This is a genomic window from Stutzerimonas sp. Brlt_14 (genome assembly GCF_051948915.1).
Classification (GTDB): domain Bacteria; phylum Pseudomonadota; class Gammaproteobacteria; order Pseudomonadales; family Pseudomonadaceae; genus Stutzerimonas; species Stutzerimonas stutzeri.
In genome coordinates this window covers 1-57671 of sequence record NZ_JAYJLM010000002.1, presented here as the reverse complement: position 1 = coordinate 57671, position 57671 = coordinate 1, and the positions used below count along the sequence as shown (strand labels likewise).

The window sequence follows — 57671 nt, the reverse complement described above, 5'->3', positions numbered from 1 at the left end:
TGAACTCGTAGACTTTCTTGCCGGTCTTGGCGTCGAACGCCATCAGGTAGCCTTCCGGGTTGCCGGTGAACACCAGGTTGCCCTTGGTGGCCAGCACGCCGCCCCACAGTGGCGCGTAGTTGTTGTAGCGCCAGACTTCCTTGCCGGTCTTCGGATCGATGGCGCGCAGCACGCCGATGAAGTCCTCGTTGAGCGGCTTGATGGTGAAGCCGGCACCCAGGTAGGCCGCGCCCTTCTTGTAGGCGACGCCCTCGTTCCAGATGTCCATGCCCCACTCGTTGGACGGCACGTAGAACAGCCCGGTGTCCTGGCTGTAGGCCATGGGCATCCAGTTCTTGCCACCGAGGAACGACGGCGCGACGAACACGGATTTGCCCTTGTCGGCCTCGTTCGGATTGCCCGGGCGGTTTGCGTCGTCGTAGATCGGCCGACCGTTCTTGTCCAGGCCCTTGGCCCAGGTGATCTTGTCGACGAACGGGAAGCCGCGGATGAACTTGCCGTTGGTGCGGTCGAGCACGTAGAAGAAGCCGTTGCGGTCGGCAGTACCGGCAGCCTTGATGGTCTTGCCGCCTTCCTGGTAGTCGAAGGAGATCAGCTCATTCACACCGTCGAAGTCCCAGCCGTCATGCGGCGTGGACTGGAAGTGCCACTTGATCGAGCCGTCGTTCGGGTCCAGCGCCAGGCGCGAGGAGGAATACAGGTTGTCGCCGGGACGCAGGTGCGAGTTCCACGGCGCCGGGTTGCCGGTGCCGAACAGCAGCGAGTCGGTGTCCGGATCGTAGTAACCGCCGAGCCAGGGCGCCGCGCCGCCGGTCTTCCACAGGTCGCCGGGCCAGGTCTTGCCCGCTTCGCCGCCGGAGATGCCGGCCTCGACCTTCTTGCCATCCTTCCACACGTAGCCCATGTGACCTTCCACGGTCGGACGGGTCCACAGCAGTTCGCCATTCTTCGCGTTGTAGGCCTCGATCTTGCCCACCACGCCGAATTCACCACCGGAAACGCCGGTGATGAGCTTGCCGTTGACCACCAGCGGAGCGGCAGTCAGCGAGTAACCGGCCTTGTAGTCGGCGACGGTCTTCTTCCACACCACCTTGCCGGTGTCCTTGTTCAGTGCGACCAGCTTGGCGTCCAGGGTGCCGAAGATCACCAGATCGTCGTACAGCGCCACGCCGCGGTTGATCACGTCACAGCACGGCATGATGCCGTCCGGCAGACGCGCATCGTACTGCCACAGCTCCTTGCCGGTGCGGGCATCGAGCGCATACACCCGCGAATAGGAGCCGGTGATGTACATCACGCCGTCCTTGATCAGCGGCTGTGCTTCCTGGCCGCGCTGCTTTTCACCGCCCAGAGAGAAGCCCCAAACCGGTCGCAACTGATTGATGTTGTTGGTGTTCAACGCGTCCAGGGTGCTGTAGCGCTGGCCCTGCAAGCCCAGGCCGTTGGTGACGATCTGATCGGTGGACTTGGCGTCGTTGAGGATTTCCTGGTCGGTTACGGCCCAGGCGTGCAGGCTGGACATCGCCACCGCGGCGCATAGCGCCGTCACGGCGAAGGGCTTGCGAAGACCGGTGTGCTTCATTGCGGCTACCTCTGCGGGTTCATTGTTATGCCGGGAAATTTTCCCGGTCTGTTGCTGATTCTTGGTTTGCCCCGCCTCGCCAACAATTGCCCGCAGTACCGATTTTCCTCCTCCCTTGGTAGCAATACGCCGCTGCAGGCCAGGAAAACCGTGCCCTCCCGGGGCTGGTAGGGGCCATCGACGGCACCGAAGTCGCAACCAAACGGCCGGAAAAGACTATTCCGCACGGCCGGCCCAGCCCCTAAAACGGTCGTCCCCTCGCTCAGAAGGATACGAGCCATGTTTCACCCGATCCTGCTCTTCACCCTCCTCCTCCTGCCTCTCGCCAGTGCCAATGCCGCCCAGCCGGTCCGCCTGGGGCTCAATTACCCCAGCACCGGCAACTACAAGTCCGAAGGCCTTGAACTGAGTCGCGGCGCCCTGCTCGCCGTGGACGAGATCAATGGGCGCGGCGGTGTGCTCGGTCGTCCGCTACAGCTGGTCAGCCTCAATTCGGCTGCACGCGCGGAAAAGGCCGAGGCGAATATCGATCGTTTTGCCAGCCAGGGCACCGTCATGGTGTTCGGTGGCGCCAACAGCGAGGAAGCCCTCGCCGCCGGGCAGCGGGCACGCCAGCTGGGACTGCTGTACTTCCCGACCCTCGGCTACGCCAACGAGATCACCGGCCGCGACGGCCATCGCCATCTGTTCCGTGAGTCCAACAGCGCCTGGATGAGCGCGCGGGTGCTGGGTGAATACCTCAGCTGGCACATGCCCAACCGGCGTTACTACTACATCAGCCTCGACGACGCCTGGGGCCGCAGCATGGAACAGGCCCTGCGCGAGGCGACCAAGAGCCGCGACCGTGCCCGTCACGGCTATTCGAAAATCGCCGAGCGTGGCGCACGCCGTGGTGACTACCTGGCAGCACTGCAGAAGGCTGCCGCCAGCGATGCCGACGTACTGGTGATCGTGCTGCTCGGTCAGGATCTGGTACAGACCATGCGCCTGGCACAGACGCTGGAACTGGGCAAGCGCATGCAGATCATCGTGCCCAACCTGACCCAGAGCATCGTCGAGCAGGCCGGACCGCTGGTCATGGAGAACGTGATCGGCACCGAGGCCTGGACCTGGCGCGTGCCCAAGCTGGTGGACAGTGTCGAAGGGCAGACCTTCGTCGACCGTTTCATCGCCCAGCACCAGGCCTACCCTGGCAGCACCGCCGCCTCGGCCTATGGGATCGTCCGGCAGTGGGCGGACGCGGCACAGCGTGCCGGCAGCCTGGACAGCGAAGAGGTGATCGCGGCCCTGGAAGGCCATCGCTATCGCCTGCTCAAGGACGAGCAGTACTGGCGCGACTTCGACCATCAGAACGTGCAGAGCATCTACGCCGTGCGGGTCCGCAACCGCAGCGAAATCATGCAGGATCGTTTCAAGCAGGATTACTTCACCATCATCCACCGCATGGATGGCGAAGAAGCTGCGCCAAGCCTGGATGACTGGCAACAGGAACGCGGCGATCAGCTACAGCTGCAGTGAAACCCCTCACTGGTCGACGCGTTCCAGCGCGTCGGCCTCGTAGCGCGGATAGAGGTGGCTGACGCTGCGGATCAGTTCGTAGCGCGTCAGGCTGATGCCGGCGAAACGCTCCGGTATCGGACTCTGGATCACCTCGTTCATATCCGCCCCGCTGGCGGCGGAATCACGCAGCAGGCCATCGAGCCAGCCGAGATAGTCGCGCATCTGAACGAATGGCTCGGCATCGTCCGCCACCGGGCCGTGCCCGGCCACCAGGCGCTTCCAGGGCAAGGCCTGGAGGGTATCCAGATCAGCCAGCCAGACATCCAGCCCCGGGCTGTTCGGCGTCGTCAACGCACGCTGGTAGAACAGGATGTCGCCGGCGAACAGCACACCCGTGCGCTCGTCGAGGATGGCCAGGTCCGCACCGGTATGCCCGCGCAGCGCCAACAGGCGCAGCGTGCGCCCACCGACTTGCAGCGTACCGGTCGTGACGCTCTCGGTCGGCAGCACCACTTCGGTGCCGCGCATCCAGTCGCCGACCAGGCGGTACATGTTTTCCGCCATAGCGTTGCCCTGCTCGCGCAGCAGTTCGGTGGTACCGGCCAGCGCGGCGATCGGCACGTCGGCGAATGCCTGGTTGCCCAGCACATGGTCCGGATGATGGTGGGTCAGCAGTACCTTGATGATTGGCCGATCGGTCACCCGGGCAATGGCTTCGCGCATCGCCTCGCCGTAGCGTCTGGACGGCCCGCTGTCGATCACCACCACGCCAGAGTCGGTGACGATGAAACCGGTGTTGACGATGTTGCCGCCATTGGCCTTGTCGAAGTTGGCCGTCGAGCCTTCCAGCAGCCAGACGCCCTCGGCGAGCGGCTGCGGCTGCAGGTCGTAGCGAAGCTCGGCGTGCACGGATGACGTCAGACAGAACGCGAAAATCAGAATGAACAGGCGCATGACGCCTCCTTGGCTTGGGTTATCGCAGGCCGAAGCGGAGATGGGCTCAGAGCGCGGCTTGGAACTCGTTGCCGTTGTTGTCGCGCAGCCACAGGCGGGTGTCCTGCTCGCCTTTCACCTCCAGGCTGAGGCTCGGGTTCTCGGCGACGGCGGGATACAGCTCGAGCGCTGCCAGGACCTGCCCGTCGGCAGCGCGCAGCTCGGCCTGGTTGAGGAAGAACTCCGGAATGCCACCGACCAGCCCGTTATCCATGGGATGGGAGACCTGCAGGCGCAGACGGCTGAAGTCACCGCGCACGAAGCGCCCGCCGATCACCTCGCCGAGCCGGTCCTCCCAGCCGGGCTGCGCGCGCACCACGCTGGGCGCGGTGCACCCCCCACCGGCGGCATCGACCCTCGCCGAGCCGACATGCCAGACCCCATCTCGGGTCAGCACGGCGGCACGTACCGGGGTGGCCTGCTCGACACGGATGCGGATCGCCACCAGCGGCAACACCTGGTCGCCGGGGACGAAGGTGAAGATCCGCGGGATGGGATTGAGGTCGGCCCAGGCTTCTATGCGCACCACCTCATCGCCCAGGGCACGCGCATCGACGTGGATCGGCACCTGCCGCGAGTCCTCGGCGAACGGCGGCACCTGCACCTGCACGCGTTCGTCGAACACGTAGGGCTCGCCGTTGAGCAAGCCCTTGTGGTGGTACTCCCACATCACCGACTGCAGCGGGTCGGCATCAGCCGCCAGCACGGCCTGCCCCTGAAGGGCGATCAACAACAGCAAGATCCGGACGCTCATGTCGACTCCTCGAAACGGCGATCCGCAACGGGATCGGTATCGCGCAGCGCTCGGCCCGGAGCGGCATGACGCCGCCGTCAGCGCCCGGCCACGTCGTTTTCCACATCCTGGTACAAGCCGGGCAGCTCGTAATGCAGCCCGTGCTTGGCGTACAGCTTTTCCATACCGCCTTCGAGGATCAGCGGTTCCAGCACTTCCTCCAGTGCATAGGCCAGCTGGCGGTTGGACTCGTGTACGGCCATGCCCAGATCCCAGACCTGCTTGCCCATGTTCGGGTAGGCGTTCTCCGCAAGCTTCAGGTGGCTGTCGCCCGCCTGGGCCATCAGCCATTCGATCTCGCCACGCATCGCCATGGTGGCGTCGACCTCGCCCTCCTTGAGCGCGGCGAAGGCCTGCTGCACGCTGGGATAGTGATGGAGGTTTTTCGCCAGCCGACCCTCGAAGACTGAGGACAGGTAGAACGAGGGGACGCTGTCCACCTCCACACCGATCGGGTGGTACTGGAATACCGCCACGCTGGGCACGTCCTCGATGCGCCGGTCGTCATAGGCCGTCTGCCAGCGCTCGCGCTGGTAAGGCCCGAACATCACCACCAGCTCGTTGATCAGTTCACCCAGCTCGTTGCGCTTGTAGGAGAACTCGCGGTCATACGGCACGCGCAGCATCACGTCGGCCAGCACGTCGCGGCGCAGGTAGTGCCCCTTCCAGATGAAGTTGCGCAGGTCATCGTCCAGCGTTTCGTCCGGCGTCACCCACAGCACTTCGAGCTTGAGGCCCAGGCCTTCGGCAAGCTTCTGCGCGAGCTCGAAGTCGACGCCGCGCGGCTGGCCGTCCTGCTGGTAGCTGTACGGGGGGAAGTTCTCGTACATCGCCACCTTGAGCACGCCCGACTCGATGATGTCATCGAAGGCGCGCACCCTGACCACGTCCGCCTGCGCCAGCGCGCAGCACAGCGTCAGCCACAGCGCGAGGAACAGCCGCACGCCGGCCATCACTGCTTGGCCGCTTCGCTTTCGATATAGGTACGGATCGCCCACAGCGCTTCCTGACTGAGGGTGTCGGCCATGCGCGGCATGTACACCGCACCGTCACGCACGGCGCCGTTGATCACGCGCTCCTTGTACCACTCGTCGCCGTCGTAGCTGGCTTCCAGCTCGCGCAGGTCCGGAGCGATACCGCCGGAAATGGCTTCCAGGCCATGGCAACGGGCGCAGTTCTGGTTGTAAGCGGAGGAGCCGATCTGCACGGCGAGGTCGTGGTGCTCGCTCGGCGCGCGATAGGGGTTCTCGTCCAGCCACTCCTCACCCAGCGCCGGCAGGCCTTTGGTGTTGACAGCCTGTGGCGTCACGTCGCCATGGGCGAATACCAGTCCGGAAACCCCGAGGACACCCGCTGCCAGCAGTGCGCGCAAAATGATCTTGTTGTTCATGACTACCACCCTCTATTCGAGAACCTGTGCAAGGCAGCCCCAATCGGAGCGCATGGTGGTCATGTTGGCCGCGCGGACGGATCGGCAGAATCCTGCTTTGGATGCCTGCATCTCCTCCCTTGGTACTGGGTTTTGCTACCACCTTCGGCACCCCACCGGTAGCAAGGCCAAATCATCGGCGGCCGGGAAGGAATCCCGGTGTTGGCGGGAGCTTTTCCGTGTCGGCGCGCGCGCCGCGCTTCCAATAATCGAATCGCCTGGCCAGCCGGATGTGGCGGCCTCGTTCGAATCGACCAAGGGAATCGCAACCATGAAAACAAGATCGCACCCCGGCGCACCCCGCCCGCTCGCACTTGCCGTGCAATGCCTGGCTCTGGCCGGCAGCCTTGCCATGGCGGGCGCCGTGCACGCCAAACCGGTCAGCTGGGAAGACATCGCCAATGACCATGTCACCACCAGCAACGTGCTGCAGTACGGCATGGGCACCAATGCACAGCGCTGGAGCCCTCTGACGCAGGTCAACGAGAGCAATGTGTTCAAGCTGACCCCGGCCTGGTCGTTCTCCTTCGGCGACGAGAAGCAGCGCGGCCAGGAATCCCAGGCCATCGTTCACGACGGCGTGATCTACGTTACCGGCTCCTATTCGCGGGTGTTCGCCCTCGATGCGAAGACCGGAAAGCGCCTGTGGAGCTATGCCCATCGCCTGCCCGACGACATCCGCCCGTGCTGCGACGTGGTCAACCGCGGCGCCGCCATCTATGGCGACAAGATCTACTTCGGCACCCTCGATGCCCGGGTCGTGGCACTGAACAAGGACACCGGCAAGGTCGTCTGGAACAAGAAGTTCGGCGACCATGGCGCCGGTTACACGATGACCGGCGCACCGACCCTGGTAAAGGATGGCAAGACCGGCAAGGTCCTGCTGATCCACGGCAGCTCCGGTGACGAGTTCGGTATCGTCGGCAAGCTGTTCGCCCGCGACCCGGATACCGGTGAGGAAATCTGGATGCGCCCGTTCGTCGAAGGCCACATGGGCCGCCTCAATGGCAAGGACAGCACCCCCACCGGCGACATCAAGGCGCCGTCCTGGCCGGACGATCCCAATCACCCCACCGGCAAGAAGGAAGCCTGGAGCCAGGGCGGCGGCGCCCCATGGCAGAGCGCCAGCTTCGATCCGGAGACCAACACCATCATCGTCGGTGCGGGCAACCCGGCACCCTGGAACGGCTGGGAGCGCACCAGCGACGGTGGCAATCCGAACGACTACGACAGCCTCTACACCTCAGGGCAGGTCGGCGTCGATCCGAGCACCGGCGAAGTGAAGTGGTTCTACCAGCACACCCCGAACGATGCCTGGGACTTCTCCGGCAACAACGAGCTGGTGCTGTTCGACTACAAGGACAAGGCCGGCAAGACCATCAAGGCCACCGCCCACGCCGACCGCAACGGCTTCTTCTATGTGGTGGACCGCAAGGACGGCAAGCTGCAGAACGCCTTCCCCTTCGTGGATGGCATCACCTGGGCCAGCCATATCGATCTGAAAACCGGTCGACCGGTCGAGAACGAAGGCCAGCGCCCGCCCAAACCGGAGCCGGGCGAGAAGCACGGCAAGTCGGTGGAAGTCTCGCCGCCCTTCCTCGGTGGCAAGAACTGGAACCCCATGGCCTACAGCCAGGACACCGGCCTGTTCTACGTGCCGGCCAACCACTGGAAGGAGGACTACTGGACCGAGGAAGTCAGCTACAAGAAGGGCTCCGCCTACCTGGGCCAGGGTTTCCGCATCAAGCGCATGTACGACGACCACGTCGGCATCCTGCGCGCCATGAATCCCGTCACCAGCAAGGTGGAATGGGAACACAAGGAAAAGCTGCCGCTTTGGGCCGGCGTGCTGGCGACCAAGGGCAACCTGGTCTTCACCGGCACCAGCGACGGCTACATCAAGGCCTTCAACGCCAAAACCGGTGACGAGCTGTGGAAGTTCCAGACCGGCAGCGGCGTGATTTCCCCGCCCATCACCTGGGAACAGGACGGCGAGCAGTACATCGGCGTAACGGTCGGCTATGGCGGCGCCGTGCCCCTGTGGGGTGGCGACATGGCCGTGCTGACCAAGCCGGTCGCCCAGGGTGGCTCGTTCTGGGTATTCAAGCTGCCGGACTGGGAGAAGAAGACCGCCAAACGATGAGTGGAGCCGTGCCCGCCCACGCGGGCACGTCCTCTAGCCCTCAAGATACAGCGGTTCGCGCGGCATGCCTGGCCTCGCCGGCTCCGGGTTGGCGCTCTCGTCGACAGGCCAGAAACGCCACGCGACCGCTTTTCATTTCCTGCCTCAGGTGACGCCCATGAACGCCCCTTGCCGTTTGCTTCTGCCACTGGCCCTGTTCAGCAGCGCCGCGGTCTTCGCTGCGGATGACGGCCCCTTGACCGTCAACGGCTGCGTGCTACAGCCCGACAGCCAATGCGCCAACGCCGACCTGCGCGGCGCCGACCTCAGCAATCAGGACCTGCGCCGGATCAACCTCGCTGGCGCCAACCTCTCCGGCGCCAACCTGCGCCACGCCAACCTCGACCTGGCCAATCTGGAAAAGGCCGACCTCACCGGCGCCACGCTTAATCGCGCCAGCCTGCAACAGGCCAACCTGCGCCTGGCCAATTTCACTGATGCCAGGCTGATCGCCATCCAGGGCTGGGGCTTGTTCGCCCAGGCCACGCAGTTCAAGGGGGCCGACCTCACCGGTGCCTACCTGGAGTTCGCGCGCATGAGCGGCGCGAAGCTGCATGGCAGCACCCTGCGCGCTGCCGACCTGGAGATGACCTGGCTGAGCAAGGCCGACCTCATGGGGGCGGACCTCACCGACGCCAATCTGCAGGAAGCCAAGCTCAACGATGCCAACCTGGCAGATGCCGTACTGACCGGTGCTCGCCGCCATTACGCGACCTTTCAGGGCACCAATATGGAAGGATGCAAGGACTGCCCGCATGACTGGGAAAAGTGATGCACCGCCATGCCCGTTCGATTGAGGGGCTCAATCGGAGGGATAGAACGAAGGGTGGCCACTGCGCCTCAGGAAAACTCGAACGGCGCCGATGCAGTGACTGGGCGGTCTTGCCCTCCACTGGATGCCAAACAGATGTTCAACAAAAACCTAAAACGGGAACTGGCTGAGTTGCGCGAGGACGCGGCAATCAACCAGCAGATCAAGAACTCGTTGTACAGGGAAATGATGGTCCTCGAATTGGACCCGCAAGGACGCATCCAGCACGCCAACGAGCTGTTCATCAGCGAAATGGGCTATCGCCGCGAGGACCTTATCGGTCGTCCGCTCGATGGCTTCTTCAGCCAGCAGTTTCGTAGCGAACCGAACTATTCACGGCTCAAGACCGCCATGCAGCGTGCCGAGCATGTCAGCGGGGCGTACCGCCTGGTGCGTGCCGATGGCCAGGAAGCCTGGCTGCGCTCCATCTGGCAACCGATCAAGGGCTCCGATGGCACGCTGCACCACTTCACCCTGTGCGCCACCAACCTGACCCGCACCATCGAGACGTCACGCGAGCACGAGAGCGTGATCAATGCACTGCTGCGCTCCACCGCCGTCATCGAATTCGACCTGGGCGGGCATGTCATCACGGCCAACCAGCGCTTCCTCGACGGCATGGGCTATCGCCTCGAGCAGATCAAGGGCAAGCACCACCGCATGTTCTGCGAACGCGAAGAGGCCGAATCCGCTGCCTATCGGGATTTCTGGGCCAGCCTGAACCGCGGCGAGTACATTGCGGACCGCTTCAAGCGCATCGATGCCCATGGCCGGACGGTCTGGCTGGAGGCTTCCTACAACCCGGTGCACGATGCTTACGGCAAGCTCTACAAGGTCATCAAGTTCGCCACCGTGATCACCGATCAGGTCAACCGCGAGCTGGCCGTCGCCGAGGCCGCGACCATCGCCTATGACACCTCGCACCACACCGATCTCAGTGCCCAGCGCGGCGCCCAGGTGGTCCAGCAGACCGTCGATGTGATGCATCGCATTGCCCAGCAGATGCAAGAGGCTTCCGATGGCATCGAGGCGCTGGACAAGCAGTCGCAGCTGATCAGTGCCATTCTCAAGACCATCAGCGGGATCGCCGATCAGACCAACCTGCTGGCGCTCAACGCCGCCATCGAAGCTGCTCGCGCCGGCGATCAGGGCCGCGGCTTCGCCGTAGTAGCCGACGAGGTGCGTCAGCTGGCCGCGCGCACCAGCAAGGCAGCCGAGGAAATCGTCGGGGTGGTGCAGAAGAACCAGGACCTCGCCCAGGCTGCCGTGCACAGCATGTCCAGCAGCCGAGACCAGGCCGAACAGGGCCTGGAATTCGCCAACCAGGCCGGCGCGGTCATCGTCGAGATCCAGGACGGCGCTCAGCGAGTGGTCAGTGCGGTCGGCCAGTTCGCCAGTCAGCTGAAGAACTGATGGCGGGCTGCGCTCGGCCCAGCGCCTACACTTGCCGGCAGGCCCGAGCGCAATCGGGCAATGCATGTACCCGGCGGAGGATCAGCGCTTGAGCCAGAGGCCCATCATCCACATCGCGGTGCAGTCGGACGTCGAGCGGCTGCCGGCCTTCCAGGGATTGCCGAATCAGGCCATCGTCATGCCTGCGAGCGCCGAGGCCTTCTCCGCGGCTGCGCAGGAGCTTCTCGCCTGCCCCTGCATCGGTTTCGACACCGAATCCAAGCCGACCTTCAGGGTCGGCGAAGTTTCCAGCGGACCGCACCTCATCCAGTTCGCCACGCCGGCGAAAGCCTACCTGCTGCGAGTCGGACTGCCCGGCTGCATCGAGGCGGCCCGCACCGTGCTGCAGGCGACACAGGTGGTGAAGATCGGGTTCGGGCTGAAATCCGACCGCTCACGGCTGCACCAACGGCTGGGCATTCATGCTCACAGCCTGCTCGATCTCGGTTCGCTGCTGCGTTATCAGGGCAAGAAGGGCCAGGTCGGCCTGCGTGGCGCTGTCGCTGCGGTGCTGGGCAGGCAGATCGACAAGTCCCGCCGCCTGGCCACCTCGAACTGGGCCAATCCGCTACTGACCGAAGCGCAGCAAGCCTATGCGGCCAATGATGCCTACGCCGCGCTGCAGGTATTCCTCGCCTTGCCGGCAGAACACCAGCAGGAGCTGCTGATGGCCGCGCAGCGCGCACAGAACGCAACCGCCGACGCCACGCTGGACCCGCTGGTGATTCGCTGGCAACGCCTGGTCAATGACAGCGGCCAGACCTGCGATCGCTGTGGCGCCACCGAGCAGGCGGTACGCCAGGCGAGCCGTCGGTTGCAGCAGGCGTTGCGCCGGTTCGGCGTCAGGGTGCGGGTCCAGACCGGCGCCCTCACCCCGGCTGATTTCTCGCGGACGCCGCTGGAATCGAATCGCATCTGGATCGCCGGTGTACCGCTGGAGCGGTGGCTGGGCGCAGCTCACGGGCAGAGCAAATGCTGGTCGGCGTGCGGCGAGGCCAACTGCCGGACCCTTGAGTTGAACGAAACACGTTATGAGGCGGTCCCGGCCGCGCTGATCGTGCAGGCGGGACTGCTCGCGGCGCAACGCTTGCTCGGCCACCCCGTCGAAGCGCCCGTCGCACCTTCGCTACCCGATAACGGCTGCTGCGCCTGAAGCCCTCCGAAGCGCGCACGCCCGCCGTGGCAATCGCCCATGAGCGCTTCGTGGGCCTGCCCAGCGCGGCGCTCCGCAGGCGACTGCGCGTCCGGATCGCTCAGAGCGCATCCCAGCGGTAACGCACACCCAGCCAACCGGCACGCGGAGCGCCAGGGGCGATGAACTGTTCGTGCCGCCATTCGTCCGGGTCACTTTCGAAGGCATTGCCGGCCCCCACGAACGGGTTCTCTGCCAGCGCTCCGCCGGTGGCGTAGCGCTTGTCGAAGAGGTTGTCGACCCGGCCGAACAGCGTCCAGTCACGTGCGAGCCGGTAATCGGCAGTGAGATTGACCACGGCATAGCCGGGAAGCCTGCCACGTCCCTCGAACTCGTCGTTGGCCCGATGCCGGTTGTTCTCGTTGCCACGTACGTACTGCGACGAGTACGCCAGCACGCTGGTGCCGAGGCGCAGCCTTTCATCGATGTTCCAGTCCAGGCCCAGCTTGAGGTGGTGCTTCGGCAGACCCGGCAGATAATCGCCGCTGGATACGCGGATTTCGTCGTCCGGACAGCCACCCTCGCCCGCGGTGCTGTTGTTCTCGGCAAGCAGGCACGCCGCAGAGCGGAAGGTGGCGTGCAGATAGGTGTAATCCAGCCGCCAGTCGATCGGCCCCTGCTGGCCGGCCAGGCCCAGCTCGATGCCCTGTCGGCGGGTGCGCCCGAAGTTGGTGAAGTACCCCATGCTGCCACCGGTGCCAACGAACAGCAGGTCGTCATGGTTCATGCTGCGGAAGGCCGTGGCGTTCCAGCGCGTTCCGCCAGCCAGCTCGCCGCGCACACCGACTTCGAGGGTGCGTGTCACCACCTGCTTCAGGAAGGGATCGGCGGCCATGGCGTTGGGCAGGCTGCAGGGGTTCTCCGGATCGGCGCAGCCAAGTTCGATGGGGGTCGGCGCGCGGTTGCCCTGGGTGAAGCCGCCATACAGGGTCACAGCCGGCTGCAGTTGCCAGGCGAAGCCGAGCGCCGGGTTCAGCTTGCGATAGGTGAAGTCACCATCGAGCGCGTCCCCCATGCGATCGGCATTGACCACCCGGGTACGGTTGTAGCGCAGCGAGCCGGTGAGCTGCAGGTCATCCGTCAGTGACCAGGTGTCGGTGGCGTAGAGGCTGGAAGTGCGGGTGCGACCCAGCAAGCTGTTGGCCTGCTCCTCCTCTTCTGTGGCGCTGATGCCGCGCGAATCGGTCAGCTCACCGCCCTGCTCGCTTTGATGGAAGCTGGCGCGCGTGTTGTCGTGGGTAAGGCCCACGGCGAACTGGTGAGCGCCGACGTAATGCGTCCATTGCAAGGCCAGGCCGAACGCACGCTGAGCGGTGCGAGTGCGGTTCAGCACACCGCTCTCTGGCGCCTCGCCCACAAAGCCGTCGTCCTCCCATTGCTCATATTCATCCTCGTATTCGTCGTTGCCGTCGCCGTTGAGCGTTGCGGTGCGGGTACGACGCAAATAGACGGTGCCGGAGAATCGATCGCTGTCGCTCAGCCAGTGGCTGGCCGAGAGCGCCATCAGGTGGCTGCGATTTTCGGTCTGGTCCGGATGGGTGAAGATGGCTTGGCGGCTCCGGTGGTGCATGCTCTCAGGGATCAGGCCGTTGCCGATCATATCGTTGTCGGCATGAGCCAGGGTCAGCGCCACATCGGTGGTGTCGGTGGTCCAGGCGAACTTGCCGAACAGCTGACGCATGTCCGATGGCGAATGATCGCGCCAGCCGTCCTCTTCCATGCCCTCCGCGGCCAGGTACCAGGACAGCTCTTCATGCTTGCCGCCATGCTCCAATGCGCCGCCCTTGCGCCCGAACGAACCCCCATAGAGTTCCGCCGAGCCACCGGGATGCGTATCGCCACGCTTGGTCTGCAGCGCCAGCGCACCACCCAGGGTATTCAGGCCGTACAGCGGATTGGAGCCCGGGACCAACAGCATGTCGGCGATGGCGGTGCTGGGAATCAGGTCCCAGTGCACCACATCACCAAAGGCTTCGTTGACCCGCACACCATCGAGAAACACGGACAACCCCTGCGGCGTGCCGAGCAGCGGCGAGGCGGTGAAGCCGCGGTAGTTGAGATCGGCCTGGTAAGGATTGCCCTGGATTTCGTTGACGTTGACGCTGGGCAGGCCACGTTGCAGCTTCTCGGCGAGCGACTGGCCGCCCAGCTTGCGCAGCTGTTCGTCATCCAGTGTCCGGATATTGGCCGGCACCTGGTCCCTGGGCAGATCGATGCCCGGCAACGGAGTCGTGGCAACCACGTCATCGCGACCAAGATCGAACGCTTCGTCGGCATGCGCCAGGCCAGGCAGGACGCTGGCGATGGCGATGGCGATGGCAAGGGACAGCAACGTGCGCCGGGGGATTGCGCTGCGGCAGAGATACGACATGGTTGTTCCTTGTTCTTGTTGGCGGTGCGCGGCGGACAAGCCGCCCGGGCCGCTGCATGATGGCAAGCGGCCAGGCGCGATTATCGAAAGGTGCCCCGCTGCGCCGACAGGGAAGATTTCCCGGCCCTGGCGGGAAATCTTCCCGGTTGCCAGGCGCTTGGTATTACGTCCTGTGGACTAGAACGGCCGACGACTTCCAGCGCGCGCAGGCGCCGCCCGTCCGTACGGGCCGTGGAAAGACGGGGAAGCGGCAGCGAAGCGCTGCCAGAGGAAGGTCGCCGCGGCAAGAACCGCGGCAAAAATGAATGCGACCGTACCGGGCTGCCGTCAGGCCTCGCAGAGCATGTGGTCGCCGACGCGCAACAGGCCCTGGTCAATCGCCAGGTGCACCAGCTCAGCCTGGGAGCTGACTTCGAGCTTGCTCTTGAGCAGCGCCAGGTGATTCGAGACGGTCTTGCTGCTGATGCACAGCCGTTCGGCGATCTCGCGATTGCCGATGCCCCGGGCGAGCATGATGAAGATCTCCATTTCACGCGGCGTCATATCTGCCAGCCGTCCTTTGACGGGGGAGCGCGACGGCCGCTGACAAGCCAGATCGGTCGCCAGCGGCTGCTCGATGAAGGTCTGCCCGGCGAGCACCTTGCGTACCGCCTCGACCAGCACGTCCGGCGCGCAACGCTTGGTCAGGTAACCCGAAGCGCCGGCGTCCAGCGCCTGACGCACCAGCGCCAGCTCGTCGTGCATGCTGAACACCAGCACCGGCAACAGCGGCAATCGCTGGCGCAGGCGCCGGCAGGTCTCCAGGCCACTGATGCCCGGCAGGCCGAGATCGAGCACGACCAGATTCGGAATGCTTTCCTGCACCTGCTGCAGCGCCTGCTCGCCGCTTTCGGCTTCGCTGACACTCACCTCGGGCAACAGGGCCTTGAGCAGGCTGGCATAGCCCTGACGCACCACCGCATGGTCATCCACCAGCAGTATTTTCATCACGTCGCTCCTTCCACAGGCAGATTCAGATAAAGCGCCCAGCCGTGCCCCGGGCGATGGCGCATGCGCAACCGCGCGCCGAGACAGCGGGCGTGTTCCACCATCGAACGCAGACCGACCCCGAGCCGCTCAGGCGGCAAGCCATGGCCATCGTCGCGCAGCAACAGCCGCACCCCGTTGCGATCGGCCCGTAGCTGCAGTCGCACGCGGGTCGCTCGCGCATGGCGCGCCACGTTGGTCAGTGCCTCCTGCACCATGCGGTACAGGTGCAACTTGGCCTCCATCGACAGCGGTGGCAGCGCACCCTGCAACTGCAGTTCGCATTCGATCCCCTGGGTGCTCTGCCACTGCTCGGCAAGCTGGCCGATGGCATCGGCCAGTTCGAGGTGATCGAGCATCACCGGGTAGAGGTCGCGCACCAGGGTGCGGAAACCGTTCTGCAGATCCAGGCTGTGCTGTTCGAGATGGGCCGCGGTTTCACGCACGGCATCCGGCTGCTCCGCCTGGACCCGCAACAGGCAGGCCCGGGCGCGGATGCCTGCCAGGTACTGTCCCAGGTCGTCATGCAGGGCCTGCGCCAGACGGGTGCGCTCGCGTTCTTGCAGCGCGAGCAGCGCCTGTGTCAGCCGGTCGTTATCCGCTCGCGTGTCTTCCAGCGCGGCAGCCATGTGATTGAAGCGCTCGGCGAGTTCGCGCGCCTCGGCGAAGCGATGGGGCGGCAGTCGGGTATCGAGCCGCCCGGCGGCGATGCGCACCAACGCGCCGAACAGCTCTGCCAACACGCGCATGCCGGGGCGCACCGCCCAACGGATCGCCAACAGGCAAAGCAGCAGGGCCACTCCGAAAAGAGCCAGCAGCTGCAACAGCGAATCCCTGACTTCCTCGACCTCGTCGCTCGGATCGACGCTGATCTGCAGGCGCTCGCCCCCGGGAAGCTGCAGCTCACTGGGAGCGGCCAGCTCTGCCGGGTACAGCCACGTGCCGAGCCAGTCGGTGAGCAGCGTATCGCCGCTGTCGGTCGCTGGCTGCCCGGGCGACAGCCAGCGCACCCGCACGTGCCGCAGGCTATCGGTAAGTTCGGGGCGCAAGGTGGCGGGATCGCGCTCGGCCATCTCGCCGAGGTAGGCAACCACGGCCGCCGCGGCATCCAGTTCGCGCTGCACGTCGTGGCTCGCCTGGCGCAGCAGCACAGCCAGGCAGACCATCGCCACGAGGGCGAAGAACAGTGCCACCAGCAGGTTCAGTCGCCAGAGCGCGGACATATCGGCTACCTCCGGAATTCAGCCACCTTCGCGTGTCGCCTCACTTGACCACGAAGCGGCCTTCCATGCCCTTGCCCTCGAGCCCCTTGCAGTAGAACGGGTAGCTGCCCGGCTTGACCGGCAGGAAGAAAATCTCGGCCTCGCCGGCATCCTCGAACTCCAGCTCGACCAGGGTGATGGCCTTGATCTCCACACCGCCGGCCTCGACCTTGCGCAAGAAGATCGACTTGGCGAACTCCGGAGCCTGGAACGCGCATTCCTTCTGGCCGTCGGAGCTGACCTTGAGCTGGTAAGCGACACCGGTCTCCAGCTGGTATTCCTTCTGCGAGACGGCGTAGTCGCTTTCCTCTGAACCGAAACGCAGGTCCGGCAGAGCCTGGGTGCGGCGTGTGAGATCGCCGGCGGCGTGGCTGCAATCGAAGCCGATCAGGCTGCCGATGAACAGAACGTTGAGCAGCAGAGCTTTGTAGGTGGGCATGGCACTGGCCTCTTTATTGTTGTCGGTGCCCATCCTAAGGCGCCGCGCTCGCCACCACCTCCTACCTTGGTAGCGCCTCGCGGCCAGCAGAGGTCGCCACGTCGAGCCCGGCCAGCATTGAAATCTGGGCCAGCCGGCCACTCGATTCAGCGCAAAGGCAGCCACAGGTCTCGCGGGCCGGAAGACCGCCGCATGCCCCTCCACAGCCATACCGCTACCAAAGTATCGGTACCAAGGTACGGATCAACTTCCCTGAGGTCCGGCCGCAATATCTCGATATCAATGATGCCAATTGGACATCACCCATTTCGCGCAACCGCCGAGACGCGATCACGCGCTCGAGGGCTTGCCGCAGCTGTCTTCTCATGCGTTATCAGGAGTCGTACCGTGATGCCTCTCAAATCCATCCAGCAGCGAATAGCGGTTATCGGCGGCTTATGCCTGCTGATATCCGCGGGAATCTTGATCGGCTACAGCGTTTATCTGGCCAGTTCCACCCAGCATCTGGTGTCGACCCGTGTCAGCCAGCAGGCACAGGAAGACGCGTTGCAGAACCTGCAACACCTCGCCGGCCAATACGCCGAAGAGATCCGCACCGAGTTCACCGAGGCGCTGGAAACGGCGCGCAGCATGGCAACCACCTTCGCGGTCGCCAAGTCGAAGGAGAACGGCGGATTGCAGGTCGGCCGCGACGAGGTCAACGCGGTCTTGCTGAACGTGCTGAAGAGTCAGCCGGACTTCAACGGAACCTATTCGTGCTGGGAACCGGACGCGATCGACGGCCAGGACTACCTATTCACCGACGGGCAGAACGGCAACAACGCCCAGACCGGACGCTTCACGCCTTACTGGACGCGAAGCGCAGACGGCAAAATCGCCGTCCAGCCATTGGTGGAATACGACACCCAGGACAAGCACCCCAACGGCGTGCTCAAAGGCGGCTGGTACATCGGCCCGCGGGAAACCCTCAAGGAGAGCGTGCTCGGCCCTCTGCCATATGTCGTACAGGGCAGGCAGGTCTGGTTGGCGACGCTCTCGGTACCAATCATCGCGGACGGTCGCTTCCTCGGTGTGGCCGGTACCGACTATGACCTCGACTTCGTCCAGCGTATCAGCCAGGAAGTCTCCGCAAAGCTGTTCGAGGGCCAGGGTGAAGTGGCGATCGTCAGCGATCAGGGCTTGATCGTGGCGGAGAGCCGGTATCCCAACCTGATCGGCCAGCATTTCCAGCAGGTACTGCCGGACGCGTGGCGGCCCGCTCTGGATTCGATCCAGAAAGGCGAACGGCTTGCGCGGCTGGATGACAACGGAATGATGATCGTCCTGGCGCCGATTCACCTGGGCCGCACCGGCAAACCCTGGTCGATGATGCTCAAGATCGACAAGCAGATCGTCCTGGCTAAGGCGACCGAACTCAAGGCCGAGATGGACGCGCAGAGCCAACGAAGCATGCTGCAGCAGGTCGGCGCCGGGGTCGTCATATCGCTACTCGCAGTGATTGCGCTATGGCTCTCGGCACGCGCGATTGCCCTGCCCATCCGCAGGGCCGCACAACTGGCTGGTGCGATTCAGAAGGGCGACTTCTCGCAGCGCCTGGGGCATCGCTCGGCTGATGAAGTAGGCCAGCTCTCGGCCAGCCTCGATCGCATGGCAGACAGTCTGCAGGAGCAGGTGCATGTCGCCGAACGCATCTCTCAGGGCGACCTGGCGGTGGAGGTCCGTCTGGCATCCGAACGCGACCAGCTGGGCCTTGCCCTTCGACGAATGGTGGACAACCTGAACGAGCTGGTCTCCCAGGTGCAGCTCAGTTCCGGGCTCATCAACGACAAGGCCGGCCAGGTCACCCGTCTGAGCCACGAGCTATCCACCGGCGCGACCGAGTCGGCCTCGGCCGTCACCGAAATCAGCGCCACCATCAACCAGATGGCGGTACAGATCCGTCAGACCTCCGAGTACGCGAACGAAGCCAACAGTCTCTCGCGCAAATCCGAACACTCGGCGCGAGGCGGCAACGAGCTGATGGCGACGTTGAAGGCCGCCATGCAGGAGATCAATCAATCCGGCCTGGATATCACCAACATCATCAGAGCGATCGAAGAGATCGCGACACAGACCAACCTGCTTGCCCTGAACGCGGCCATCGAGGCGGCTCGCGCCGGCGAGCATGGTCGCGGATTCGCCGTGGTCGCGGACGAGGTGCGACAGCTCGCGGCACGCAGTGCCGAGGCCGCGCAACGCTCGACCCGCCTGATTCAGGAATCCAACGCGCGGACGGTCAAGGGTATGGAGTTGACCGACGACACCGCGCAAGCGCTGGAGGCCATCGTTCGCGGGGCAGCGCAGGTATCGCAACTCGTGGAAGAGATTGCGCAGGCTTCGAGCCAGCAGGCGTCCGGCATCGAACAGGTCAGCCAGGCCATCGGCCAGATCGATGAAGTGGTGCACCACAACAGTTCGAACTCGGATCAATCGACCCAGGCGGCTCAGGAACTGACGCAGCAGGCGCGGCAGATGATCGAGCAGGTCGGACGCTTCAAGGTTCGCTCGGTACGCTAGTCGACCAAGGAGAGGCGGCGCCCTTGCGCCGCTTCTCTACTACCTTGGTACCGCCCCGCCGGTACTTTCTGCATATTCCCCCGCTCCGCCATGGTTCCTATGCTGCCTGCAACGTCACAGGAGCTGCCCATGCGCCACGTATTACGACGAGCCGGTTTGCTGGCCGCCCTCGCCTGCTGTGCGCCCTTCGCTCTGGCGGCTGCCGGGGCCGAGCTTGAGGTGCGTATCGGCTATCTCGGCTACCGCCCCGATCCCGGTCCGCTGCTCTCCAACGTGATCCCCGAACCGGAGGACGCCGGCCTGCGTGGGGCCGAACTCGCCATCACCGACAGCAACAGCACCGGGCGCTTCCTCAAGCACAGCTACGTGCTGGACGCCGTGACCAGCGAAACCTCCGACGACCTGCTGCAGCAGGCAGCCCGGCAGCATGGCGACGGGCTGCGCCTGTTCGTGGTCAACGTGCCGGCCGCGACGCTGCGCCAGCTCGCCGAAGCGATGCCGGACAGCCTGCTGATCAATGCCGGTAGCGCGGACGATGCGCTGCGCAGCCAGAACTGTCAGGTCAACGTGCTGCATACGCTGCCCAGTCGAAGCATGCTCGCCGACGCCCTTGGCCAGTTTCTCGCCGCGCGGCGCTGGAACCGCTGGATGCTGATCGTCGGCCCTACCGAAGACGACCAGGCCTACGCCGAGGCGCTGAGGCGCGCGGCCAAGCGTTTCGGCCACCGCATCCTGGTGGAAAAGCCCTGGAGCTTCGACAACGACCAGCGCCGCAGCGCCCAGGCGGAGATGCCGCTGTTCACCCAGGCCGCCGAGTATGACGTGGTGCTGGTGGCCGACGAGCGCGGCGACTTCGGCGAGTACGTGCCCTACCAGACCTGGTTGCCGCGCCCGGTTGCCGGCACTCAGGGTCTGACCGCCACAGGCTGGCACAAGACCGTGGAGACCTATGGCGCCGCGCAGCTGCAGAAGCGTTTCGAGGCTCATGCCAACCGCTGGATGAACGATCGCGACTTCGCCGCCTGGATGGGTGTGCGCAGCCTCGCCGCGGCCGTCACGCGCCTGCGCAGCACCGACGCCGCGGCGATCCGCCAGCTGTCGCTCAGTGGCGAACTACCGCTCGACGGCTTCAAGGGCCGCAAGCTGAGCTATCGCGCCTGGGACGGCCAGCTGCGCCAGCCGATCCCGCTGGTGCACCCACGCGCACTGGTTTCCAACTCGCCGCAGGACGGCTTTCTGCATCCCACCAGCGAGCTGGACACCCTGGGCCTCGATGCACCGGAAAGCCGTTGCCGCCTTGACCAGCAGGAGCTTTAAACATGCGCCGTGCACTTCTCATGCTGGCTTTAGGCACCCGCCTGGCAAGCGCCGAGACCAGCGATCTGAGCTACGAGTCCTACATCGACAGTGATAAGCGCATCAAATGCCTCTACGGCTACGCTGCCGAAAAGACCGGTGACCACGCTTCGGCCAGGAAGATCTTCGAGGACTGCATTGAGCGTTGGAGCGATGTGTACTCGATGATCTGGCTTGCCCAGATGTACGAATCGGGCTCCGGCGTGCCCGCTGACCAGGCCAAGGCCGCAGCTTTCCTGAAGCAGGGCGCGGAACAGCCGGACGACGCCGCCTACGTCAGCCTGGCGCGCTATCACTGGGGCGTGGCCCTGGCCGAAGGCCGCGGCGTCGAAGCCGATCCCGATGCCGCACGCACCTGGCTGGAACGTGCCGCGGCCGGTGGTCAGCAGGAAGCCGCCGAGTACCTCATGCGGCTGGATGCCACCCGCACAACAGAATAACGACAAGAGAGCCCAAACATGCCCAGAACTGCCCTTGCCTCTGCGATCACTCTGGCCCTGGTCTTCGCCAGCGGCTCCGCGGCCGCGGCTACCGCCTATGTCTCCAACGAGAAGGACGACAGCATCAGCGTCATCGATCTCGACAAGATGGAGACCGTCGAGACGCTGCAGGTCGGAATGCGCCCGCGCGGCCTCACCCTCTCCCATGACAACAAGCTGCTCTACATCTGTGCCAGCGATTCGGACACCGTGCAGGTGATGGATCTGGCCACCCGCCAGATCATCAAGCAGCTGCCGTCCGGCGCGGACCCCGAGCAGTTCGCCCTGCACCCCAACAACAAGTGGCTGTACATCTCCAACGAGGACGATGCGCTGGTCACCGTGGTCGATGTCGACAAGGAAGAGGTGCTCGCGCAGATCGATGTCGGCGTCGAGCCGGAGGGCATGGCGGTCAGCCCGGACGGCAAATGGGCAGTCAACACCAGCGAAACCACCAACATGCTGCACTGGATCGACACCAGTACCAACCAGCTGGTGGACAACACGCTAGTAGACCAGCGCCCTCGCCACGTCGAGTTCACCAAGGACAGCAAGCTGCTCTGGGCCTCGGCCGAGATCGGCGGAACGGTCAGCGTGGTGGACGTGGACAAGCGCGAAATCCTCAAGACCCTGACCTTCAAGATCAAGGGCGTGCACCCGGACAAGGTTCAACCGGTGGGTATCAAGCTCACTTCCGACGGCAAATACGCCTTCATCGCACTGGGCCCGGCCAACCACATCGCAGTCGTCGATGCGAAGACCTACGAGGTGCTGGACTATCTGCTGGTCGGTCGACGCGTCTGGCACATGGCGTTCAACCCCGACGAGAGCCTCCTGCTGACCACCAACGGCGTCAGCGGTGACGTCTCGGTGATCGATGTGGCCAAGCTGAAGGTCACCAAGTCGATCAAGGTCGGTCGCTACCCCTGGGGTGTGGTGGTCACGCCATGAGCGCGCTGGAGGTCAGCGACGTGGCCTTCGCCTATGGCGCGCGACGTGCGCTGGACGGTGTCAGTTTCGCCGCCGCCAAAGGGAGATTCACCGCACTGCTGGGGCCGAACGGCGCGGGCAAGTCGACATTGATCGCCCTGCTCACGCGCCTGTACGACCTGCAACGGGGGCAGATCCGCATCGCCGGTTTCGGCCTGCGCGAGGCGCCGCGCCAGGCGCTCGCCCGCCTCGGCGTGGTGTTCCAGCAGAGCACGCTGGACCTGGACCTGACTGTCGAGCAGAACCTGCGCTACCACGCCGCCCTGCACGGCATGCCGCGGGCCTTGGCGAATGAACGCATCGAACTCGAGCTGCAGCGCCAACAGCTCGGCGAATGGCGCCGCAGCAAGGTGCGTGAACTCAACGGCGGTCACCGCCGACGCGTCGAGATCGCCCGCGCGTTGCTGCATCGCCCCGAGTTGCTGTTGCTCGACGAGGCCAGTGCAGGCCTCGACCCTGCGAGCCGCCAGGCACTCAACCAGCATGTGCGAGCGCTCTGCCGTGACGAGGGCATGAGCGTGCTCTGGACCACTCACCTGCTCGATGAGGTCCAGGCCGATGACGATCTGCTGGTGCTCAATCGCGGCCGTCTGGTCGCTCAGGGCAGCGTGGCGAGCCTCGCCCTCGATGGCGAGGATCTGGCAGCGAGCTTTGCACGGCTGACCGGGAGCGACGCGCAAGGCGCAGGGCTCGATGGAGCAGCACATCGGTCCGCAGCCATGCCGCCGAAAACACCCGAGCCCCCTGGCGAAAGCACGGGGCTCGCCTCTGGAGCGAAACACTCATGACGGCCTATTGGGAATGCCTGCGTGGCATCGTCCTGCGCGAGTGGCTGCGTTTCGTCCAGCAGCGCTCGCGCTTTCTCAGCGCGCTGGTGCGCCCGCTACTCTGGCTGGTGGTGTTCGCCGCCGGCTTTCGCGCGGCACTGGGCATCGCCATCATCGAACCGTACGACACCTACATCACCTACGAGACCTACATCGTGCCGGGGCTGGCCTGCATGATCCTGCTGTTCAACGGCATGCAGGGCTCGCTGTCGATGGTCTACGACCGCGAGATGGGCAGCATGCGTGTCTTGCTGACGAGCCCGCTACCGCGCAGCTTCCTGCTCACCAGCAAGCTGCTGGCCACGGCGCTGATCTCACTGCTGCAGGTCTATGCCTTCCTCGCCATTGCCTGGTTCTACGGCGTGCAACCGCCGCCGCTGGGTCTGCTGGTCGCCCTGCCCGCCCTGCTGCTGGTGGCGCTGATGCTGAGTGCCCTGGGGTTGCTGCTGTCAAACGGCATCCGCCAGCTGGAGAACTTCGCCGGGGTCATGAATTTCGTGATCTTCCCCATGTTCTTCCTGTCCTCGGCGCTGTATCCGCTGTGGAAGATGCGCGAAGCCAGCGAATGGCTGTACTGGATCTGCGCCATCAACCCGTTCACCCATGCCGTGGAACTGGTGCGCAACGCCCTGTACCTGCGCCTGGCGCCTACTGCGTTGCTGGTGTGCCTCGGGCTGACCGTCATCTTCAGCCTGCTCGCAGTGCTCAGCTTCAACCCGCAGCACGCCGCGTTGCGCCGGTCGGCATGAGACGACTACTACTTTGGTACCGGTTCTCCCCTCCATCGTAGGATTTCAAAGACGTGGCCATTGTTCTGTAATCGACCCACCCAAACCCTAAGGAATACGGACTATGTTCAGGTCGCTGCTGCCCTTGCTGATCGCCGCGCTGCCTGGTTTCGGCATGTCCGTGACTGCCGTGGCCGAAGAGCAGCTCGCCCTGTTCTCTGCCGAGGGTTACCGCCAGACGCAATACCGCAGCCCGACGCCGGCAACCGCCGAGGGCGCGCAGACGCTGGATACCGCGGCACTCCAGGCATTGCTGGCAAAGGAGCCTGACGTGGTGCTGGTGGACGTCTATCGCAGTCAGTGGTTGGCTGGTCGCTTCGTCGACAGCGAGCCCCACGCCAACCTGCCGGGCAGCATCTGGCTGGCCAACACCGGCGATGGAAATCTGCAGCCCGAATGGGCAAGCTACTTCAGTGACAACCTGAAACGACTCAGCCAGGGCGATGCCGAGCGACCGCTGGTGTTCTACTGCCGCTCCGATTGCTGGCTGGGCTGGAACGCAACCAGGCGCGCCCATGCCTTGGGCTATAAACGCCTGTACTGGTATCGCGACGGGGTGGACGGCTGGGAGCAGGCGGGACTGCCGCTGCACCCGGCGACACCGGAGCCGCTGCCTGGCGACGACTGACCTACCGCGCGCGAGCACGCCCCACCATAATCACAACAAAGAGGTGACCGGCCTTGTACAAGATCCTGATTGCGGACGACCACCCGCTGTTCCGTGAAGCCATCCATAACGTCATCCGCGATGGCTTTCCCGACAGCGAAATCCTCGAGACTGCCGATCTCGACAGCGCGCTTGCCTTGACGCTGGAGCACGATGATCTCGATCTGGTGCTGCTGGACCTGAACATGCCCGGCATGCACGGGCTGAACGGCCTGATCAACCTGCGCAACGAGGCGCCGACCATTCCGGTGGTGATCGTCTCGGCCGAGCAGGACAAGCAGATCGTGCTGCAGGCGATCACCTATGGCGCGGTCGGCTTCATCACCAAGTCTTCACCACGTGCACAGATGACCGAAGCCATCGAGCAGATCCTCAATGGCAATGTCTACCTGCCGTCGGACATCATTCGCAGCCAGAAGAGCCCGAGCCGCCACTCGCACCACAGCGAGCCCTCCATCCCGCCGGAGCTGCTGCAGGCGCTGACGCGCAAGCAATTGCTGGTACTCGAGCGCATGACCAAGGGCGAGTTGAACAAGCAGATCGCCTACAACCTGGACATCGCCGAGACCACGGTAAAAGCCCACGTATCGGCGATCCTGCGCAAGCTCAACGTGCACAACCGGGTCCAGGCGATCCTTTCCGCCGGCGACATCGACTTCACCGCCTACCTGCGCCGCTGAACACGGCGCAGGCAGCAGCCAGCCCTATCGACCCGCCGCCTGCGCCCCTTCGAACCAGGCGAGCTTCTCGCGCAGCTGCACCACTTCGCCGACGATCAGCAGCGTCGGTGCCTGCACGTCTTCCTGTGCGATGCGCTCGGCCAGTGTCCCCAGCGTAGCTGTGAAGACACGCTGGTTGCTGGTGGTGCCCTGCTGCACCAGCGCGGCGGGTGTTTCCGCCGACCGTCCATGAGCGATCAGCTGCTGGCAGATCACCGGCAGCCCCACCAGCCCCATGTAGAACACCAGCGTCTGCGCCGGCGCGGCCAGCTCGGACCAGGGCAGATCGCAGCTGCCATCCTTGAGATGCCCGGTGACGAAACGTACCGACTGGGCATGGTCACGATGGGTCAGCGGAATACCGGCATAGGCCGCGCAGCCACTGGCAGCGGTGATACCCGGCACTACCTGGAACGGCACGCCATGTGCGGCCAGCTCTTCGATTTCCTCGCCACCGCGGCCGAAGATGAACGGGTCGCCGCCCTTCAGCCTGAGCACGCGCTTGCCCTGCTTGGCCAGTGTCACCAGCTGCTGGTTGATCTGCTTCTGCGGCACGGCATGATCCGCACGCTGCTTGCCGACGTAGATGCGATCGGCATCGCGCCGGCACAGGTCGATGATCGCCGGGGCGACCAGTCGGTCGTAAAGCACTACATCGGCCTGCTGCATCAGACGCAGGGCACGGAACGTCAACAGGTCCGGATCACCGGGACCGGCACCGACCAGATAAACCTCGCCCAGCGCCTTAGGCGCCGCGCCGGCAAGCTTCTCGGCCAACAGCCGTTCGGCCTCCGCGGTCCGCCCGGCCAGCGCCTGCTCGGCGATAGGCCCCTGAAACACCTCCTCCCAGAACACCCGCCGTTGCTGCACGTTGGCGAACCTGGCCTTGACCTGGGCACGAAACTGTTTTGCCAGCCCGGCCAGCTGACCGTAGGCTGCCGGGATCCAGGTCTCGATGCGCGCACGGATCAGCCGCGCCAGCACCGGTGCGTCGCCACCACTGGAAACGGCGACCACCAGCGGCGAGCGATCGACGATGGCCGGGAAGATCACGCTGCACAGCTGCGGCGAGTCGACCACGTTCACCGGAACGCCAAGCGCATTGGCATGCTGCGACACCGTAGCGTTCAGCGGTTCATCATCGGTCGCCGCGATGGCCAGCACACAACCCTGCAGATCCTGCCGGTCGTAACCGCGATCCAGGCATTCCCCAGCGCCCGCGTGCACCAGCTCGACCAACTGCGCCTCGATGCTCGGCGCCACCACCCGCAAGCGTGCCCCCGCGTCGCTCAGCAGTCGCGCCTTGCGCAGTGCGATCTCGCCGCCGCCGACGATCAGCACCGTGCGGCCCTTGAGGTTGTGGAACAGCGGGAGGTATTCCATGGGCGAATCCTGGGAGGTCGTTTGAGGTATGGGCATCACAGCCATTACGGCCGCGATGCCCCTTGTCGAAGATCAAGGATCCGGCCTGATGCCAGGACCGCGTTGACGCAGCGCGCCGAAGCCTCAGCCGATAACTTCGATGCCGCCCATGTACGGCTTCAGCACCTCGGGCACCAGAATGCGCCCGTCGGCCTGCTGGTAGTTCTCCAGCACGGCGACCAGCGTACGGCCGACCGCCAGGCCCGAGCCGTTGAGCGTATGGACCAGCTCCGGCTTTCCGGTTTCCGGATTGCGATAGCGCGCCTGCATGCGCCGCGCCTGGAAGTCACCGCAGTTGGAGCAGGAAGAAATCTCGCGGTACTTGTCCTGGCTCGGCACCCAGACTTCCAGGTCGTAGGTCTTGGTCGCGCCGAAGCCCATATCACCGGTGCACAGTGACAACACACGGTAAGGCAGCTCCAGCAACTGCAGCACCTTCTCGGCGTTGCCGGTCAGCTCTTCCAGCGCCTCGAAAGACTTCGACGGCTCGACGATCTGCACCATCTCGACCTTGTCGAACTGGTGCTGACGGATCATGCCGCGGGTATCGCGCCCGGAGGCGCCGGCCTCGCTGCGGAAACACGGCGTGTGGGCGACGAACTTCAGCGGCAGTTGCTTGGCATCGAGAATCTCGCCGGCCACGATGTTGGTCAGCGACACTTCTGCGGTCGGGATCAGGTAGAAGTCTGCCTCACCTTCGCGGCTGATCTTGAACAGATCGTCCTCGAACTTCGGCAGCTGACCAGTGCCCTGCAGCGCAGGCGCCTGCACCAGGTAGGGGGTATAGGCCTCTTCGTAGCCATGCTCACGGGTGTGCAGATCGATCATGAACTGCGCCAGGGCCCGATGCAGGCGGGCGATCGGCCCACGCATCAGGGCGAAGCGGGCGCCGGACAGCTTGGCGGCGGTTTCGAAATCCAGCCAACCGTGCTGCTCGCCCAGGGCGACATGATCCTGCACCGGGAAGTCGAAGGCCTTCGGCGTGCCCCAGCGGCGAACCTCGACGTTCTCTTCCTCGTCCGCACCGACCGGCACGGACTCGTGCGGCAGGTTGGGGATGCTCAGCATCAGCTGGTCCAGCTCACTCTGGATGCGGTCCAGCTCCTGCTTGCCGGATTCGAGTTCGCTGCCCATGCGATCCACATCGGCGAGCAACGGGGCGATGTCCTCACCGCGCTGCTTGGCCTGGCCGATGGACTTGGAACGCGCATTGCGCTCGGCCTGGAGTTGTTCGGTGCGGGTCTGCACGGTCTTGCGCTGGGCCTCCAGCGCTTCGATGCGCGCCACGTCCAGCTGGTAGCCACGGGTGGCCAGGCGGGCCGCCACGTCCTGTAGCTGAGTGCGTACCAGTTTCGAATCAAGCATGGTGGGTCTCGTCTGTGAAAGCTTGGATGAAGGGCGAAGAGGGAGCGAAGTTTACTGTGAACGGCCGTCGGTTCATAACCTGGCGAGCGCCAGACCCGCCCAGGCCGCGAGCAGACCACCGAGCACGCTGCCGCCGACGTAGGCGAAGGCAGTCGCCAGCTGGCCGCTTTCCAGCAGGCGCAGTGCATCCAGCGAAAAACTGGAGAACGTCGTGAGTGCGCCAAGAAAGCCGATGATCAGTGCACCACGCAGCTCCGGCGAAATATCCGGCCGGGCGAGAAAGGTGGCGTAGAGATAGCCGATCAGCAGGCAGCCCAGCAGGTTCACCGCCAGGGTGGCCAGATAGAAATGCCGCGGCCATTGGGCGCTGACCCAGGTCGCGAGCGCAAAGCGCAGCAGGGTTCCGATCACGCCGCCGCAGGCGACGGCGAAAGCCATGCGGATCATTCCTTTCTCCTTTGGATCGGGCTTTCGCGATCGAGTCGGGCGAGGTGCTCCAGCTTGTCGCGGATCTTGCTTTCCAGGCCGCGAGGCACAGGGTGGTAGTAGCGACGCGGCTCCATGGTCTCGGGAAAGTAATCCTCACCGGCGGCATAGGCGTCCGGCTCGTCATGGGCATAGCGGTACTCGTTGCCGTAGCCCAGCTCCTTCATCAGCCTGGTCGGCGCATTGCGCAGATGCAGCGGCACTTCCTGCGAGCCGTTTTCCGCCGCGTCGCGCATGGCCGCCTTGAACGCGGTATAGACCGCATTGCTCTTCGGCGCGCAAGCGAGATAGACGATCGCCTGCGCCACGGCCAGCTCCCCTTCCGGGCTGCCCAGGCGCTCCTGCACGTCCCACGCGTTCAGGCACAGCGGCAGCGCGCGGGGGTCGGCATTGCCGATTTCTTCGCTGGCCATGCGCACCACTCGGCGGGCGATGTACAGCGGGTCGCAGCCGCCATCGAGCATGCGCGCAAACCAGTACAGCGCAGCATCCGGATTCGAGCCGCGCACCGATTTGTGCAGCGCCGATATCTGGTCGTAGAAGGCCTCGCCACCCTTGTCGAAACGACGGCGACTGTCGCCCAGCAGATCCTGCAGCAGGTCGGTGCTGATGACGCCACTCTGCTCGGCCAGGTCGGAGGCGTTCTCCAGAAGATTCAGCAGCCGCCGCCCATCGCCATCCGCCGCCGCCAGCAGCATCTGGAAGCTCTCTTCCGGCAGCGTGAGATGGAGCTCGCCAAGGCCCTTGGGCTCGGTCAGCGCGCGCGTCACCAGCTTGCGCAAGGCCGCTTCGTCCAGGCTTTTCAGCACATAGACGCGGGCCCGCGAGAGCAAGGCGTTGTTGAGTTCGAAAGAGGGGTTTTCGGTCGTGGCGCCGATAAAAATCAGCGTGCCGTCTTCCACATAGGGCAGGAAGGCATCCTGCTGGGACTTGTTGAAGCGGTGCACTTCGTCGACGAACAGGATGGTCCGCCGGCCGTACTGCGCCGCCTGCTGCTTGGCGATCTCCACCGCCTGGCGAATCTCCTTGACCCCGGCGAGCACGGCGGAAACCGTCTCGAAATGGGCATCGGAAACCTTGGCCAAGAGCCGCGCCAGAGTGGTCTTGCCTACACCGGGTGGCCCCCAGAACACCATGGAATGCAGCGCGCCCTGCTCCAGCGCCTCGCGCAACGGCTTGCCGCGGGCAAGCAGATGTTCCTGCCCGACGTATTCGTCGAGGCTGGCTGCGCGCAGACGCGCGGCAAGTGGCTGGGCGACGGGTTCGCGGCTGAACAGGTCCATTGCCGGCAGGATTACCTCGATTGCAGCGGCCCGCCAGGCGGGCCCGCCGTGAAAAACGGATGCCGAACGCCGATCACTCGGCGATGACGTCGGCCCCTTCGGGAATCTCGAAGGTGAACAGGTCGGCCTTGAGCGGCTGATTCATCTTCACCCCCATGAAGAGGATATTGGTGCGCTGACCGACACTGTCGATCAGCTGCATGTCATTGATCACGCCACCGCGGAAGGACAGCCGCAGGTTGTCGAACAGGGTGTCCTTTGCCTTGGGCTTGAGGGTGAAGTCCACCACGTCCCCCGCCTCCTTGTGCGAGACCTCGAAGTTCTCGCTGATGGTGGAGACGTCGCCGGACAGCAGCAAAGCCGGTGTGTGTGTCAGGCGCTGATCGAGCTCCTGGATGGTGACCTGCTCGAGATCCGGGTCATACAGCCACACCTTCTTGCCATTGGACACCAACAGCTGCTCCATCGGCGCATCGGTGTGCCAGCGGAACTGGCCGGGACGCTTGAGCGCCAGCTCTCCGGAGGTCTCCTGCAGCTGGGTGCCACTGCCGTCGAGCGAGAGCTGCGAGAAGCGGCCAGTCAGGGTTTCGGCCTGGTTGAGCAGGCCGGTCAGGCGTTTGGTAGAAGCCGCCTGGTCGGCATGGGCCGGTGCCAGAGCGACCATCAGGACAGATGCACACAGCAAACGGATCAATTGCATGTAGCCCTCGAAGCGATTCAATCACGCATGGGTGGCGGCGCGATGACCTCGCGCGAGCCGTTGGTATTCATGGATGTCACCACGCCGGCCATTTCCATGGCCTCGATCATGCGTGCGGCGCGGTTGTAGCCGATCTTCAGCTTGCGCTGCACGGCGGAGATCGACGCGCGGCGGCTTTCGGTGACAAAGCGAACGGCCTCGTCGTACAGCGGGTCTTCCTCGCTGCCCTCGCCTCCACCTTCGCCACTACCGCCTTCGAAGCCGCTACCAGCCTCTTCCACGCCGGCCAGGATGTCCTCGATGTAGTCGGGCGCTCCGCGGGCCTTCCAGGCTTCGACCACACGATGCACCTCGTCATCGGAGACGAACGCACCATGCACGCGGATCGGCAGGCCGGTGCCCGGCGGCAGGTAGAGCATGTCACCGTGACCGAGCAGCTGCTCGGCGCCGCCCTGGTCGAGGATGGTGCGCGAGTCGATCTTGCTCGACACCTGGAAGGCCATGCGCGTCGGGATGTTGGCCTTGATCAGACCGGTGATCACGTCCACCGACGGACGCTGGGTGGCGAGAATCAGATGGATCCCCGCGGCCCGCGCTTTCTGCGCGATGCGGGCGATCAGCTCTTCGACCTTCTTGCCGACGATCATCATCATGTCGGCGAACTCGTCGACCACCACCACGATGGTCGGCAGGCTCTTCAGATAAGGCGGCTCGTCATCCATCGACTCGCGCTTGTACAGCGGGTCGTGCAGCGGCGTTCCGGCCTCTTCCGCTTCCTTGATCTTGCGGTTGAAGCCCGCCAGGTTGCGCACGCCCATGGCGGCCATCAGCTTGTAGCGCCGCTCCATCTCGGCCACGCTCCAGCGCAGCGCGTTGGCAGCCTCCTTCATGTCGGTGACCACTGGGCAAAGCAGGTGCGGAATGCCCTCGTAGATCGACAGCTCGAGCATCTTCGGGTCGATCATGATCAGTCGCGCCTCTTCCGGCGTCGACTTGAACAGAATCGACAGGATCATCGCATTGACCCCCACCGACTTACCGGAACCGGTGGTACCGGCCACCAGCAGGTGCGGCATCTTCGCCAGGTCGGCGATGACCGGTTTGCCGCCGATATCGTGACCGAGCGCCAGGGTGACCGGCGACTTGGCGTCGTCATAAGGCGCTGACGACAGCACCTCGGAGAAACGGACGATCTGCCGATCCTCGTTGGGAATCTCGATGCCCACGGTGGTCTTGCCAGGAATGACCTCGACCACGCGCACGCTGACCATGGCCATCGAACGCGCCAGGTCCTTGGCCAGATTGGAGATGCGGCTGACCTTGACGCCGGCCGCAGGCTGGATCTCGAAACGGGTAATCACCGGGCCTGGATGAACCGACTCGACCACCACCTCGACGCCGAACTCCTTGAGCTTGATCTCCAGCAGCCGCGACATGGCCTCGAGAGACTCCGGCGAATACTGCTTCTGCTGCTTCTCGGCTACATCGAGGATGGAAATCGGCGGCAGAGTGCCTTCGACCGCGGTGTCAACGAACAGCGGCGCCTGCTTCTCCTTGAGTACGCGCTTGCTCGGCTCGGCCGGTTTGGGCGGTGCGGGCGGTGTGATCACCGGGGCCGGGCGCTTCTCCAGCTCGCTCATGTGCTTGGCCAGTGCCTCGTCGCGCTCGATGATGCGCTCCTTGACCTTCGCCTGCTCGCGCCGGTCGCGCACCATCGGCGCGGCCACCTCGCTCACCACGTCGTCCGCCTCGCGCAGCTGTGCGACCAGCTGCTTGCGTTCGGCGCGGGCACTCCACCAGCGGCTGAAGAAGCTCTGGATCAGCTCCAGCAGGTCGAGCGTGATTTTGCCGGTGATGTCCATCACCTTGAACCAGGAAAGGTCGGTAAAGACCGTCAGCCCGAACAGGAAGAACGCCAGCAAGGCGAGCGTGCTGCCCTGCACGTTGAGCGTCTGCACCGCCAATTGGCCAAGGCTTTCGCCCAGCGCACCGCCTGAGGATGCCGGCAAGGCTTCGCCGCCCTGAAAATGGATATAGGCGAGTGCCGAACCGGACAGCACGAGAAACACCAAGCCGATCAGCCGCCAGGAAAACAGCCAGCCATTCCACACCCAGGGCTGGTGACGGGTGCGGAACACCTGCCAGGTCTTGACGCCCAGCAGCAGCGGGAAAAGGTATGCGAAGTAGCCCAGCGCCATGAACAGCACGTCGGCGAACCAGGCGCCCGCGCGCCCCGCGGCGTTGCGCACCTGATCGACGTTGCTCGTGTGGGTCCACCCCGGATCGCCCGGATCGTAGGTCAGCAGTGCCATCCACAGGTAGACGCAGAGCGCACCGAGCGCTATCAACGCGCCTTCCTTGAGGCGATAGTGCAATTGTTGTCGCCAGACAGTTGCCGGCGCGGTAGATGAGGAATTCTTCAAAACGCTTTCTTTCCTGCGCCTGCGGCGCGATGAACCGTAGTCAGCCAGAACCCCGGCATTGTACGGGTTTGTCGATTCGATGGCATGCGGGTTCCGCGGCGGCTTGGGCTTTTGCCGATGCTTCGGTGTAGCATAAACGCCCGATTTCCCGGCGCGGCTCGACTGGAGCACGCTTCTCTATTTGCAACAAAGGCTTATGAGGGCTTTTTATGAGTGAAGTCAAGCATTCGCGTCTGATCATCCTCGGCTCGGGCCCGGCCGGTTATACCGCTGCGGTATACGCTGCCCGCGCCAACCTGAAGCCACTGATGATCACCGGCATCCAGCCCGGCGGCCAGCTGACCACCACCACCGAGGTCGACAACTGGCCTGGCGACGTTGAAGGCCTGACCGGCCCGGATCTGATGGTGCGCATGCAGAAACACGCCGAGCGCTTCGACACCGAGATCGTCTTCGATCACATTCATACAGCCGAGTTGCAGCAGCGCCCGTTCACCTTGCGCGGTGACAGCGGCGTCTACACCTGCGATGCGCTGATCATCGCAACAGGCGCTTCGGCGCAGTATCTCGGCCTGCCCTCCGAAGAAGCGTTCGCCGGTCGCGGCGTATCCGCCTGCGCCACCTGTGACGGCTTCTTCTACCGCAACCAGGTGGTCGCGGTGATCGGTGGCGGCAATACCGCGGTCGAGGAGGCGCTGTACCTGTCCAACATCGCCAAGGAAGTCCACCTGATCCACCGCCGCGACAAGCTCCGCTCGGAGAAAATCCTGCAGGACAAGATCATGGACAAGGCGACCAACGGCAACATTCGCCTGCACTGGAACCACACCCTCGAGGAAGTGCTCGGCGACGCCAGCGGCGTGACCGGCGTTCGCCTCAAGAGCACCCTCACTGGTGAAGAGAACACGCTGGACCTCGCGGGCGTATTCATCGCCATCGGCCACAAGCCGAACACCGAGCTGTTCCAGGGCCAGCTGGAAATGAAGGATGGCTACCTGAAGATCCGCGGCGGCGGTGAAGGCGATGCCACCTGCACCAGCATTCCCGGAGTGTTCGCCGCAGGCGATGTGGCCGACCACGTCTATCGCCAGGCCATCACCTCGGCAGGCGCCGGCTGCATGGCGGCACTGGATGCCGAGAAGTACCTGGACAATTGATCCCAGGCGGGCTTCGGCCCGCCCTCCCCTACCCTGCGTGCCGACATGCTGACCTGGCTAAAGCGCGACGACCTCAGCTTTCCTCCCCTCGAAACGGCTCTGAGCGAACCCAACGGCCTGCTTGCCGCTGGCGGCGACTTGCGGCCCGAGCGACTCCTGGCTGCCTACCGCCACGGCTGTTTCCCCTGGTACCAGGAAGGCCAACCCCTGTTGTGGTGGTCGCCCGATCCGCGCACGGTGCTCTTTCCTGACGAGCTGCATGTATCGCGCAGTCTGCGCAAGCGCATGCGCCACGGCGACTATCGGGTGACCTTCGACAAGGCCTTTGCCGAGGTCATCCAGGGATGCGCCAGCCCGCGGAGCTACGCCGACGGCACCTGGATCACGACACCGATGCAAGACGCTTATGTCAGGCTGCACGAGATGGGCGTCGCTCACTCGGTGGAAGTCTGGCAGCAAGGGCAACTCGTCGGCGGACTCTACGGCCTCGCAATGGGTGAGCTATTTTTCGGCGAGTCGATGTTCAGCCGCGCCACCGATGCGTCCAAGGTCGGATTCGTCACTCTGGTGGAACGGCTGCGCGAATGGGGCTTCGCATTGATCGACTGCCAGATGCCGACCCGCCACCTGGAGAGCTTCGGCGCTCGCAGCATCCCACGCGCGGCGTTCGCCGAGGCACTCGCAGTGCATCTGGATCGCCCCAGCGCAGCCGACTGGCGCGCCTAGTCGACCGCGGTAAGCTGGCCTACACTGGGTTCATGATTTCTGAGAGTTGACCATGACTTCACTGGCTCGCCTCAAGTTCTACGCCACCCAGCCCCACGCTTGCAGCTACCTGCCCGACGAACAGGCCACCACCTTGTTCCTCGATCCAAGCCAACCAATGGACGTGCAGGTGTATGCGGAGCTTTCGGAGATGGGCTTTCGTCGCAGCGGGGACCATCTGTATCGCCCCCACTGCCAGCGCTGCTCGGCCTGCATTCCGGCCCGCATCCCGGTGAATGCACCGGAACTCAGTCGCCAACAGAAGCGTATCCTCAAGCGCAACGCCGACCTGCAAGTCCGCGGCGTCCGCCCGGCGTTCAGCGAAGAGCTGTATGCGCTCTATGCCAACTACATCGAGAAACGCCACGCCGATGGCGACATGTATCCACCCAGCCGCGAGCAGTTCAACACCTTCCTGGTACGCGACCTACCATTCTCCCGCTTCTACGAGTTCCGCCTGGATGGCAGGCTGCTGGCTGTCGCCGTCACGGACGTGCTACCCAACGGACTGTCCGCCGTGTACACCTTCTATGATCCGGACGAGGAACGGCGCAGCCTGGGGCGCTATGCGATTCTCTGGCAGATGGGAGAAGCAGCACGCCTTGGCCTGAAGGCCGTCTATCTCGGCTATTGGATCAAGAACTGCCGAAAGATGAACTACAAGACCGAATATCGGCCCATCGAACTTCTGGTCAACCAGCGCTGGGTGACGCTCAGCTGAAGTCCTTGGCTCATCGACCCATTTCGGGCACAATGCTTGCCGCTTTTGCCCGTGCATCTACGCGGGCCAATTATCTGGATACCGAGGACTTTACTGAATGTCGAAAGAAGACAGCTTCGAAATGGAAGGTACTGTCGTCGACACCCTGCCCAACACCATGTTTCGCGTGGAGTTGGAAAACGGGCACGTCGTTACTGCGCACATCTCCGGAAAGATGCGCAAGAACTACATCCGGATTCTTACCGGTGACAAGGTTCGCGTGGAGCTGACCCCCTACGATCTGAGCAAGGGTCGCATCACCTACCGCGCCCGCTAAGCGAGCCGCGAGAAAAAACGCCCGGTCTTACCGGGCTTTTTTGTTTGCGCCTATCATCGCGTACCGTCAGCACACCGCACAAACGAAAACGCCCGGCAAAAGCCGGGCGTTCGTTGAACGGCCGTCAGGCCAGTTCGGCAGCGGTTTCGAATTCGAAGAACGGCTCGCCGTCACGAATATCGATATGCACCACACCGCCGTGCTCGGCCAGCTCTCCGAACAGGATCTCCTCAGCCAGAGGCCGCTTGATCTTGTCCTGAATCAGCCTGGCCATCGGCCGTGCACCCATCTGGGCGTCATAGCCGTGCTCTGCCAGCCAACCACGGGCAGCATCCGACACTTCCAGCGTCACGTGCTTGTCCTCCAGCTGCGCCTGCAGCTCGATCAGGAACTTGTCGACGATGCTCTTGATGACGTCATGGCTCAGGCGGCCGAACTGGATGATGGTATCCAGGCGGTTGCGGAACTCCGGCGTGAAGCTCTTCTTGATGACTTCCATGGCATCGGACGCATGATCCTGCAGGGTGAAGCCGATAGAAGCCCGCGCTGCGGTTTCTGCCCCCGCATTGGTGGTCATGATGATGATCACATTGCGGAAGTCGGCCTTGCGCCCGTTGTTGTCGGTGAGCGTGCCGTGATCCATCACCTGCAGCAGGAGGTTGAAGACCTCAGGGTGAGCCTTCTCGATTTCATCCAGCAGCAGCACGCAATGCGGCTGCTTGGTGATGGCCTCGGTCAACAGACCGCCCTGGTCGAATCCGACATATCCGGGAGGTGCACCGATCAGACGCGACACCGTGTGCCGCTCCATGTACTCGGACATGTCGAAGCGGATCAGCTCGACCCCCAGCGCCCGGGCCAACTGGCGTGCGGCTTCGGTCTTGCCTACCCCTGTCGGGCCGGCGAAGAGGAAGGAGCCCACCGGTTTGTCCGGTGCCTTTAGCCCTGCACGGGACAGCTTGATGGCGGTGGCCAGCGAATCGATCGCATCGTCCTGGCCGAACACCGTGAGCTTCAGATCGCGCTCGAGGTTACGCAGCAATTCCTTGTCGGAGCTGCTGACGTGCTTCGGGGGAATCCGCGCAATCTTCGCCACGATGTCCTCGACCTGCTCGACATCGATGCACTTGACCCGCTGCCCTTCGGGCTGCAGACGCTGATAGGCGCCGGCCTCGTCGATCACGTCGATGGCCTTGTCCGGCATATGGCGATCATTGATGTAGCGCGAGGCCAACTCCGCCGCGGCGCGCAATGCCTCGTCGCTGTACTCGATGTTGTGATGCTGCTCGAAACGCCCCTTGAGCCCGCGCAGGATGCCGATGGTGTCCTCCACCGAAGGCTCGGTGACGTCGACCTTCTGGAAACGCCGCGCCAATGCGCGGTCTTTCTCGAAGATGCCGCGGAACTCCTGAAACGTGGTGGAGCCGATGCAGCGGATCTCGCCGGACGACAACAGCGGCTTCAGCAGGTTGGACGCGTCCATGACGCCGCCGGATGCCGCGCCAGCCCCGATGATGGTATGGATCTCGTCGATGAACAGGATGGCGTGGGGCCGCTTGCGCAGCTCGCCGAGCAGCGCCTTGAAACGTTTCTCGAAGTCGCCGCGGTACTTGGTACCGGCCAGCAGCGCACCAAGATCCAGCGAATACACGACGCTATCGCTCAGCAGATCGGGTACCTGATTATCGACGATCCGCTTCGCCAGCCCTTCGGCGATAGCCGTCTTGCCGACGCCCGCCTCACCGACCAGCAGAGGGTTGTTCTTGCGACGCCGCGCCAGGATCTGTGCGACCCGCTCGACCTCGTGCTCGCGGCCGACCAGCGGATCGATCCGCCCCTGCCGGGCCAGCTCGTTCAGGTTGCTGGCATAGGCGTCCAGAGGATTGCTGGAAGCACCCGCCTCGCTGCCGTCCTCGTCCTGCATGTCGGCATCGTTCTCTGGACTGCCGGAATTTCCGGGGACCTTGGAAATGCCATGAGCGATGTAATTGACGACATCGATACGCGCAACGTTCTGTTGCTTGAGCAGGAAAACCGCCTGGCTTTCCTGCTCGCTGAAGATGGCGACCAAGACATTGGCACCGGTGACTTCACGCTTGCCAGAGCTCTGCACATGGAATACGGCACGTTGCAGAACTCGCTGGAACCCCAGGGTTGGCTGGGTTTCGCGCTCTTCATCGTGCTGTGGGATAAGTGGTGTGGTGGAATCAATGAATTCCTGCAGGTCGTGCCGGAGCTTGTCCAGGCTCGCCCCGCAGGCCCGCAGTACGGTAGCAGCCGCTTCATTGTCCAGTAGGGCCAACAGGAGGTGTTCAACCGTCATGAACTCATGACGTTTGGTACGTGCCTCTTTGAAAGCCAGATTCAGAGTGACTTCGAGCTCACGGTTCAACATAGCTTTCACCTCTTCCCCAGCAGTCGGAGTTAACCGTCCTTCTCGATCTCACAAAGCAGCGGGTGCTGGCATTCCCTTGCATATTGATTCACTTGCATTGCTTTGGTTTCGGCGACGTCGCGGGTATACACACCACAGACGGCCTGCCCCTCGGTATGGACGGCCAGCATGATCTTGGTGGCCTGCTCCCTGCTGTGATTGAAAATGCCTTCCAGTACCTCGACGACGAAATCCATCGGCGTGTAGTCGTCATTGAACATGACAACTTTATACATCGGTGGTGCCTTCAGCTGCGGCTTGGCCTCTTCAACAGCCAGGCCAGACGCATCGTCTCCGTCCTCCAGAGGCCGATCCTGATTGAATGTTAGTCGAATCTGAGCAAATGCATGCATGCGCATAACGGTTCTAGGTCGTGGCGCGGGGGCCAGATAAATATGGACAGCTTCGCAGCCAGCTGACGAGTCGCCTTGACTATCGGCAAAACGGTGATACAAACAGTAAGTGCCTACAAGGGCAAACGGGTTGCGCAACATGAGGCCTCGGGCTGCATAAGCGCGGAATGAAATGGATGTTACTCCAGTAATGGACTCCTTTGCAGAGGGATAACAGCATGCTAAGCGGTAAGGTCAAGTGGTTCAACAACGCCAAAGGCTACGGCTTCATCGTAGCAGACGGCGGCGATGAGGACCTGTTCGCCCACTACTCGGCCATCCAGATGGAAGGCTACAGAACTCTGAAAGCTGGGCAAGCGGTCATGTTCAATATCCTGCAGGGTCCGAAAGGCCTCCACGCAACCGACATCCGGCCTCAGCAAGCCGTGTCCGAAGCGACGACTCCTGCCGCTGCCCAGGGTGCTTCCACGGTCGACGCCTGACGTCCTGCGGGAGCGAACAAAAAAGGCCGATCAATCGATCGGCCTTTTTACCCACTTGCTTACATGTGGCTGATCATGGCGTCGCCGAACTGCGAGCATGACATCAGCTGCGCGCCTTCCATCAGTCGCTCGAAGTCGTAGGTGACCGTCTTGGCAGCAATGGCGCCTTCGGTGCCCTTGATGATCAGATCGGCCGCTTCGACCCATCCCATGTGGCGCAGCATCATTTCGGCCGAAAGGATCAGCGAACCCGGGTTGACCTTGTCCTGACCGGCATACTTGGGCGCCGTGCCATGGGTCGCCTCGAACATCGCCACCGTGTCGGACAGGTTGGCACCCGGAGCGATACCGATACCTCCAACCTCAGCCGCCAAGGCGTCGGATAGGTAGTCGCCATTCAGGTTGAGCGTGGCGATGACATCGTATTCGGCCGGACGCAGCAGAATCTGCTGCAGCATGGCGTCGGCGATGGCGTCCTTGACCACGATGTTCTTGCCGGTATTGGGGTTCTTGAACTGCATCCAGGGTCCACCATCGAGCAACTCTGCGCCGAACTCGTCGCGAGCGACTTCGTAGCCCCACTCCTTGAAAGCACCCTCGGTGAATTTCATGATGTTGCCCTTGTGGACGAAGGTGACCGAGTCACGATCATTGTCCACGGCATACTGTAGCGCCTTGCGAACCAGACGCTTGGTACCTTCCAGCGAGACGGGCTTAATGCCGATGCCACAGTTCTCGGTGAAGCGGATCTTTTTGACGCCCATTTCCTCGGTGAGGAACTTGATGACCTTCTCCGCCTCAGGGGAGCCGGCTTTCCACTCGACACCGGCGTAAATATCTTCGGAGTTCTCGCGGAAGATCACCATGTCCACATCGCCTGGGTTCTTCACGGGGCTCGGAACGCCAGTGAACCAGCGAACCGGGCGCTGGCAGACATAGAGGTCCAGTTCCTGACGCAGCGCAACGTTCAGCGAACGGATACCGCCTCCAACCGGCGTGGTCAGCGGTCCTTTGATGGACACCACATAATCGCGAACCGCTTCCAGTGTTTCCTTCGGCAGCCAGGTGTCCTGGTCATAGACCTGAGTGGCTTTCTCGCCAGCATAGATTTCCATCCAGGCGATCTTGCGCTTGCCGCCGTAGGCCTTCTGCACGGCTGCGTCCACGACCTTGATCATCACCGGGCTGATGTCAACGCCGATGCCGTCCCCCTCTATATAAGGAATGATCGGATTGTCGGGAACGTTCAGGGTGTTATCGGCATTGACGGTGATTTTGTCACCGCTGGCTGGCACCTGGATCTTTTGGTATCCCATGCTGGACTCCGTCTTCGTGGTTAGACATCGATCGTCGTTTGAGGGTAACCCACTCGAATCGCCTGAAACTACATGTTCGTTCGTCGTATGCGCAATGCCGTTCTGCCAGAGGGGGGCTCGATGGTATACTGCCGCGATGACTCACAAGTCATAAGGGACGAGCCTGTACCAGACCCGCCTCTTGAACCCTGACGCTGCCACCGCGGCTCGGCGGTTCAAACGCTCGACACTCTATTGGTGCATCCATCATCACCGCGGCGAATCCCCTTCTGGCTCGACTACTAGATGGAGAGTCAGGGCGCCTACCCGGCGCATTCGGGATTCTGTGCACGCCCAGCAAGAAGAGAGTTAACGCTAAATGTCCACCCCTTCGAAGATCATCTATACCTTCACCGACGAAGCTCCAGCCCTGGCAACCTATTCGCTTCTTCCCATTGTAGAAGCCTTCGCAGCCTCCGCTGACATCTCCGTCGAAACACGCGACATCTCTCTTGCAGGGCGCATCCTTGCGAGCTTCGCCGATCAGCTGGATGCCGACAAGAAAGTCGAAGATGATCTGGCCAAGCTTGCCGAGCTGACCAACCAGCCCGACGCCAACATCATCAAGCTCCCCAACATCAGCGCCTCCGTTCCACAGCTCAAGGCAGCGATCGCCGAGCTGCAGGCCCTGGGCTACAACATCCCCAACTACCCCGAAGACCCGCAGACCGATGCCGAGAAAGACGCGCGCGCGCGTTACAGCAAGGTGCTCGGTAGCGCCGTGAACCCGGTCCTGCGCGAAGGCAACTCCGACCGCCGCGCGCCGGCCGCCGTGAAAGCCTATGCCCGCAAGCATCCGCACTCCATGGGTAAGTGGAGCAAGGCATCCCAGTCCCACGCCGATTACATGCGCGGCGGCGACTTCTTCTCCAGCGAACAGTCGATCACCATGGAAAAAGCCGGTGACGTGCGTATCGAGTTCGTTGGCAAGGATGGCAAGGTCGAGGTCAAGAAGCAGCTCGCCCTGCAGGAAGGCGAAGTGCTCGATGGCATGTTCATGAGCTGCAAGAAGCTGCGCGCGTTCTTCGAAGACACGCTGCAGGACTGCAAGGAAACCGGCGTCATGTGGTCCCTGCACGTCAAGGCGACCATGATGAAGATCTCCCACCCGATCGTCTTCGGCCATGCCGTGAGCGTTTACTACAAGGACGTCTTCGACAAGTACGGCGATCTGTTCAAGGAGCTGGGCGTCAACCCGAACAACGGCATCAGCAGCGTCTACGACAAGATCAAGTCCCTGCCCGCCTCGCAGCAGGAAGAAATCCTGCATGACATCCACGAGGTCTATAGCCACCGCCCGGAAATGGCGATGGTCGACTCGGTCAAGGGCATCACCAACCTGCACATCCCGAGCGACGTGATCGTCGACGCCTCGATGCCGGCGATGATTCGCAACTCCGGCCAGATGTGGGGCAAGGATGGCAAGCAGAAGGACACCAAGGCGGTGATGCCGGAGAGCACCTACGCCCGCATCTACCAGGAAATGATCAACTTCTGCAAAACCAACGGCGCCTTCGACCCGGTCACCATGGGCAGCGTGCCAAACGTCGGTCTGATGGCGCAGAAGGCTGAGGAATACGGCTCACACGACAAGACCTTCGAAATGCACGCCGACGGCACCATGCGCGTCGTACTGGCCGATGGCACCGTACTGATGCAGCACGAAGTCGAGAAAGGCGATATCTGGCGTGCCTGCCAGACCAAGGACGCGCCGATCCGCGACTGGGTCAAGCTGGCCGTTACCCGCGCCCGCCAGTCCAACACCCCAGCCGTGTTCTGGCTGGACCCGGAGCGTGCCCACGACATGCAGCTGCAGAAGAAGGTCGAAACCTATCTGCAGGAGCACGACCTGAGCGGCCTGGACATTCGCATCATGGGCTACAACGAAGCCATTCGCCTGAGCATGGAGCGCATGATCCGCGGCAAGGACACCATTTCCGTCACCGGCAACGTGCTGCGCGATTACCTGACCGACCTGTTCCCGATCATGGAGCTGGGCACCTCGGCCAAGATGCTGTCCATCGTTCCGCTGATGGCCGGCGGCGGCATGTACGAGACTGGCGCCGGTGGTTCCGCGCCGAAGCACGTGCAGCAGCTGGTCGAAGAAAACTATCTGCGCTGGGATTCGCTGGGTGAGTTCCTCGCCCTGGCGGTTTCGCTGGAGGAGACTGGCATCAAGACTGGCAACGGCAAGGCGAAGATCCTAGGCAAGACCTTGGACCAGGCCACTGGCAAGTTGCTGGACAACAACAAGTCCCCGGCGCGCAAGGTTGGCCAGATCGACAACCGCGGCAGCCACTTCTACCTGGCACTGTACTGGGCGCAGGCTCTGGCCGCGCAGGACGAAGATGCCGAGCTGAAGGCTCACTTCACTCCGCTGGCCAAGACCCTGACCGAGCAGGAAGCGGCCATCGTCGCTGAACTGGCAGCCGTGCAGGGCAAGCCGGTCGACATCGGCGGCTACTACCGCTCCAACCCGGAGCTGACCAGCAAGGTGATGCGCCCCAGCGCCACCTTCAACGCTGCCCTGGCCGCGCTGAACGCCTGAGTCTGCACCTGAGCGTCAATACGAACCCCGGCCTTGCGCCGGGGTTCGTGCTTTCAGCAGCCCAGCTGCTGTTATGATCGCCTCATTTGCGCAAGGCAGCCCCTATGGATTGGCACCCCCACATCACCGTCGCTACCGTAATCGAAGACCAGGGCCGCTTCCTCCTGGTGGAGGAACTCAAGGCAGGCCGACTGGTGCTCAACCAACCCGCCGGCCACCTGGAGGCCAACGAGAACCTGCGCGAGGCCGCCATCCGGGAGACGCTGGAGGAAACGGGCTGGGAGGTCGAGCTCACCGGCCTGGTCGGCATCTACCTGTATACCGCCCCGAGCAACGGCATCACCTATCAGCGCGTGTGCTTTGCCGCCAGGGCCGTGCGTCACGATGCGCAACGATCACTCGACGATGGCATCGTCGCAGCCCGCTGGTTGAGCCGCGAGGAGCTGGCCCAGCAGCCCGAGCGCTGGCGCAGCGAGCTGGTTCCGCGCTGCATCGATGACTACCTGGCCGGGCCGCTGCATCCGCTTGACGTCATTCGCAACTGATCACAACTTCGTCACGCCGGCGCCAGCTGATAGAATTCGCCCCTTTGCAAAGCCCTGGCGTACTTCTATGTCTGTTGCGACCCTCTCCGCTCCGGAAAAAACACGCGTGATCGTCGGCATGTCCGGCGGCGTGGACTCGTCTGTTTCCGCCCTCCTGCTGCTCGAACAGGGCTATCAGGTCGAAGGCCTGTTCATGAAGAACTGGGAAGAGGACGACGGCACGGAGTACTGCACCGCCAAGGAAGACCTGGCCGACGCCCAAGCCGTGTGCGACCGCATCGGCATCAAGCTGCACACCGCCAACTTTGCTGCCGAGTACTGGGACAACGTGTTCGAGCACTTCCTCGCCGAATACAAGGCCGGGCGCACGCCGAACCCGGACATCCTCTGCAACCGGGAAATCAAGTTCAAGGCGTTCCTCGATTACGCCCTGATGCTCGGTGCTGACCTCATCGCCACTGGCCATTACGTGCAGCGACGTGACCGCGATGGCCGCAGCGAACTGCTCAAGGGCCTCGACCCCAACAAGGACCAAAGCTACTTCCTGCATGCCGTCGGAGGCGAGCAACTGGCCAAGACGCTGTTTCCCGTCGGCGAGCTGGAGAAGCCCGAGGTCCGCGCGATTGCAGAGAAGCACGGCCTGGCTACGGCGAAGAAGAAGGACTCCACCGGCATCTGTTTCATTGGCGAACGGCGTTTCAGTGATTTCCTCAAGCAGTACCTGCCCGCCCAACCGGGAAACATCGAAACGGTCGACGGCGAGGTAATTGGCCAGCACCACGGCCTGATGTATCACACCATCGGCCAACGCCAGGGGCTGGGTATCGGCGGTCTCAAGGATGCCTCCGACGAGCCCTGGTATGTGCTGAGCAAGGACCTGCAGCGCAACGTGCTGATCGTTGGCCAGGGCAATGACCACCCGTGGCTGTTCTCCCGCGCGCTGCTGGCTTCCGAGATCTACTGGGTAAACCCCGTGGACCTCAGCGCCCCGCTCAAGCTGACCGCCAAGGTTCGTTATCGCCAGAGCGACCAGGCTTGCACGCTGGAACGGACGCCCGATGGCTATCGCGCCGTGTTCGAAGCGCCGCAACGCGCCGTCACGCCTGGCCAATCAGTGGTGTTCTATGATGGCGAGGTCTGCCTCGGCGGCGGCGTCATCGAACAGGCCGAACCCTGGTTCGAGGGCCGAGCATGAGCAAGCTGGATGAACAACTGATAGCCCTCGGCGCGGTGTTCGAAGCCGCCACGCTGGTCGACCGCATCGCCCGAACCGGCCAGGTGCCGAACGCCGCGCTCGGCTGCATGCTCGGTAGCCTACTGGCGCGCAACCCGCAGACTACACTGGAAATCTACGGCGGCGACGACCTCAATCTGCGAGACGGCTACCGTGCCTTGGTCGGCGCGCTGGAGCGCGACAGCAGCAGCCTGCAGCGCGAACCGTTGCGCTATGCGCTGGCGATGATCGGCCTGGAGCGACAGCTGGACAAACGTGGCGACATGCTGCAAGTCATCGGCAGCCGGCTGGATCAGATCCAGCAGCAGGTCGAGCACTTCGGCCTCACCCATGAAAACGTGGTCGCCTCGTTCGGCGGGCTCTATCAGGACACCCTAAGCACCTTCCGCCAGCGCATCCAGGTTCAGGGCGACATGCGCCACCTGCAGCAGAGCGACAACGCCGCCAAGATTCGCGCCCTGCTGCTCTCCGGCATTCGCTCTGCCCGCCTCTGGCGCCAGCTTGGCGGGCACCGCTGGCAGCTGATCTTCAGCCGGCGCAAGCTGCTCGATGCACTCTATCCTCGACTGCGCTCGACACAGAGCGAAGACCGATAACCGGGGAGAATGGACCGGGATGTGCCGGTACATTCGTGTATAATCTGCGCCCTTTTCGTTGCCCGACTGTCCGAGAATGCCCTCTATGCAGCTTTCCTCGCTCACGGCGGTTTCCCCCGTCGATGGCCGCTACGCCGGCAAAACCAGCTCCCTGCGCCCGATCTTCAGCGAATTCGGCCTGATTCGTTGCCGTGTTCAGGTCGAGGTCCGCTGGCTACAGCGCCTGGCAGCCCACCCGGGCATTCCGGAAGTCGCGCCCTTCTCCGCCGAAGCCAATACGCTGTTGAATCAGCTGGCGGAGAACTTCCAGCTGGAGCACGCCGAGCGTGTCAAGGAGTTCGAGCGCACCACCAACCACGACGTCAAAGCCGTGGAGTACCTGCTCAAGGAGCAGGCCAAGCAGCTGCCTGAATTGGCCAAGGTCAACGAATTCATCCACTTCGCCTGCACCAGCGAAGACATCAACAACCTGTCCCACGCTCTGATGTTGCGCGAAGGCCGCGACACCGTTCTGCTGCCGCTGATGCGCCAGCTCGCCGACGCCATCCGCAGCCTGGCCGTCCAGTTCGCCGACGTGCCGATGCTGTCGCGCACCCACGGTCAGCCGGCCTCCCCGACTACGCTTGGCAAGGAACTGGCCAACGTGGTCTATCGCCTGGAGCGCCAGATCGCTCAGGTAGCTGCCGTGCCGCTGCTGGGCAAGATCAACGGGGCCGTGGGCAACTACAACGCCCATCTGTCCGCCTACCCAGACGTCGACTGGGAAGCCAATGCCCGCGAATTCATCGAGGGTGATCTGGGCCTGTCGTGGAACCCCTACACCACGCAGATCGAGCCGCACGACTACATCGCCGAGCTGTTCGACGCCATCGCGCGCTTCAACACCATCCTCATCGACTTCGATCGCGACGTCTGGGGCTACATCTCCCTCGGTTACTTCAAGCAGAAAACCGTCGCAGGCGAAATCGGCTCCTCGACCATGCCGCACAAGGTCAACCCGATCGACTTCGAGAACTCCGAAGGAAACCTCGGCATTGCCAACGCGCTGTTCCAGCACCTGGCCAGCAAGCTGCCGATTTCCCGCTGGCAGCGCGATCTGACCGACTCCACCGTCCTGCGCAACCTGGGCGTTGGCTTCGCCCACAGCGTCATCGCCTACGAGGCGAGCCTCAAAGGTATCGGCAAACTGGAGCTCAACGCTGCCCGCATCGCCGAAGATCTCGATGCCTGCTGGGAAGTGCTTGCCGAGCCGGTACAGACCGTCATGCGGCGTTATGCCGTGGAGAATGCCTACGAGAAGCTGAAGGATCTGACCCGCGGCAAAGGCATTACGCCTGACGCACTGCAGGCCTTCATCGACGGCCTCGACATCCCGGCCGACGCCAAGGCGGAGCTGCGCAAGCTGACGCCGGCAAGCTACATCGGCAACGCCGCTGCCCAGGCCAAGCGCATCTGATCGATCCCATGCCTGCACGCCCGGCTGTGCCGGGCGTTTTTATTTTCAGCTCTGCCATATAGAGCAAGGTGTTACGCATGACTTCTGATATTCCACTTCAAATTCTGGGCGGCATCAGTGCTCGGGAATTCCTGCGCGATTACTGGCAGAAGAAGCCGCTGCTGATCCGCCAGGCCATCCCGGGTTTCCAGAGCCCGATCTCGCCGGACGAACTGGCCGGCCTCTCCCTCGAAGAGGACGTCGAGTCCCGTCTGGTCATCGAACACGGCGAAAGCCCCTGGGAGCTGCGCCGAGGCCCATTCACCGAGGACACCTATCAGCAGCTGCCGGAGCGTGACTGGACCTTGTTGGTGCAGGCGGTCGACCAGCTCGTGCCGGACGTCGCCGAGCTGATCGAGCATTTCCGCTTTCTGCCCAACTGGCGCATCGACGATGTGATGATCAGCTATGCCGCTCCGGGTGGCGGCGTCGGACCGCACTTCGACAATTACGATGTGTTCCTGCTGCAGGCCCATGGACAGCGCCGCTGGCGCATCGGGCAGATGTGCGACAGCGAAAGCCCGATGCTGGCCCACGGCGACCTGCGCATTCTCGCCGACTTCCAGGGCACCGAAGAATGGGTGCTGGAGCCGGGCGACATGCTCTACCTGCCGCCTCGCCTCGCTCACTTTGGCACCGCCGAGGATGCCTGCATGACGTACTCGGTCGGTTTTCGCGCACCCAGCGCCGCGGAAGTCCTGACCCATTTCACCGACTTCCTCGCGCAATTCCTGCCAGACGAAGAACGCTACAGTGATGCCGATCTACAACCCAGCGATGACCCCTTCCAGATCCAGAGCGATGCACTGGACCGTTTGAAGGCATTGCTTGCCGAGCACATGAGCGACGAACGCCTCCTGCTTACCTGGTTCGGCCAATTCATGACCGAGCCGCGTTATCCGGAGCGTGTCGAGGGCCCGGAACTGAGCGAGGACGAGTTGCTGTCGGCGCTGGAGGACGGCGCGATACTGGTTCGCAACCCCGCGGCCCGGCTGGCCTGGAGCGAGGTGGATATCGGCCTGCTACTGTTCGCCAGTGGCCAGAGCCGCCTGCTTCCCTCTAAGCTGAACGAACTGTTGAAACTGATCTGCTCGGCCGACGCGCTGCATGTCGAAAACGTCGGTCGATGGCTGAGCGACGAGGATGGCCGGGCGCTGCTGTGCGAACTGGTAAAACAAGGAAGTCTGGAGTTTGCTGATGAATAGCGTTCAGGTACGGATCGCCGACTGGCAGCAGGACAACGCCGAACTGCGGCGCATCCGCGAGGCCGTATTCATTGCCGAGCAGGCCGTACCGCCCGAGCAGGAGTGGGACGCCGACGATGCCGAAGCGGTGCACTTCCTTGCACTCGAGGGCGGCTATCCGATCGGCACCGCTCGGCTCCTGGCCGACGGGCAGATTGGCCGCGTGGCGGTGTTGCGCGACTGGCGCGGCATGAACGTCGGCGATGCGCTGATGCGAGCGGTCATTGCCGAAGCCGAGCGCCGCGGCCTGACCGAACAGACTCTGACCGCTCAGGTCCATGCCACCGCGTTTTACGAGCGGCTTGGCTTCAAGGTTGTCAGCGACGAATTTCTTGAAGCCGGCATCCCTCATGTTGAGATGCTCCGCCGGAGCCAGTGAGACGAAATGAACGACGATGCCCCCAAGGAGCGAACCGAACAGGCCGAACTGCCGGCTATCGACTTTCACTCCCCGGGGCGCTTCGCCGTACACAATCCGCCTCCTGATCTGCCCGAGCCCGAAGCCTGGGTCGCGGCTCCCTTCCGCCTTGGACGGGATGTCGAGCTGCAACGATTCGACAAGCCGACTGAAGTACGCCAGCACGCCTTGGCCATGCTGCAGCAGGCGACCCGCGCCCTGTGCATCTACAGCACTGACCTGGAGCCCTGGCTCTATCATCACAGCAGCATTCAGCAGGCCTGCACTCGCCTTCTGCTCGCACACCCTCGCAACCAGCTGCGTATCCTGGTCGCCGACCCAACTCGCGCCGTGAAGGAAGGGCATCGCCTTCTTCAACTCGCGCGCCGGTTGACCAGCAATGTCCATATTCGCAAGCTGCATTCGGATTACCCCGAGCCGAACGGCACCTACCTCCTCGCCGACGACTGCGGGCTGCTGGAGCGCCCCAAGGCCGACCAGTATGCTGGCTACGCCCTGTATCGTGACCCTGCTCGCGTGCGCATACGCCAGGCAGAGTTCGACAAGGCATGGGATCATGGGCAATCGGACGCAAACTTGCGGAGCTTCCTGTTATGAGTCCTCGTATCACGCTGCTGGCCGTCGCGCTCAGCATCTGCCTACCGCTACAGGCGGCAACCGAAGTCATCCAGCTCAACAACCGCATGGGCGAGGAAGTGCTCCCGGTAGCCGAGTCGGTACTGGGCGGCCAGGGCCGAGTCACGGCATATGGCAACCAGCTGATCGTCAACGCACCGGACGCACTGATTCGAGAGCTGCGCCAGGTGGTGGACCAACTGGATGTGGCCCCCAAACGCCTGTTGATCAGCGTCGATACCCAAGACTCGGCTAGCAGCGCGACGGGAGGATATCGGGTAGACGGCTCGGTACGCGCCGGCGACGTGGAGTTCGAAACGGGCCGCGGCGAGATCGGAGGCAGGGACCAGGTTCGCATCATTCGTCGCAGTACCAACAGCCGGGACGGTGGCATTCAGCAGATTCAGGCCAGCGAGGGCTATCCGGCGCTCATTCAGGTTGGCCAGAGTGTTCCGTTGACGACTCAGGGCACCGATGGCTATGGCCAGATCTATCAGCAAACCCAGTATCGTGATGTTCTGCGTGGTTTCTACGCCACCGCCACGGTGCATGGCGATCGCGTGCAGATCAGTATCAGCAGCAGCCGCGACCGACTCGCTCAGGGCCGCAGTGGCGTCGTCGAAGTGCAGAATGCCGATACCCGCATCAGTGGGCGCGTCGGCGAATGGATCACCGTGGGCGGTATCGATGAAAGCGCAAGTTCTGATCAGCGCGGCACGCTGCGTCGCTATTCCACCCAGGGCAGCCAGAACCTTTCGATGCGCCTGAAAGTGGATGTTCTCGACTGAACCACTGCTGACGCGCAGAAGAATGTAGTGGCCTAAAAAAAACACTACAAAACCATTGACGATGAAAAAACAGCGGCGCATTATTGGCCCGCTCCCGCTAACCAGGGGCCCTGGCAAGGGTCTCCGGGGCGTGCTCCAGCCAACCAGCCGAGCCGTTCCGTGACTGTACTGCCCACAAGGCGGACTGACGAGGTTGCGACTGGAACGAGTCGTCCCGAGGGACGGGGTAGCGATTGACGCATCAGCCAGTCTGACCAGCTTCTCGTTGTTGTAGCGCACACGGCAGCCACGCCGGCTGTGGGCGCAGCAACCGGAACCAGCCAGCCCGGCGGTCGTATCCCCCTTCTCCTTGGTTCAATCCTCGTCCCGGTCGATATTTCGACGCTCTGCCGCGTGTTGCCCGCACTGATCAGCGATAGCACGTAGGTTCGGTGGGAAAAAGTCGGTGCTCAACCACACTTATTTTTGAAGGATTGAACATGTCCGCATATCAAGACGACATCAAGGCAGTTGCCGCCCTGAAAGAGCAATACGGCAGCAGCTGGGCCGCCATCAACCCTGAGTCCGTCGCTCGCATGCGCGCCCAGAACCGCTTCAAGACCGGTCTGGAAATCGCTCAGTACACCGCCGACATCATGCGCAAGGACATGGCCGAGTACGACGCCGACTCGTCCGTCTACACGCAATCCCTCGGCTGCTGGCACGGCTTCATCGGTCAGCAGAAGCTGATCTCCATCAAGAAGCACCTGAAGACCACCAACAAGCGTTACCTCTACCTGTCCGGCTGGATGGTTGCTGCTCTGCGCTCCGAGTTCGGCCCGCTGCCGGACCAGTCGATGCACGAGAAGACTGCCGTTTCCGACCTGATCGAAGAGCTGTACACCTTCCTGCGTCAGGCTGACAGCCGTGAGCTGGACCTGCTGTTCACCGCTCTGGACGCTGCTCGTGAGGCCGGCGATTCCGCCAAGGCTGCCGAGATCCAGAGCCAGATCGACAACTACGAAACTCACATCGTACCGATCATCGCCGACATCGACGCTGGCTTCGGTAACCCGGAAGCTACCTACCTGCTGGCCAAGCGCATGATCGAAGCAGGCGCTTGCTGCATCCAGATCGAGAACCAGGTTTCCGACGAGAAGCAGTGCGGCCACCAGGACGGTAAAGTAACCGTTCCGCACGCCGACTTCCTCGCCAAGATCGCTGCCGTTCGTTACGCCTTCCTCGAGCTGGGCATCGACAACGGCGTGATCGTTGCTCGTACCGACTCCCTGGGTGCCGGCCTGACCAAGCAGATCGCCGTGACCAAAGAGCCGGGCGACCTGGGCGACCTGTACAACTCTTTCCTGGATTGCGAAGAAATCTCCGAAGCCGAGCTGGGCAATGGCGACGTCGTAATCAAGCGCGAAGGCAAGCTGCTGCGTCCGAAGCGTCTGCCGTCCAACCTGTTCCAGTTCCGCGCTGGCACCGGCGAAGACCGCTGCGTTCTGGACTGCATCACCTCGCTGCAGAACGGCGCCGACCTGCTGTGGATCGAAACCGAGAAGCCGCACGTTGGCCAGATCAAGGCCATGGTTGACCGCATCCGCGAAGTCATCCCGAACGCCAAGCTGGTCTACAACAACAGCCCGTCCTTCAACTGGACGCTGAACTTCCGTCAGCAGGTGTTCGACGCTTTCGTTGCCGAAGGCAAGGACGTGTCCGCCTACGACCGCGCCAAGCTGATGAGCGTCGAGTACGACGAAACCGAGCTGGCCCAGGTTGCAGACGAGAAGATCCGTACCTTCCAGCGCGACGGTTCGGCTCACGCCGGCATCTTCCACCACCTGATCACCCTGCCGACCTACCACACTGCTGCTCTGTCGACCGACAACCTGGCCAAGGGCTACTTTGCCGACCAGGGCATGCTGGCCTACGTTAAGGGCGTTCAGCGCGAGGAACTGCGTCAGGGTATCGCCTGCGTCAAGCACCAGAACATGGCTGGCTCTGACATCGGCGACAACCACAAGGAGTACTTCGCTGGCGAAGCTGCTCTGAAGGCAAGCGGCAAAGACAACACCATGAACCAGTTCCACTAAGAACAGGTTCGCAGCCGCCCCGGCTGCGGTGTGAAAAAAGCCCTGGCGTGAGCCGGGGCTTTTTTTTGCGACGGATTGAGTGGTGCACGGTTACGCTTCGTCGGCCAGCGCTCCACTGTCATTCTCTTGTCGCATACGAACCTTAGCGTCATGGCTCCGACAACAATCGTTATGGAGCTGCGCCGTGATTACTGAGAACAACGACATTCTGTTCGGCAACGGGGACGAGTTGCCCAGTAACCATTCGACGAATCCGCATATCCAGGATGTGATTTCCCTTGGCCGACGTAAAGTACTCGCGGGTGGCGCAGCCATGGGTGCCCTGGCCTTTCTTGGCGCATCCCTTCCCGGCCTCGCGCAAGCGGCGGAGCCAATGTCCCGCGGGATCAAAGATGTTCCGTTCAAACGTCGTACCCGCCTGCCGTTCGTGCCGGTGGCCGTTACCCGTGCCGACACCATAACCGTGCCGTCAGGCTATACCGCCACCACCTTCATCCCTTGGGGCACGCCGATTACCGGGCGCTATCCGGCCTGGCTGGAAGATGCCAGCAACACGGCTGAAGATCAGGCCCAACAGGTCGGCATGCACCACGACGGAATGCACTTCTTCCCCATGAACGCGAAGCTGGGCGGACGGCAGAGCGACCACGGCTTGCTGGTTCTCAATCACGAGTACATCGATGCACCCCTGCTCCACCGTAACGGTCCGACCGTAGTGGATGGCAAGCGCGTCAACGTCGACGAAGTCCGCAAGGAGATCAACGCACACGGTGTCTCGGTAGTTGAAATCCGCCGAGGTCCACGCGGCGAGTGGTCCGTGCTGCCGACGGCGCGAAACCGCCGCATCACCGGCGCGACACCGATGCGAATCGAAGGCCCGGCGCGCGGCCACGCGTTGATGCGTACCCGCTACAGCCCAAGCGGCACCTCGGCCCGCGGCACCCTCAACAACTGCGCCAACGGATTCACGCCGTGGGGAACCTACCTCACTTGCGAGGAAAACTGGGCCGGCTATTTCGCTACTGGCGACGCCGAGCTTCCGCGTGAGCTCAGCCGCTACGGCGTCCGGGGAGCCGGACGCTATGGATGGGAAACCGTGGCAGGCGATGAATTCGAGCGATTCAATGCGACCCGCATCGCGGCTACTGCCCAAGGCGATTACCGCAACGAGCCAAACACCTTTGGCTGGGTGGTGGAAATCGATCCGTTCGATCCCCATTCGACTCCAATCAAGCACACAGCGCTCGGCCGTTTCGCCCATGAAGGCTTGGTGTTCGCGCCGGTCAAGCCAGGCCGCCCTGTCGTCTGCTATTCAGGCGACGACTCGCAGAACGAGTACATCTACAAGTACGTCAGCCGCGACAAATATCGGCCTCAGCGTAGCGAGGGGCGCCTGCTGGACGATGGCGTCCTCTACGTGGCGCGTTTCAACCCGGATGGCAGTGGCGACTGGCTCGCGCTGGATCATGCCAACCCAGCGTTTCAGCGCGCCTGCAAGGCCGCTGGCGTTCGGTTCGCCGATCAGGGAGAGGTGCTGATCAATACCCGCCTGGCCGCCGATATCGTTGGTGCAACGAAAATGGATCGCCCGGAATGGGGTGCGGTACATCCCGACACGGGTGAGGTGTATTTCACGCTCACCAACAATAGCGGTCGCCAGCAGTCCGATGCGGCCAACCCGCGTTCACCGAATGCGTTCGGCCATATCATTCGCTGGCGCGAAGCGAGCCGGGATTTTGCCGGCACCCGATTCACCTGGGATATCTACCTGCTCGCCGGCCCCGAGGAAAACAGCCGGAGCCCGAAAGGCCGTGCGCTGGACGCCACGAATATCCTGGCCAGCCCCGATGGATTGTGGTTCGACGATGAAGGACGCCTGTGGATCCAGACCGACATGAGCGGTAGCCAGTTGAGCTCCGGTCCGTTTGGCAACAACCAGATGCTGGTTTCCGACCCGAGAACAGGTGAAACCAAGCGTTTCCTGGTCGGCCCGCTGGGTGCCGAGGTGACAGGAATCACGGCAACGCCTGACTTCCGCACGCTGTTCGTGAACATCCAGCATCCGGGTGAGGGTTCGACCTCGACGAACTACACGAGCACTTGGCCAGACGGCGCCGGTCGGCGTCCCCGCTCGGCCACCGTCATCATCACTCGTGAAGATGGTAAGCGCCTGATGTAAACGCCAAGGGGCCTGGCGAGCGCCAGGCCCTCCCCCGCGTCGGCAATCATTGGCCCGGAGGGGGCTCTTCAGGCGAAGTGAACAGCCCCCATGTGGATATGAACAAAGCCGCCACCAGCGGGCCGATCACGAACCCGTTCAAACCGAAAAGCGCCAGACCGCCCAGCGTCGAGATCAGCACGACGTAATCGGGCATCTTGGTGTCTTTGCCCACTAGGATGGGCCTGAGAATGTTGTCCACCAGTCCGATCACCAGCACGCCATAGAGTGTGAGAATCACGCCCTGCCAGATCGCCCCGGTCATCAGAAAGTAGATGGCGACGGGCGTCCAGATCAGTCCGGCCCCCACCGCGGGGAGCAACGACAGAAACGCCATCAACACACCCCAAAGCAGCGCGCCGGATATGCCGAGTACGGCGAAGATGATTCCGCCCAGAGCTCCCTGAGTGACGGCGACCACAATGTTGCCCTTCACCGTCGCACGTACCACACGGGTGAACTTGTTGAAAAGGCGCCTTTTCTGGGCATCGCTGAGCGGAATGGCCTTTCTGATCCGTGCCACCAGCTCTCGACCGTCCCGGATGAAAAAGAACAGCAGATACAACATCACGAAGAAGCTGATCAGGAACTGAAACGTCCCCTGACCGAAGCTGAACGCCTTGGTGGCGAGAAACTGACTGCCCTCGAGCGCACCCGATGCAAGGCGCTCCCGCATGGAGTCCAGATCCCCGAAGCCGAAGCGCTGAAGCTGCAGCTGGACCGATTGAGGTAACAGCTCCCGCAGACCCGATACGAGGCGACCAATGTCCAGCTCGCCGCTCTCTATCTGCTTGTAGAGGGTCGCGCCTTCCTGAACCAGCATGCCCGTAATCAGAATGACAGGTAGCACGGCAACCAGCAGGCAGACCAGCAAGGTAAACAACGCCGTCAGATTGCGGCGTTGACTGAACCGCCGGTAAAGGTAGCGCTGCAAGGGTGCAAAGATGATGGCGAGAATGACCGCCCAGAAAACTGCTCCATAGAACGGCAACAGAATCCAGCCGAACGCCAGGGAAACCACTACCAGCAGCGCGAGGAAGACTTTCTGCTCGAGCGTCGAGTTGACCATTGTTGACCCTGTCGCTGCGTATCGTTCTGTTTAGTCAACGAGCGAGAGCGCGAGTGCGGGCCAGACGACGGATTCGCAACAGGGGCCGTTGTTGTCCGAACGGCCCTTCTCTTCGGTTCAGAGGGTCATCGCTGCCAGCCAGCCGAATGCGAGCAGCGGCAGGTTGTAGTGCAGAAAGGTCGGTACGACGGTATCCCAGATATGGTTATGCTGACCGTCGGCATTCAGACCGGCCGTTGGCCCAAGCGTGGAATCGGATGCAGGGGAACCACCATCGCCGAGCGCGCCGGCTGTGCCAACGAGACTCACGATCGCCAAGGGGCTGAAGCCCAGCTCGACGCCAAGCGGCACGAAAATGGCGGCGATGATTGGCACGGTCGAAAAAGAAGAGCCGATGCCAATCGTGACGAGCAAACCGACCAGAAGCATCAACAGGGCGCCGATGGCCTTGCTGTTGCCGATCCACGCGGTGGATGCGTCTACCAGCAGTTTCACCTCACCGGTTTCACGCATCACTTCAGCGAAACCAGCGGCGGCAATCATGATGAAGCCGATCATGGCCATCATTTTCATGCCGTCGGTAAACAGGTCATCCGCTTCTCGCCAACGCACCACACCGGAGACCGAGAAGATCACGAACCCTGCAAGTGCGCCGAGAATCATCGAGTCCAGCCACAGCTGAATAATGAACGCCGCAGCAACGGCAATGCCTGCCACCACCAAGGTCAGTGGGCTGTAACGTACCGAACTGGGCTCCACCTGCTCGATGCGAGCAAGGTCATATTCACGCGGCTTGCGGTAGCTATAGAAGGCGATCGCCAGCCCCGACAACATGCCCAAAGCTGGGATCAGCATCGCCTGGGTGACCTTGATGCCGGTTACATCCACACCGCTTTTGGCAACGTTGGCCAGCAGAATCTCATTGAGGAAGATGTTGCCGAACCCAACCGGAAGAAACATGTAAGGAGTGATCAGCCCGAACGCGAGCACGCAGGCAATCAGGCGCCGGTCGATCTTCATCTTCGACAGTACGAAAAGTAACGGCGGAACCAGCAACGGAATAAACGCAATATGAATCGGCAGGATGTTCTGGGACGAGATAGCTACCGCCAGCAGAAGTGCGACCATCATCCACTTCACCGCGCCGGTGCCCTGGCCGCCTTGCTTTCCGACCAAAGCCAGAGCCTTGTCGGCAAGCGCGTGGGCCAGACCGCTCTTGCCGATGGCTACGGCGAACGCACCAAGCAGGGCATATGACAACGCCACTGTCGCTCCACCACCCAGGCCCTTGTTGAAAGCGGCGAGGCTGCCTTCGATACCCAACCCGCCAATCAACCCACCGGCCATGGCCCCGGCAATAAGTGCAACGACCACGTGCACGCGGCAAAGGCTCAAGACCAGCATGATGCCGACCGCCGCAACAACTGCGTTCATTTCAAATCTCCGTATAAACGACCAAGTCGCGTAGAAAAGCGCCGCACTCTGCAGCAACTGCGCAGAACTGTCAAAATCGGAACGGCACATTCAGGACGAATGAGCGCATTCTGAGTTGTCAGTAGCCGTTCCCTATCGCTAGCTCGGCGTTAGCGGTACCAGCTTTTACTGAGCAGATAAAACCCAACGCGATGATCACTCACCACGGTATTCACAACCGCTTGTGCAGGTCTCGTGAATGCGGACGCGGGAAAGCTCTGGAAGCAGCGGCTTCAGCTCGTTCCAGATCCATTTCGCCAGGTTCTCGCTGGTGGGGTTTTCCAGACCGGGAATGTCGTTCAGATAGTTGTGATCCAAACGCTCGTAGAGCGGTTTGAAGATGGATTTCAGCTCACCGAAATCCCGAATCCAACCAGTATGTGGATCCACTGGCCCACTTATATACAAGGCAACACGGAAGGAGTGGCCATGCAGCCGCCCGCATTTGTGTCCTTGCGGTACGTGCGGCAAACGGTGCGCCGACTCGAATGTGAATTCTTTGAATATTTCCACTGTATGCACTCGTGATCTGATCGCGACGAAGCGCGCAATTTTACGCGTTTTGCCCGCGTGATTCATGCACAGAGGTTGCTACGCAGGGCAATCACCGCCAAAGAGAGCAGCTGCGGTAATTTGTCGGCATCAAAAAATCGGTGATCCTGCCGCTTTTCCGCGCT

The 57671-nt window shown here is 63.0% G+C and carries 50 protein-coding genes (1 of these 50 running past the window's edge); 29 read left to right on the top strand and 21 right to left on the bottom strand.

Annotated elements, in window-relative coordinates:
* Nucleotides 1-1582: the 5' portion of a PQQ-dependent methanol/ethanol family dehydrogenase gene (locus VF716_RS04265; RefSeq protein WP_013982914.1), read on the bottom strand. The gene continues 194 nt to the left of window position 1, outside the view; only the first 1582 of its 1776 coding nucleotides appear in the window; it begins with the start codon at nucleotides 1580-1582; its stop codon lies beyond the left edge, outside the window.
* A 279-nt stretch (nucleotides 1583-1861) separates the two neighbouring features.
* Here VF716_RS04265 and VF716_RS04260 point away from each other — a divergent pair, with 279 nt between their 5' ends.
* Nucleotides 1862-3100 carry a substrate-binding protein gene (locus VF716_RS04260; RefSeq protein WP_095460146.1) on the top strand — a complete coding sequence of 413 codons (1239 nt, stop codon included), beginning with the start codon at nucleotides 1862-1864 and terminating at the stop codon, nucleotides 3098-3100.
* Between the two features lie 6 nt (nucleotides 3101-3106).
* Here VF716_RS04260 and VF716_RS04255 read toward each other — a convergent pair whose 3' ends face one another.
* The 4 genes from VF716_RS04255 to pedF form a co-directional block, all read right to left on the bottom strand.
* Entirely contained in the window at nucleotides 3107-4036 is a 930-nt protein-coding gene (locus VF716_RS04255; protein WP_095460147.1) for a quinoprotein relay system zinc metallohydrolase 1, read from the bottom strand.
* Between the two features lie 46 nt (nucleotides 4037-4082).
* The gene (locus tag VF716_RS04250) at nucleotides 4083-4829 is read right to left on the bottom strand and encodes a quinoprotein dehydrogenase-associated SoxYZ-like carrier (protein WP_095460148.1); all 747 of its coding nucleotides are present in this window, start codon (nucleotides 4827-4829) and stop codon (nucleotides 4083-4085) included.
* Nucleotides 4830-4906: 77 nt separating this feature from the next.
* Complete coding sequence (locus tag VF716_RS04245) at nucleotides 4907-5821, bottom strand: substrate-binding periplasmic protein (protein WP_095460149.1); 915 nt, start codon at nucleotides 5819-5821, stop codon at nucleotides 4907-4909.
* Entirely contained in the window at nucleotides 5821-6258 is a 438-nt protein-coding gene (gene pedF / locus VF716_RS04240) for a cytochrome c-550 PedF (protein ID WP_011913396.1), read from the bottom strand. The genes VF716_RS04245 and pedF overlap by 1 nt, the downstream gene beginning before the upstream one ends.
* Nucleotides 6259-6568: 310 nt before the next feature.
* Between pedF and exaA the strand changes: the two genes are divergently transcribed.
* The 4 genes from exaA (at nucleotide 6569) to VF716_RS04220 (ending at nucleotide 11895) form a co-directional block, all read left to right on the top strand.
* A complete protein-coding gene (exaA, locus tag VF716_RS04235; protein WP_095460150.1) occupies nucleotides 6569-8440 on the top strand; it encodes a quinoprotein ethanol dehydrogenase in 1872 nt (623 codons plus the stop codon).
* A 157-nt stretch (nucleotides 8441-8597) separates the two neighbouring features.
* Nucleotides 8598-9251, top strand: a complete 654-nt coding sequence (locus VF716_RS04230) for a pentapeptide repeat-containing protein (protein ID WP_061373666.1) — start codon at nucleotides 8598-8600, stop codon at nucleotides 9249-9251.
* 135 nt (nucleotides 9252-9386) lie between these two features.
* Nucleotides 9387-10703, top strand: a complete 1317-nt coding sequence (locus tag VF716_RS04225) for a methyl-accepting chemotaxis protein (RefSeq protein WP_019405880.1) — start codon at nucleotides 9387-9389, stop codon at nucleotides 10701-10703.
* An 88-nt stretch (nucleotides 10704-10791) separates the two neighbouring features.
* Nucleotides 10792-11895, top strand: a complete 1104-nt coding sequence (locus VF716_RS04220; protein ID WP_255222861.1) for a DUF2703 domain-containing protein — start codon at nucleotides 10792-10794, stop codon at nucleotides 11893-11895.
* Nucleotides 11896-11995: 100 nt separating this feature from the next.
* Here the strand turns inward: VF716_RS04220 and VF716_RS04215 are convergent, their stop codons facing one another.
* The 4 genes from VF716_RS04215 to VF716_RS04200 form a co-directional block, all read right to left on the bottom strand.
* Nucleotides 11996-14305 carry a TonB-dependent receptor gene (locus VF716_RS04215; protein WP_440551938.1) on the bottom strand — a complete coding sequence of 770 codons (2310 nt, stop codon included), beginning with the start codon at nucleotides 14303-14305 and terminating at the stop codon, nucleotides 11996-11998.
* A gap of 327 nt (nucleotides 14306-14632) precedes the next feature.
* Nucleotides 14633-15292, bottom strand: a complete 660-nt coding sequence (locus VF716_RS04210) for a response regulator (RefSeq protein ID WP_013982923.1) — start codon at nucleotides 15290-15292, stop codon at nucleotides 14633-14635.
* Nucleotides 15292-16554, bottom strand: coding sequence for a sensor histidine kinase (locus VF716_RS04205; protein ID WP_095460153.1), 1263 nt, complete (start codon nucleotides 16552-16554; stop codon nucleotides 15292-15294). Before VF716_RS04205 ends, VF716_RS04210 begins: the two co-directional genes overlap by 1 nt.
* Before the next feature lie 40 nt (nucleotides 16555-16594).
* On the bottom strand, nucleotides 16595-17032 hold the full coding sequence (locus VF716_RS04200; RefSeq protein WP_026006449.1) for a copper-binding protein: 438 nt from the start codon (nucleotides 17030-17032) through the stop codon (nucleotides 16595-16597).
* 390 nt (nucleotides 17033-17422) lie between these two features.
* Here VF716_RS04200 and VF716_RS04195 point away from each other — a divergent pair, with 390 nt between their 5' ends.
* The 8 genes from VF716_RS04195 to VF716_RS04160 all read left to right on the top strand — a co-directional run bounded on the left by VF716_RS04195 (nucleotide 17423) and on the right by VF716_RS04160 (nucleotide 25375).
* On the top strand, nucleotides 17423-19588 hold the full coding sequence (locus VF716_RS04195) for a methyl-accepting chemotaxis protein (RefSeq protein ID WP_045159114.1): 2166 nt from the start codon (nucleotides 17423-17425) through the stop codon (nucleotides 19586-19588).
* Between the two features lie 129 nt (nucleotides 19589-19717).
* Nucleotides 19718-20905, top strand: a complete 1188-nt coding sequence (locus VF716_RS04190) for an ABC transporter substrate-binding protein (protein WP_095460155.1) — start codon at nucleotides 19718-19720, stop codon at nucleotides 20903-20905.
* Between the two features lie 2 nt (nucleotides 20906-20907).
* On the top strand, nucleotides 20908-21384 hold the full coding sequence (locus VF716_RS04185; protein ID WP_095460156.1) for a tetratricopeptide repeat protein: 477 nt from the start codon (nucleotides 20908-20910) through the stop codon (nucleotides 21382-21384).
* Nucleotides 21385-21402: 18 nt separating this feature from the next.
* Nucleotides 21403-22374, top strand: a complete 972-nt coding sequence (locus tag VF716_RS04180; protein ID WP_017243934.1) for a YVTN family beta-propeller repeat protein — start codon at nucleotides 21403-21405, stop codon at nucleotides 22372-22374.
* Nucleotides 22371-23201 (top strand): ABC transporter ATP-binding protein, encoded by an 831-nt coding sequence (locus VF716_RS04175; protein ID WP_095460157.1) that lies wholly within the window; start codon nucleotides 22371-22373, stop codon nucleotides 23199-23201. The genes VF716_RS04180 and VF716_RS04175 overlap by 4 nt, the downstream gene beginning before the upstream one ends.
* Complete coding sequence (locus VF716_RS04170) at nucleotides 23198-23989, top strand: ABC transporter permease (RefSeq protein WP_014596812.1); 792 nt, start codon at nucleotides 23198-23200, stop codon at nucleotides 23987-23989. The genes VF716_RS04175 and VF716_RS04170 overlap by 4 nt, the downstream gene beginning before the upstream one ends.
* Nucleotides 23990-24092: 103 nt before the next feature.
* The gene (locus tag VF716_RS04165) at nucleotides 24093-24656 is read left to right on the top strand and encodes a PQQ-dependent catabolism-associated CXXCW motif protein (protein WP_014596813.1); all 564 of its coding nucleotides are present in this window, start codon (nucleotides 24093-24095) and stop codon (nucleotides 24654-24656) included.
* Nucleotides 24657-24709: 53 nt separating this feature from the next.
* Nucleotides 24710-25375 carry a response regulator transcription factor gene (locus tag VF716_RS04160; RefSeq protein ID WP_095460158.1) on the top strand — a complete coding sequence of 222 codons (666 nt, stop codon included), beginning with the start codon at nucleotides 24710-24712 and terminating at the stop codon, nucleotides 25373-25375.
* A gap of 24 nt (nucleotides 25376-25399) precedes the next feature.
* Here VF716_RS04160 and cysG read toward each other — a convergent pair whose 3' ends face one another.
* From cysG to ftsK, 6 genes are all read right to left on the bottom strand, one after another.
* Nucleotides 25400-26797, bottom strand: a complete 1398-nt coding sequence (gene cysG, locus VF716_RS04155; RefSeq protein ID WP_095460159.1) for a siroheme synthase CysG — start codon at nucleotides 26795-26797, stop codon at nucleotides 25400-25402.
* 123 nt (nucleotides 26798-26920) lie between these two features.
* Complete coding sequence (gene serS, locus VF716_RS04150) at nucleotides 26921-28201, bottom strand: serine--tRNA ligase (protein ID WP_014596816.1); 1281 nt, start codon at nucleotides 28199-28201, stop codon at nucleotides 26921-26923.
* 72 nt (nucleotides 28202-28273) lie between these two features.
* Nucleotides 28274-28648, bottom strand: coding sequence for a fluoride efflux transporter CrcB (gene crcB / locus VF716_RS04145; protein WP_014596817.1), 375 nt, complete (start codon nucleotides 28646-28648; stop codon nucleotides 28274-28276).
* Nucleotides 28645-29970, bottom strand: a complete 1326-nt coding sequence (locus tag VF716_RS04140; protein WP_095460160.1) for a replication-associated recombination protein A — start codon at nucleotides 29968-29970, stop codon at nucleotides 28645-28647. The genes crcB and VF716_RS04140 overlap by 4 nt, the downstream gene beginning before the upstream one ends.
* Nucleotides 29971-30043: 73 nt before the next feature.
* Nucleotides 30044-30670 carry an outer membrane lipoprotein chaperone LolA gene (gene lolA, locus VF716_RS04135; protein ID WP_003298841.1) on the bottom strand — a complete coding sequence of 209 codons (627 nt, stop codon included), beginning with the start codon at nucleotides 30668-30670 and terminating at the stop codon, nucleotides 30044-30046.
* Between the two features lie 17 nt (nucleotides 30671-30687).
* Complete coding sequence (gene ftsK, locus VF716_RS04130; RefSeq protein WP_013982937.1) at nucleotides 30688-33093, bottom strand: DNA translocase FtsK; 2406 nt, start codon at nucleotides 33091-33093, stop codon at nucleotides 30688-30690.
* A 209-nt stretch (nucleotides 33094-33302) separates the two neighbouring features.
* On the opposite strand from ftsK, the gene trxB reads away from it, so the two are divergent.
* The 4 genes from trxB (at nucleotide 33303) to infA (ending at nucleotide 36052) form a co-directional block, all read left to right on the top strand.
* Nucleotides 33303-34250 (top strand): thioredoxin-disulfide reductase, encoded by a 948-nt coding sequence (gene trxB / locus VF716_RS04125; RefSeq protein ID WP_095460161.1) that lies wholly within the window; start codon nucleotides 33303-33305, stop codon nucleotides 34248-34250.
* Between the two features lie 45 nt (nucleotides 34251-34295).
* On the top strand, nucleotides 34296-34976 hold the full coding sequence (gene aat / locus VF716_RS04120) for a leucyl/phenylalanyl-tRNA--protein transferase (RefSeq protein ID WP_095460162.1): 681 nt from the start codon (nucleotides 34296-34298) through the stop codon (nucleotides 34974-34976).
* A gap of 52 nt (nucleotides 34977-35028) precedes the next feature.
* On the top strand, nucleotides 35029-35736 hold the full coding sequence (locus VF716_RS04115; protein WP_011913422.1) for an arginyltransferase: 708 nt from the start codon (nucleotides 35029-35031) through the stop codon (nucleotides 35734-35736).
* Between the two features lie 97 nt (nucleotides 35737-35833).
* Complete coding sequence (infA, locus tag VF716_RS04110; RefSeq protein ID WP_002553999.1) at nucleotides 35834-36052, top strand: translation initiation factor IF-1; 219 nt, start codon at nucleotides 35834-35836, stop codon at nucleotides 36050-36052.
* 124 nt (nucleotides 36053-36176) lie between these two features.
* On the opposite strand, the gene clpA is transcribed toward infA, so the two are convergent.
* Both clpA and clpS read right to left on the bottom strand, forming a co-directional pair.
* Nucleotides 36177-38447 (bottom strand): ATP-dependent Clp protease ATP-binding subunit ClpA, encoded by a 2271-nt coding sequence (clpA, locus tag VF716_RS04105; RefSeq protein WP_011913423.1) that lies wholly within the window; start codon nucleotides 38445-38447, stop codon nucleotides 36177-36179.
* 29 nt (nucleotides 38448-38476) lie between these two features.
* Nucleotides 38477-38839 (bottom strand): ATP-dependent Clp protease adapter ClpS, encoded by a 363-nt coding sequence (gene clpS / locus VF716_RS04100; protein WP_026006451.1) that lies wholly within the window; start codon nucleotides 38837-38839, stop codon nucleotides 38477-38479.
* Between the two features lie 218 nt (nucleotides 38840-39057).
* On the opposite strand from clpS, the gene cspD reads away from it, so the two are divergent.
* Nucleotides 39058-39321, top strand: a complete 264-nt coding sequence (cspD, locus tag VF716_RS04095) for a cold shock domain-containing protein CspD (RefSeq protein WP_013982942.1) — start codon at nucleotides 39058-39060, stop codon at nucleotides 39319-39321.
* Nucleotides 39322-39380: 59 nt separating this feature from the next.
* Here cspD and icd read toward each other — a convergent pair whose 3' ends face one another.
* Complete coding sequence (gene icd / locus VF716_RS04090) at nucleotides 39381-40637, bottom strand: NADP-dependent isocitrate dehydrogenase (RefSeq protein WP_011913426.1); 1257 nt, start codon at nucleotides 40635-40637, stop codon at nucleotides 39381-39383.
* A 358-nt stretch (nucleotides 40638-40995) separates the two neighbouring features.
* Between icd and VF716_RS04085 the strand changes: the two genes are divergently transcribed.
* The 11 genes from VF716_RS04085 to VF716_RS04035 all read left to right on the top strand — a co-directional run bounded on the left by VF716_RS04085 (nucleotide 40996) and on the right by VF716_RS04035 (nucleotide 54413).
* Nucleotides 40996-43224 carry an NADP-dependent isocitrate dehydrogenase gene (locus tag VF716_RS04085; RefSeq protein ID WP_095460163.1) on the top strand — a complete coding sequence of 743 codons (2229 nt, stop codon included), beginning with the start codon at nucleotides 40996-40998 and terminating at the stop codon, nucleotides 43222-43224.
* Between the two features lie 104 nt (nucleotides 43225-43328).
* Nucleotides 43329-43769 carry an NUDIX hydrolase gene (locus VF716_RS04080; protein WP_283258692.1) on the top strand — a complete coding sequence of 147 codons (441 nt, stop codon included), beginning with the start codon at nucleotides 43329-43331 and terminating at the stop codon, nucleotides 43767-43769.
* Between the two features lie 67 nt (nucleotides 43770-43836).
* Nucleotides 43837-44964 (top strand): tRNA 2-thiouridine(34) synthase MnmA, encoded by a 1128-nt coding sequence (gene mnmA, locus VF716_RS04075; RefSeq protein ID WP_440551914.1) that lies wholly within the window; start codon nucleotides 43837-43839, stop codon nucleotides 44962-44964.
* The gene (hflD, locus tag VF716_RS04070; RefSeq protein ID WP_011913430.1) at nucleotides 44961-45599 is read left to right on the top strand and encodes a high frequency lysogenization protein HflD; all 639 of its coding nucleotides are present in this window, start codon (nucleotides 44961-44963) and stop codon (nucleotides 45597-45599) included. Before mnmA ends, hflD begins: the two co-directional genes overlap by 4 nt.
* 85 nt (nucleotides 45600-45684) lie before the next feature.
* The gene (gene purB / locus VF716_RS04065) at nucleotides 45685-47055 is read left to right on the top strand and encodes an adenylosuccinate lyase (protein ID WP_279641924.1); all 1371 of its coding nucleotides are present in this window, start codon (nucleotides 45685-45687) and stop codon (nucleotides 47053-47055) included.
* 77 nt (nucleotides 47056-47132) lie between these two features.
* Nucleotides 47133-48299, top strand: a complete 1167-nt coding sequence (locus tag VF716_RS04060) for a ribosomal protein uL16 3-hydroxylase (RefSeq protein ID WP_011913432.1) — start codon at nucleotides 47133-47135, stop codon at nucleotides 48297-48299.
* The gene (locus VF716_RS04055) at nucleotides 48292-48717 is read left to right on the top strand and encodes a GNAT family N-acetyltransferase (protein WP_013982947.1); all 426 of its coding nucleotides are present in this window, start codon (nucleotides 48292-48294) and stop codon (nucleotides 48715-48717) included. Before VF716_RS04060 ends, VF716_RS04055 begins: the two co-directional genes overlap by 8 nt.
* A gap of 6 nt (nucleotides 48718-48723) precedes the next feature.
* Entirely contained in the window at nucleotides 48724-49353 is a 630-nt protein-coding gene (locus tag VF716_RS04050; RefSeq protein ID WP_014596826.1) for a hypothetical protein, read from the top strand.
* On the top strand, nucleotides 49350-50159 hold the full coding sequence (locus VF716_RS04045; RefSeq protein WP_108241692.1) for a secretin N-terminal domain-containing protein: 810 nt from the start codon (nucleotides 49350-49352) through the stop codon (nucleotides 50157-50159). Before VF716_RS04050 ends, VF716_RS04045 begins: the two co-directional genes overlap by 4 nt.
* Nucleotides 50160-50638: 479 nt before the next feature.
* Nucleotides 50639-52234 (top strand): isocitrate lyase, encoded by a 1596-nt coding sequence (locus tag VF716_RS04040; protein ID WP_108241691.1) that lies wholly within the window; start codon nucleotides 50639-50641, stop codon nucleotides 52232-52234.
* A 184-nt stretch (nucleotides 52235-52418) separates the two neighbouring features.
* Nucleotides 52419-54413 (top strand): PhoX family protein, encoded by a 1995-nt coding sequence (locus VF716_RS04035; RefSeq protein WP_053527637.1) that lies wholly within the window; start codon nucleotides 52419-52421, stop codon nucleotides 54411-54413.
* 46 nt (nucleotides 54414-54459) lie between these two features.
* Here VF716_RS04035 and VF716_RS04030 read toward each other — a convergent pair whose 3' ends face one another.
* The 3 genes from VF716_RS04030 to queD form a co-directional block, all read right to left on the bottom strand.
* Nucleotides 54460-55521 carry an AI-2E family transporter gene (locus VF716_RS04030; protein WP_017243949.1) on the bottom strand — a complete coding sequence of 354 codons (1062 nt, stop codon included), beginning with the start codon at nucleotides 55519-55521 and terminating at the stop codon, nucleotides 54460-54462.
* 117 nt (nucleotides 55522-55638) lie between these two features.
* The gene (locus tag VF716_RS04025; RefSeq protein WP_053527638.1) at nucleotides 55639-56955 is read right to left on the bottom strand and encodes a Na+/H+ antiporter family protein; all 1317 of its coding nucleotides are present in this window, start codon (nucleotides 56953-56955) and stop codon (nucleotides 55639-55641) included.
* A 195-nt stretch (nucleotides 56956-57150) separates the two neighbouring features.
* The gene (queD, locus tag VF716_RS04020) at nucleotides 57151-57507 is read right to left on the bottom strand and encodes a 6-carboxytetrahydropterin synthase QueD (RefSeq protein ID WP_026006452.1); all 357 of its coding nucleotides are present in this window, start codon (nucleotides 57505-57507) and stop codon (nucleotides 57151-57153) included.
* Nucleotides 57508-57671 lie beyond the last annotated feature (164 nt).

Bases quoted from the DNA above. Each gene is read 5' to 3' on its own strand.
- VF716_RS04060 (WP_011913432.1), top strand. From the start codon at position 47,133: ATGACTTCTGATATTCCACTTCAAATTCTGGGCGGCATCAGTGCTCGG.
- VF716_RS04175 (WP_095460157.1), top strand. From the start codon at position 22,371: ATGAGCGCGCTGGAGGTCAGCGACGTGGCCTTCGCCTATGGCGCGCGA.
- VF716_RS04045 (WP_108241692.1), top strand. From the start codon at position 49,350: ATGAGTCCTCGTATCACGCTGCTGGCCGTCGCGCTCAGCATCTGCCTA.
- hflD (WP_011913430.1), top strand. From the start codon at position 44,961: ATGAGCAAGCTGGATGAACAACTGATAGCCCTCGGCGCGGTGTTCGAA.
- VF716_RS04140 (WP_095460160.1), bottom strand. From the start codon at position 29,970: ATGGACCTGTTCAGCCGCGAACCCGTCGCCCAGCCACTTGCCGCGCGT.
- purB (WP_279641924.1), top strand. From the start codon at position 45,685: ATGCAGCTTTCCTCGCTCACGGCGGTTTCCCCCGTCGATGGCCGCTAC.
- exaA (WP_095460150.1), top strand. From the start codon at position 6,569: ATGAAAACAAGATCGCACCCCGGCGCACCCCGCCCGCTCGCACTTGCC.
- VF716_RS04080 (WP_283258692.1), top strand. From the start codon at position 43,329: ATGGATTGGCACCCCCACATCACCGTCGCTACCGTAATCGAAGACCAG.
- mnmA (WP_440551914.1), top strand. From the start codon at position 43,837: ATGTCTGTTGCGACCCTCTCCGCTCCGGAAAAAACACGCGTGATCGTC.
- VF716_RS04255 (WP_095460147.1), bottom strand. From the start codon at position 4,036: ATGCGCCTGTTCATTCTGATTTTCGCGTTCTGTCTGACGTCATCCGTG.
- pedF (WP_011913396.1), bottom strand. From the start codon at position 6,258: ATGAACAACAAGATCATTTTGCGCGCACTGCTGGCAGCGGGTGTCCTC.
- VF716_RS04040 (WP_108241691.1), top strand. From the start codon at position 50,639: ATGTCCGCATATCAAGACGACATCAAGGCAGTTGCCGCCCTGAAAGAG.
- VF716_RS04250 (WP_095460148.1), bottom strand. From the start codon at position 4,829: ATGAGCGTCCGGATCTTGCTGTTGTTGATCGCCCTTCAGGGGCAGGCC.
- infA (WP_002553999.1), top strand. From the start codon at position 35,834: ATGTCGAAAGAAGACAGCTTCGAAATGGAAGGTACTGTCGTCGACACC.
- VF716_RS04245 (WP_095460149.1), bottom strand. From the start codon at position 5,821: ATGGCCGGCGTGCGGCTGTTCCTCGCGCTGTGGCTGACGCTGTGCTGC.
- VF716_RS04185 (WP_095460156.1), top strand. From the start codon at position 20,908: ATGCGCCGTGCACTTCTCATGCTGGCTTTAGGCACCCGCCTGGCAAGC.
- VF716_RS04170 (WP_014596812.1), top strand. From the start codon at position 23,198: ATGACGGCCTATTGGGAATGCCTGCGTGGCATCGTCCTGCGCGAGTGG.
- cspD (WP_013982942.1), top strand. From the start codon at position 39,058: ATGCTAAGCGGTAAGGTCAAGTGGTTCAACAACGCCAAAGGCTACGGC.
- VF716_RS04260 (WP_095460146.1), top strand. From the start codon at position 1,862: ATGTTTCACCCGATCCTGCTCTTCACCCTCCTCCTCCTGCCTCTCGCC.
- VF716_RS04205 (WP_095460153.1), bottom strand. From the start codon at position 16,554: ATGTCCGCGCTCTGGCGACTGAACCTGCTGGTGGCACTGTTCTTCGCC.
- VF716_RS04230 (WP_061373666.1), top strand. From the start codon at position 8,598: ATGAACGCCCCTTGCCGTTTGCTTCTGCCACTGGCCCTGTTCAGCAGC.
- VF716_RS04225 (WP_019405880.1), top strand. From the start codon at position 9,387: ATGTTCAACAAAAACCTAAAACGGGAACTGGCTGAGTTGCGCGAGGAC.
- aat (WP_095460162.1), top strand. From the start codon at position 34,296: ATGCTGACCTGGCTAAAGCGCGACGACCTCAGCTTTCCTCCCCTCGAA.
- VF716_RS04210 (WP_013982923.1), bottom strand. From the start codon at position 15,292: ATGAAAATACTGCTGGTGGATGACCATGCGGTGGTGCGTCAGGGCTAT.
- VF716_RS04085 (WP_095460163.1), top strand. From the start codon at position 40,996: ATGTCCACCCCTTCGAAGATCATCTATACCTTCACCGACGAAGCTCCA.
- VF716_RS04030 (WP_017243949.1), bottom strand. From the start codon at position 55,521: ATGGTCAACTCGACGCTCGAGCAGAAAGTCTTCCTCGCGCTGCTGGTA.
- clpA (WP_011913423.1), bottom strand. From the start codon at position 38,447: ATGTTGAACCGTGAGCTCGAAGTCACTCTGAATCTGGCTTTCAAAGAG.
- clpS (WP_026006451.1), bottom strand. From the start codon at position 38,839: ATGCATGCATTTGCTCAGATTCGACTAACATTCAATCAGGATCGGCCT.
- VF716_RS04195 (WP_045159114.1), top strand. From the start codon at position 17,423: ATGCCTCTCAAATCCATCCAGCAGCGAATAGCGGTTATCGGCGGCTTA.
- serS (WP_014596816.1), bottom strand. From the start codon at position 28,201: ATGCTTGATTCGAAACTGGTACGCACTCAGCTACAGGACGTGGCGGCC.
- icd (WP_011913426.1), bottom strand. From the start codon at position 40,637: ATGGGATACCAAAAGATCCAGGTGCCAGCCAGCGGTGACAAAATCACC.
- VF716_RS04055 (WP_013982947.1), top strand. From the start codon at position 48,292: ATGAATAGCGTTCAGGTACGGATCGCCGACTGGCAGCAGGACAACGCC.
- VF716_RS04165 (WP_014596813.1), top strand. From the start codon at position 24,093: ATGTTCAGGTCGCTGCTGCCCTTGCTGATCGCCGCGCTGCCTGGTTTC.
- VF716_RS04025 (WP_053527638.1), bottom strand. From the start codon at position 56,955: ATGAACGCAGTTGTTGCGGCGGTCGGCATCATGCTGGTCTTGAGCCTT.
- VF716_RS04050 (WP_014596826.1), top strand. From the start codon at position 48,724: ATGAACGACGATGCCCCCAAGGAGCGAACCGAACAGGCCGAACTGCCG.
- crcB (WP_014596817.1), bottom strand. From the start codon at position 28,648: ATGATCCGCATGGCTTTCGCCGTCGCCTGCGGCGGCGTGATCGGAACC.
- cysG (WP_095460159.1), bottom strand. From the start codon at position 26,797: ATGGAATACCTCCCGCTGTTCCACAACCTCAAGGGCCGCACGGTGCTG.
- VF716_RS04215 (WP_440551938.1), bottom strand. From the start codon at position 14,305: ATGTCGTATCTCTGCCGCAGCGCAATCCCCCGGCGCACGTTGCTGTCC.
- trxB (WP_095460161.1), top strand. From the start codon at position 33,303: ATGAGTGAAGTCAAGCATTCGCGTCTGATCATCCTCGGCTCGGGCCCG.
- lolA (WP_003298841.1), bottom strand. From the start codon at position 30,670: ATGCAATTGATCCGTTTGCTGTGTGCATCTGTCCTGATGGTCGCTCTG.
- VF716_RS04115 (WP_011913422.1), top strand. From the start codon at position 35,029: ATGACTTCACTGGCTCGCCTCAAGTTCTACGCCACCCAGCCCCACGCT.
- VF716_RS04190 (WP_095460155.1), top strand. From the start codon at position 19,718: ATGCGCCACGTATTACGACGAGCCGGTTTGCTGGCCGCCCTCGCCTGC.
- VF716_RS04200 (WP_026006449.1), bottom strand. From the start codon at position 17,032: ATGCCCACCTACAAAGCTCTGCTGCTCAACGTTCTGTTCATCGGCAGC.
- VF716_RS04180 (WP_017243934.1), top strand. From the start codon at position 21,403: ATGCCCAGAACTGCCCTTGCCTCTGCGATCACTCTGGCCCTGGTCTTC.